The organism is Bacteroidales bacterium, from assembly GCA_023228145.1.
Classification (GTDB): domain Bacteria; phylum Bacteroidota; class Bacteroidia; order Bacteroidales; family CAIWKO01; genus CAIWKO01.
The window spans coordinates 1-42,121 of record JALOBU010000025.1; the positions used below are offsets into that span (position 1 = coordinate 1).

Consider the following 42,121-nt stretch of genomic DNA (forward strand, 5'->3'; position numbering starts at 1 on the left):
ATGACTACAATTACAAAAGACCTCACAAGTCTTTGGGATATAAAACACCGATGATGGTATTAAATGAAAAAAATGTATTTTTGAAACTCTAAGATTGAATGGCCCGAAAAAAAGGGAAGCTTACACTCTCCCTACCTAAAATAACAATTTATCGCTTACTCTCTAATGCTATTCTATTTTAACAAACTTTTTTAAACCTGTCAATACCCCGTTTTTATTGAGCAAATAAATATAATATATTGAAGGTTTTATCTCTGGTATTGTCAGCCTGATCGGAAGTATTCCGTCTTGAACAAAAGTCGAAAACACTCTTCTGTTCATCAAATCTCTTATTTCAATTGTTAATGGAGATTTCTGTTCTTCGCCAAGATATTTAATCCAAATGTATTCGTTACAAGGATTTGGGTATATCGTCAAACTATTTTCTAAATCAATTGGACTAACGCCAGCGGCAGAATCGAAAGGTACTCGATCCAATAAAAGAGCAAATATCAACTTAGTTATTTCCCTGAAATAATCGAAATCAATATTATCTACAATATCCGTAACTTTATGATAATTTGGATTAAAAGAAGGATTTCTTTCAATAAATCCTATTGCAGGGAATGAATCAGCCCAAAATGGATATGCATCCCAAACCTTCTGATCATTATATATCTGAGAGTTGATACTGCAATATTGAAGTCTTAAAGTATCTGCAAGAGCGCTAATCCATTCATGACCAATATACCCCATTATGTTCACAGTATTAGTAGTATCGCCAGGATATCCAAGCATATCAGCATTTATCATCATTTTTATATCCTTATTAAGTGAATCGCATAAATGGGCATAATGCTTCGATCCACTATAACTTGATCCCATAAGTTCCTCTGCAGCAAAACCAATAAATTCTATTGAATATTTTGGACAATAATTACGAGCTTTTAAAATTCTGGAAATTTCAAGAAACGCAGCGACTCCAGTCGCATTATCATCAGCACCGGGAGCAGATATCAAAGGATTGGTTATTGAATCCCAACCTGCAAATGAATCATAATGTGCCCCTAAAATATATGTCGCGGCAGGGTTTTGAGTACCCCATAAGGTGCCTATAACATTATATTGTGTCAAAACAACATGAAATGTACCGCCTCCATCATTAATGTGAATTTCAAACGTACATGGGAACGAATCAATGATTGTATTATATCCAAATGATTCCAACTTTGCAGCCAACCATAATGCAACACTCTTCCGATTATCAGCAAGGCAATATCTTGTTCCGAAGGATTGAAGAGACAGAGTATATGAATATAAACTATCAGAATTTACATCGGCAAGACAACTTTGAATGAAAGGATCAAAACTTTTAATAGTCCTTTGATCATTCTGAGCATTTACATGAAATGCGATGAAGCAGAAAAAAATAACAAAAAAGTACTTTACATTCTTATTCATTTGCATAAAACTAATTTACTTCTATAGTTGATCGCTGCGCCCTCTGTTTTGCAGTAATAGATTCCTTCTGCCAAATTTGAAATATCAAATGTAGTTGATGTCGCTGGCTCTAATATAATTTCCTTGCACTTCCTCCCAAAACAATCATAAATTCCAAGAGTCAAACTTTTACATTGATTTCCGCATTTTACTGTTATCCTGCCCGATGTCGGATTTGGATAAACATCCAATTCATTACTAACCCAATAATCATCAACTCCGAGAACTGTATCTTGAGCATATAAGAATACGGCACAGGTAAGCTTAGTCATTTCAAGGCAATACTCCATATTACAATTGCTTATTGTATCTCCGAATGTGTTGTAATAAGGAGATGGTATCCCTTCATTTAACGTAATCGAGGGAAATCCATGTTTATAAAAATACCAGCTATCTTTTTCTCTATTTCGATAATTACTGGAAATGTTTAAGTCTGGCACAAATTGGTGTGCAACGAATTTTACAAAGTTCTTTAACCAGTAACTATATTGCCACAAATAATAAGAATAACTGGTATCAGGCGGATTGTAAGCAATTTCAGCACATTCAAACATAAATTTAATATTATAATTCAATGAATCCGCCATATGAGCATATTCGCAACTGCCGCAAATTGTATTAGGGTGAATAATTGGGTTTTCACTCATCGTAAATGCAATAAATCTGATTGTACGATTTGGATTAAGCATTTTCAATTTAAAAACACGTGCTATTTCTAGCATTGCTGCTACTCCCGAAGCATTATTATCTGCCCCGGGTGCAGAAGCAGTATCATTAGACTGGGTTTTGCTATCGTAATGTGCTCCTAAAATAAGAATATCATCTGGCCATATAACGCCGGGGTAATCGGCGACTACATTGTATAGCCATATTTCATAATATGGAGCATCAGCAATTACTTTAAATGAATCAAGTTTTGCATCATATCCGTACGAATTAAATTTTTGAGCAATCCACTCGGCAATTTGCTTTCTGTTTTGGGTTAGAGAAAAACGGGTTTTGAATGATTGTAAATATGAAATGCTTTGTGCAATACTATCTTGTTTTAATTCATTAAGATAATCGCTAATAACACTATTAGGTATTTTCGACTCTCCGCCTTCATTTTGACAAAATGAAACATTGACCTTCCAAATGAATAACAGTACGATAAATATGACAATTGATTTATAAAAGGCGCAGGTATTCATTTTTATAATATTTTCATTATCAAAATAACAGTACAAAAGCTTCGTCACTCTGACCATTAATACACAGTAAAGTTATTAAATTTTTAATATGCGGGTCAAACAATAACAAATTGATTCTCAATCCCGCAATTCCCGACCTAAAAGAATAAAAGCTAACAAAACCAAAACATAATTTCAAAAAAGACTTCAAAAAGATTTTCAAAAGGCGCAAGCTTTACCATTAGCCACAGGATTTCAAATATTAGTTATATTTGTATTAATCAAATTTTAAAACCCTTAATCCTATGCCCTCAATTTCCGAAACCGGCCACGCCGTCAATATTGAGAACTTCAAAGTAATGATTGATCGTTGCACTGCCTTTGGCACAGAATACGACCCGAGCAATACCGCTTTGACAATAGTGAACATGACCTCGCAATATGATGCTGTTCGCCTTTGTCAGAAGAATTATCTGGACGGATTGGAAGTTTCACGTACCAAGATCAACAATCATGATTTACTGTACCAGCCCTTGAATCTGTTGATCACACATGTCATAAACGTGTTGCAAAGCACCGAGGCGAGCAAACCATTCATTCGTGATGCAAAAGCCCTTGCCGATGTCATTCGGGGTACGAACCTTAATCCGAGAACGAAAAAGGACGGAACCCCAGATCTTGACCACATCAGCAACAGCCATCAAAGCTTTGTCATGCGTGCCGACAACTTTGAAAAACTTGTTTTCCTTCTCAAAGCCGAACCTAAGTACACGCCTAATGAAAATGACCTGAAAGCAACCTCACTTGAATCCTATAAAGATCAATTAATAGCCGCAAATTCCGATTTATTCGCCCAGCTTGCCCCGGTCATGAACGACAGAATAGCAAGAAACCATCTTTTATATGATCCTGACACCGGCGTAGTCGACACAGCCAAGAAAGTAAAGAAATATGTCCGTGGGCATTTCGGACCTCGAACCCCCGAAGCCAAATCAATCACCAGCATAAAGTTTACCCTCCCCCGCAAGAATCCGAGTCATAAGAAGAAAAAGACAGGAAACGACAATCCCCCACCCCCAAATCCTTAAAACATTAATAATCAGTACTTGCACAGGAATACAAAAGGGGCACATATTACTTTTTATGCGCACATGTTTCTTTTTATCATGCACTTTTTTGATTTTAGGATGCACAATATTGATTTTCATGCACACAATATTGATTTAAAAGGGCATATTATTGATTTTCATGCGCACATGTTTCATGTAGCCGTGACAATCCTTAATTCCTGCATGACGTTCTTTGGTTCCGACACGACACAAATTAATTCGATCATGCATCTTTTTAATAGGTGGCCGACACTTTCTCATTCGACACATCACAACTGAAATTCCGACGATCAGATTATTCATATTGACAAGGCATATTACAAGAAATAAATGCATATCTTTGACTGACACGAAACAAAAACAATAAATTAAAACCTGCCAGGCGGTAACTTTGTGTCGGCAAGCAGCGGCGGGTGCGGGTTTCGGGACAGTGCAGTTCTTTTATTTAGCGGTCGGTTTGGTGGACAGGAAAGTACTTCTTTCACCGCCGCCGACTTGCCACAGCGGTTCGTTATAGCTAATACCTTTGAAGTCTTTCAAAAAAATTATAATAAAATTTGCATATAGGTAAATTATTATTTACCTTTGTGGTATTAATTTAACTCTGACTTTAAATGAAGTGCTCAGAAATTTACCGAATCTTGCTAAAAGACGGATGGTATCCCACGACACAGAAGGGATCACATATTAAAATGAAACACACGACCAAACCTGGTACTATTGTGTTTCCTAACCATAGTAGCCAAGAACTCGGCAAAGGACTTGAAAAGAAAATATTTAAAGATGCCGGAATTAAATAACAAAATAAAACTAGCAACCATGAAAACAACAAAGAAAAAAATTGACATGATAATAGAAAAAACCAAGACTGGTTTTTCAGCATATGCAAAGGATTACCCCATTTTTACAACTGGAAAAACTATTGCAGATTTAATAAATAACACTTATGAGGCTACGACGTTATATTTTGAAGAACAAAAAGTCAAAGTAACTCCTGACAATATCAATTTCGAGGTTGATTTCAAACAGTTTTTTCAATTTTATAAAGTCATTAATTCCAAATTTCTTGCTGAAAAAATTGGCATGAATCCAACATTATTATCTCAGTACGTGCAAGGACGTAAAAAACCTTCTGGACAACAGACTGAAAAAATCTTACATGGAATCCATCAAATTGGCAGAGAACTTTCGGAGTTAAATTTAATTCACAGAGTTTAATAAACCGGTACTAACTATAACTTGTGTCTGCTTTCACCCCGCAGGAAAGGCAAACATGACAGTTTGGGAAATGTTTAAAAATAATGTGTACTTGGACAAGAAAAGTTTATAAATTGCGGGGCGAAAAGCAGCCACTGGCTCGTTATGCACAAGCAAAAATTACAGTAGACAATGACTGACAAACTTGATGATATAAAAGAATTTTTAGAAAATCTTCCTGACACATTCGACATCTTAAAAGAAGGGATTGATCTTCAAACACAAAAGGAATACCTTGACTACTCCCATTCATTTGATTATGGCGAATTGACCGAAACAGAAACCATTAAGCTAGGCAACATCCTCCTTGACAACAGGGCTAGTATAGAAGTCAAGAAAAAAGCTTTGACCCTTTTAGCGCATCTTGGGACAATTTCTTCATTCCGACAGATTGAAAAATATAATAAGCAACCTGACAAAGAATTAAAACAGTGGACTACATTGGCTTTGCAAGAGTGTAAAATGTTCCTTGAAAGCTCTCTGACTGATCAAAGTACCGGCTTTATCTCAACCGGACTTGGTGGACTTCAAGACAAATTACGGTATTATTTCTTTGTTCTGCCTTCATCAGACAGTCCCTTTAGTACGACACAGATGAACATCATAAAAGGAGAATTCACCCTTGCAGCCAAAGATTTAAATTGTATTGTAGAAACATTGGACTTGTCGGACACGTTTGTCGGGCTGACAGTTTTAGTGCCTATGGATGTTGCTGTTGGAACATTCATAGAGTCTGGCATAAAGAAATGTAATGAATTTGGAGACTTTGTGTTTGAACATTATTACGTGACGAATATGGAAATTCCGGATGAATCGGAGATTCAGGACATTATAAAAAAAGTGAGAGAATGAATATTGCCAGTGCATAACAGGCATCTGCTTTCAGTGGCGGGGCTGTGTATTTTGACAGGTAGTGATTCTTTATTATGTCTTAACCCCCTATATGTTGGACAGATTTATCAAAACAGTTTAGGTTCATATTATCATTTTCGGGTTTATCTTTCTTTTCCTTCCGACAAGCAAAGGTAGCTTTTCTACCATCTAATTTTTCAACCTAAAAAATGCAGTTCTTTTCAGTAACTTTTCCGAAACCAATCTGAAGGCAAAGCCTATAAGCAACCCTATAATAATACCTAAAAGTGCTCCAAAAAAAATATCGGCAGGGTAATGTACGCCCAGATATATGCGGCTGTATGCTATGATGCCCACCCATAAAAAAATCAAAGGAATAAAATGGCGTACTTTCCGATAAAAAACTACGGATAAAAATGTTGCTAATCCAAAAAAGTTTGCTGCATGCGACGAGACAAAACCGTATAAGCCACCCCGGTAATCATGCAGTATGTGAACCTGTTCCCGTATCTCAAGGTTATGAGTGGGGCGATAGCGCTGAAACACTTCCTTAAAAAAATTTACCGAAGCCAGATCGGTGCATGCAATACATATTGCAGCAAAAAGTACTATAAAAATTGCTTGCCGGCGATATAGCTTTATAGACAGAAAAATCAAAATGAAATATACCGGGAGCCATGTCCATGCATTGGTAGCATACCAGAAAATAAAATCCAGGAAAGGATGGTGATATCCATTAAGAAACAATAATAATTCTTTATCAAATGCAATCAGTTTCTCTAGCATGATGGTAGTAAACTTATGAGTTCAGATATTTCCATAACAAATCCTTCATTTCGGTTATCCCGCTCATAGCAACAGCAGAAATAAAAACAGCAGGTACATCAGGAAGTTTTTTTGCCAATTGTTTTCTGCGGGTTTCGTCAATCAGGTCGCATTTTGTAACTGCCAGTAGTCTGGATTTATGCAATAATTCCGGGTTGTATTGCTTTAGTTCGTTTAGCAGGATGTTGTATTCTTTTTTAATGCTATCGCTGTCGGCAGGAACCATGAAAAGTAAAACCGAGTTACGCTCGATATGCCTCAGGAACCTCAGCCCTATCCCTTTTCCGAGGTGTGCCCCCTCAATAATCCCCGGAATGTCGGCCATAACAAACGACCTGTTGTCTTTGTAACCTACAATGCCGAGATTAGGAACCAGTGTTGTAAAAGGATAATCCGCAATCTTGGGTTTGGCTGCCGAAACCACCGAAAGCAGTGTTGATTTCCCAGCATTTGGAAATCCCACCAATCCCACGTCTGCCAACAGTTTTAGTTCAAGTATCTTGTCTTTTTCCTGTCCCGATTCACCAGGCTGGGCGAAACGCGGAGTTTGAAAAGTAGCCGACTTAAAATGAACATTCCCCAATCCTCCCCTGCCGCCTTCCAGCAATATATGGGTTTCTCCGTCGTAGGTAATTTCAAAATCAATATTGCCTGTCTCGGCATCACGGGCAACAGTACCCAGAGGAACTTCTATAACAGTATCCTTACCGTAAGCTCCGAAACACTGATTACTGCCTCCGCCTTCACCGTCACCTGCAATAACATGGCGCGTATAACGCAGATGCAAAAGCGTCCACAGGTGTGCATTGCCTTTCAGGATAATATGCCCTCCCCTGCCGCCGTCGCCACCATCGGGGCCACCCTTGGGTTTGAATTTTTCTCTACGTAAATGTGCTGAGCCGGCGCCACCCTTGCCCGAACGACAGTGAATTTTTATATAATCAACAAAGTTGGAACCGGACATAACAATTTTTAATGTAGAATGTTAAATGAAGAATGATGAATGTACAGCAATATTATCAGGTGATTGGTATTATCAAATTTTTCAACAAAGGTAAGGAATTATAGTTATTCACCCTCTGATATACAAATATCGAAAAAAAAAATTTCTTTTTTCATACCATAATGCAGTGGGGGCATGCATCTATTTTCCTAAGAAAAAAAGGGCAACTCCGACCCTGCAATGAATTAAACTTAATTTATTTTTTCTCAAGAAGCTTTTTTGTAATCTTTACTGCCAGATTCATAGGAGCCATGCGCGAAGTATGCGCCATCAGACGGTTTAAAAATCCGTGTATGGCCACAGCTTTGCCTTTCATCATGGCATGATAACCATATAGGGCTACTTCATCGGCAGAGGGAAGTTTCCTGTTTGCCATACGGCTATTGTGCATGGATGCGGCGTTCACAAAATTGCTCTCCGTCAACCCCGGACATAAGGCAGTAACCGTAACACCTTGTGGTTTAACTTCATTGTTTAAGGCCTGAGAAAAACTCAACACATAAGCTTTTGTAGCAAAATAAACGGCCATCAGCGGCCCCGGCTGAAAAGAAGCTGTGGAAGCCAGATTAAGAATTTTCCCACCCCCGTTTTTTATCATGTCGGGTAAAAATAACTTCGTAAGCTGTGTCAGTGTGGTAATGTTAAGTTGTATCATGTCGGCTTCTTTCTTCCATGAGGTTTCTGTGAAATAACCGTAATTACCATACCCTGCATTGTTAATAAGATAATACACCTTGATATTTTGCTTTTTTATTTCTTCGTAAACTTCTTTGGCAGAATCAGCCATTGATAAATCCCTGCCAAGGGTATAAACTGATATTTTATATTGTGATTCCAGTTCTGTTTTCAATTCATCAAGTTTGGTTTTGTTGCGTGCAACAATTACAAGGTTATCCCCTTTGGAAGCATGAATACGCGCCAGTTCAAGGCCTATGCCGCTTGATGCACCAGTGATTAGAGCTGTTTTTGGCATTTTGATTTTTTTTAATTCAAAAAATACAATAGCATCATTAATAAAAACAAAAATAAGGTAATAAAGTGGATGGCAATCATTACCGGAAGAAACAGCGATGATATTTTATGAAAGAAATTTAATTGAGGTTTATAAAATTATAAGTTATCGTACCCTGCTGCTCTTCAGGGGCATTGGCTTTTGCATCAAATTTGGATTTGCGTGCCGCATCTTCGGCAATTTTACGCAGGTAAAGGCTGGTTGTTGTGGTGCCCCTTGCCCCTGCCTGTGCTTTTGTAACGTTGCCGTTTTTATCAACCCATATAGTTACCACAACCACTCCTTCATCTTTGGAATTATAATTTGGTTTTGGCAACGATTTTGATTTGCGGTCGCCCAGTTTAAAAGATATGCCATCACCCGACGGGCTGTTGCCATTATAGTTATCTGAGTTGGGGTTTCCGTTGGGGTTACCCTGGTTTCCCGGGTTCCCGGTTATTCCCTGAGAACCTCCGTCATTGTTTTTTTTGCCGGGATACAAAGCATTTTTGTTCACCTGAGGCTCTTCACTTTGAGTTGTATTGTTTTCTGTTTTGTTTTTATTGAGGTTAACACTTTCTTCCGTGTTTTGAGTGATGTTTTCATTTTCATTGCTGCTGTTATTATTATTGGCAGCATTTTGCGAAAAAGGATTTACAGGTTCTATATCTCCGGTGCCATCATCACTATAACCCAAATTCACCTCAACGCCTTCTTCCTCTGGAAGTGGCAAAGGGGTAGAAAAGCCGAAAAAAATAAAACATAATAAAACCACTGCATGAAACAACAAGGTTCCTGCTATTCCCTTGATATCATTTTTTGTCAGTTTCATGGCTTTATTGCGTTTATCTGCTTATACGAAAAATTATTTTTTGGGTTGTGTTGCCAGTATCACCTTATGCTTTGATTTATACAAATCATTAATCTGATTGACGGCTTCAATTACATTAACCACATATTGCACAGGAACTGTTCTGTCGGTTCGAAGCACAATGGTTGCATCAGTCTGTGAACCAAGTTTTCCCTTGATAGACTGCATCAATACAGCTTCGGCAACAGGCTGATCTTCCAGAAAATATTCAAACTTATCATTGATATAGACAGTGGTGGTTTGCTTTGCAATGGTTTTACTGTTGCTGTTTGGAAGAAGTAACTTAATTGCATTCGGACTGACCAATGTAGAAGTCAGCATGAAAAAGATAAGCAGTAAAAATACCAGATCAGACATGGAGGCCATACTGAACTCTACGCTGCGTTTATTTCTCATTTGTATTGCCATGACTTCAAATTTAAGATGCAGGTTCGTTAAGGAGATCCATAAACTCAGAGGCACGCGACTCAAGCATATTTACTACTTTTTGTATCCGGGAAACTATGATATTGTAACAGAAATATGCAATAATTCCGACTATTAAACCGGCAACCGTGGTTATCATAGCTTCATAAATGCCACCAGAAAGAGTTGCTATTTCAATATTATTACCTGCTTTCGAGATGTTATAAAAAGCTCGCACCATTCCGGTAACGGTGCCAAGAAAACCAAGCATAGGAGCTCCGCCTGCTGCTGTTGCCAATATAGCCACTTTCTTCTCCAATTTTGCAATTTCAAGTTTTCCTACATTTTCAATGGCAGCATTAATATCGCTTAGTGGTTTCCCCAAACGAAGCAAACCCTTATGTATCATTCGGGCGATAGGGGTATCGGTATTTTTAGATAACGAAAGTGCAGCATCCAGTTTTCCCTGATGGATAAAATCCTTGATATTATTCATAAAACCTGAATCTTCTTTTGCAGCTCTCTGGGTTGCAATAAAACGTTCAATAAAAATATATATAGCAAGAATAGACAATACAGCTATTGGTATCATGATCCAGCCGCCTTTCATAGTTAGTTCCCATAACGATAGCGTTTCGGAAGTAGGCACCGTTTGAGTAACTTGCTGTATAAGCTGTGAAGTTGTATCGGTCACAGTCCCTGATTGAGTAATTTGCAATAAAATTCCCAGCATAAATATTATGTTTTTAAATCATGTAAAGTTATATGTAATGCCTTTTATCGCTGTATTTGTAAAAGTTTATTTGTTAACACGTTGTTGTTAATATATAAACGGATAAAAGCAATTGATATTATCAGAAAAATAATGCAATTTACTTAAGCCAGGCTTTGATTTTTTCAATTATTTGCTGTTGTGTTTCTTTTGGGAAAGAGCGTATGCGGGCACGATGGCTCTCAGCAGGGCATACGGCCTTAAGCATATTTTTTTTATCCCCGAAATTAACAGCAGCAGCCGACCATGGGTCGTATTCCCCGTAAATAAAAATCATTTGAGGATCATTCTCATTTAAAAATTTTTGACAATACTGAGAAAGTGTGCTGTCAAATGTAAAAGTAAGACCCTCGGGAAGAAATATCTTTTCTAAGTATCCTTTGGCGGTTTTTATTTTCAGGTATTTTGCAAAAGGTTCTGTTTCGTAACCATAGTAACCTAATTCCTTAGCTGCCTGAACAAAAAAAGCCAGCGTAGGAGCTATGCCTTCGTTGGCAAAATAATCGGGGGAACATACCCGCATAAGGTAATTGAACATATCCGTATCGGAAGCTTTAGATGAGGGTATGGAAGCAGGTGCCCAGCCCCATTGCCAGAATGAAAAAGAAAACTCCAGCACACAATAATCAAATATTTCATTCAAGGGAAGTCTGAAAGTATACTTTTCTTTCGCACAATACTGTTCAAACATCGGCATCATTTTTTTTCTTCGTTTCAACACCTCAAGCTGAAAATCATGAACTTTTTGCCTTTCGGGCTCGCTTGCCACTTTACAGCTAATAAAAGGCTCGTGGCGCCCGTCTTCCAAACTGAAACACAAAGGCCCAACGTAACACACACTGATGTCAACATCATCAGGATAAAGTGCGCGGTGAATAAGCGCTGTCTGCCCTCCTTTGCTGATGCCGGTGTTTATCCATTTTTTGGTGTAAATGGATTTTAAAAGGGTAACGACATTATGATGATCCGAGGCAGCATTTGCAGCAGTTAAATAATTCCAATCCATATTTTCAGGAACCGACTGCCCGAAATAGCGATGTTCAACCAATATTTGATTCGTGTTAAAAAGTGCGGCAAGCTCATCCGTATATTCTGCCCTTTCGGCATAACTTCCGGAATAACCTTCTGTTACAAGAACTACCGGAGCATCATACGAGTAATGTGAAACAAACACTCTTTGAATAAAAGAACCCAAAACAGTGTCCTTCGGGTCAATCCACTGTTTTATTCGTACCAGATATTTTTCTTTGAAAGGAGCCTTGTAACTCATGGTTTTAACCTCAACAACACCTTTTATGGCTTCAAGTTTTTCTTTAAGGGAAATGTCTGTTATTTGTGCAACAGATGTGTAAAATGGGAGATATACTGTGAAACACAGTATAATCAAAAACATTATAGTTTTGCTGATGATTGAAGCTTTTTTAGACATAATTTTTAAAACTGAATATAAATATAAAAAGGCTTTATAAACTCTTAGTATTTTCTCCATTTCCATAAATACGTTTTAAATCATGCTTTGGGCTCTTGGGTATTGAGAGTGGGACTTTTTCAATAGTAATATTACTTGTGTCAAGACCATAAGCTTTCATTTCCGTAGTACCAATACGCTTCAAGTATGTATAAAGGTCCATAATAAACTGCTCAAAAGGGGGAAAATCAAAATCATAGTTCTGAATACGGTCAATGATAACAAAACGAAAATCACTCATGATACGATGTTTCTGTAGTGAAGGATATTTTGAAATTAAATCTACTTCATTATTTCGTATCATTTCATCAACAACCTGCTTAAAGTAAAGGTTAATCCTTGGCTGCACACGGAATCCCAGTAGAAAATCAATCCGGATGAGGGTATCAGGGATAATGGTAGTAACTTTATATTCCTTGGTGTTAGGATCGTCAACAATATCAATATGTATAAGCCAATACAGGTCGGCTCTTTTCGGCTGTTTATTTATAATTGAAAAAATAATTTTGGATTCTACTTCGTGAGGACTGCTGGCTCTGGTAATATATACAAGGTTGGTTGCATATTTGGGTATTGACAGGTCTTTCTTTAAATCTTTCAAAATATTAGAATAAGGATTAATGCGGATAAATTCAATAAAACGGTTTTTCATGCTTCGTCCTTTTTTCCAGATATACATTATGGAGAAGAGTATGCCCCCCAGTAATATTGTAAACCACCCGCCATTGACAAACTTGTGTAAGTTAGCAACAAGAAAGCTAACTTCTATGGTCAGGAATATCATCATAAAAAATACAACCAGTATTATATTCAGGTTTTTAATTTTATATAAATAATAGGAAAGCAGAACTGTTGTCATTAACATGGTAATCGTAATAGAAAGTCCGTAAGCAGCCTCTATATTCTTAGATTCCTTAAAAAATACCATTACGAACAGGCATGCAATACATAAAGCCCAGTTCACTGAGCTAATGTACATTTGTCCTTTAATATTTGTCGGGTAACTAATTCTAAGCCGGGGCCACAAGTTCAGCGACATAGCTACTGAAATCAGCGTATATGCCCCGCTTATCAGCGCCTGGCTGGCAATAATAGCTGCCAGTGTTGCAATAATAATGGCAGGGATAAGGAACCATCCCGGCATCATCCCAAAAAAGGGATTAGTTTCATTGTTGATGCTATTCATATTTATTATAAGCCATGCACCCTGGCCTAAATAATTAGTTATTAGCATTGTTTTTACATATACCCAGCTTATTCTGATATTCTTTCTGCCGCAATGACCAAGGTCAGAATATAATGCTTCTGCACCCGTTGTCGCAAGAAATATGGCTCCCAGCAATACAAAGCCGCCGGGGTAAGCTGTAAGAAACTTAAATGCATAGTAAGGGTTGAAAGCTTTAAACACCAAAGGCGCTTGAAGAATATAAAACATGCCGACTATGCCCAGCATAGCAAACCATAAAAACATTATTGGTCCAAAAGAGCTGCCAACGACTTTGGTGCCAAATTTCTGCAAACTGAAAAGTGCGAGGATAATTAATAAAGCGATAGGAAGCACAGGTATATTTTTCCCTATCAGAAGCAAGCCTTCTGTTGCAGATATCACTGTGATAGACGGAGTGATAACACCATCAGCCAACTCGGTGGCGCCACCGATAATTGCAAAAACATATATCCATGGAGCTTTTTTTCTTATCAGGGCAAAAAGCGAAAAAATTCCACCCTCACCTTTATTGTCAGCCCGCAATGCAATAATAACATATTTAATAGTTGTGAGCATCGTAAGCGTCCATATAACGCAGGAAAGCGCTCCGAGAATAAAATTCACGTCAATAGTACCGGCATTTCCTATGATAGCACGCATCACATACAAGGGCGAAGTGCCAATATCGCCATATACAATGCCCAGTGTCATGATGACACTCAGAAGAGAAGTTTTGGCCGGAATTTTCCTGTTATTTTCCATTAAAATAATTGAAACGGCAAATATATAACAACATTACACCATTTTATTCTTGTAACATAAAATATTTTTTCAAAATCCTATGTTAACCTAATATAATTAATGTATAATTTTTTATTGGCCACCATTAAGCCTACTTGAATAATAAATTGCTCCGCCGCAATTATCATGCGAAGCGCCTGTAACACTTTTCAGGCAATTATTCTCCATGCGCCATCTCAGCACCCCAAGAAATGCAAAAACAAGAGCTTCTTTATAATTAATTACTTCGTCCGTAGGCAGACAAATGAAGGGGATAGACTGCTTTTGTAACAGGGTAATAAGGTATGTATTGTATGCTCCACCGCCTGTAACCAAAACATTTTTTCCTCTTGCTTTATTTAAAACATTTGAAATTTGTGTTGTAATATGTTCACAAAGAGTACATAAGATATCCTCAACAGGAATTTTATATTTTGACACTAATTTAAGAAATTTAGTTTCCACCCATTCTCTTCCCAGCGACTTCGGTGGTTTCATTTTATAGAAATCCAGATTATTGAGATCCTTTAATAAAAAAGTATTGAGCTTCCCTTTTTGCGCCATACGGCCATTACGGTCATATTCTTTTCCTGTTAATTTGGCAAAATGATTCAAAACAATATTTGTCGGGCAAATGTCAAAAGAGATTCTTTTATTATTATATATGTATGAAACATTAGAAAAGCCACCGATATTCAGGCAAATATCATAATCCTTAAATAACAAGGCATCGCCAATTGGCACCAAGGGAGCTCCCTGGCCGCCCAAAGACACATCAATTGTCCTGAAATCGCAAACGACAGGCAAGCCTGTTGCGGCAGAGATTGCCGCCCCGCTACCTATCTGAACCGTCAAACTTTTCTCCGGCTGATGAAAAACAGTATGTCCATGGGAAGCAATAAAATCGGGCGTAATATTATTTTCGATGATAAATTTTGCAATAATGTTACCTGTGTAAAGCCCATAATCCTTATTCAGCAATGACAATTCCTGTGCAGAAAGCCTCGGAGCATTTAATAAACGTGTTTCCCATGCAATAGGGTATTTATGAGTTATTGCCTTTATAATTTCATAATTCCATTTATTTCTATGTAAATAAAAAGTGCAATACGCTATGTCAATACCGTCTAATGATGTCCCCGACATCAGACCAATTACACGGTATATTTTTTTTTGAATCATTATAAAGCTTCAAGTACATGTTCCATCTGCGTTCCTCTGGAACCTTTAACAAGTATAAGCGCTCCTGTCACAGGATTTTTTTTCAAATATTCCCTCAATGCTATTGAGTTTTTAAAAGTTAGGAACCTACTGAACATATTCACAGATGAAAAAATGGAGCCTACAAGAAAAACCTTTTTATAATCATTAGCCACCAGAAACTCCAGTATTTTTTCATGTTCACTTTCTTCATATTTGCCGAGTTCAAGCATGTCACCAAGCATTACCACTTTATGAACCGATTGCATCAGGTTAAAATTTTCTAATGCCGCCATCATGCTGGTCGGATTTGCATTGTATGCATCCAAAATAATAGTGTTGCTTTCCTTGTGGATAAACTCTGAACGGGCATTCTTCGGATAATACTCCTCAATTGCTTTTTTAATGAGTTCGCTATCCACATTAAAATATTCGCCTATGGCAATAGCGCTGAGTATATTTTCAAAATTATATTTCCCAATCAGCTGTGATTGAATAATAATTTTTTTGTTTTCCCAGTAAAGCTTCACGTAAGGATTGGCCTGCAAAAAAGTAACATATATATCTGCACTTGAATTTGTTCCGTAAGTAAATTGCTTCAGATTCTGGGCATTCAGCTTAAGAGTATTATTATTATTATTTATGAATACCATCCCGTTGCGTTGCTCAACATCCCTGTACAGCTCTGTTTTTGCCTTTATGACGTTTTCAAAAGAACCGAAGCCTTCAAGATGGGCTTTCCCAACATTGGTAATAATACCATAGTCGGGTTGTGAAATACTACACAAATTCTGTATTTCACCCGGATGATTGGCCCCCATTTCAATAATGGCTATTTCATGTTCCGGTTTTATTTCAAGTATTGAAAGAGGTACCCCGATATGGTTATTCATATTTCCTTTGGTAGCATAGGTTTTAAACTTATGTGACAGCACCTCATAAATAAGTTCTTTAGTTGTTGTTTTTCCGTTGCTCCCCGTTATACCTATTACGGGTACAGAAAGCTGAGAACGGTGATACGCTGCAAGCTGCTGAAGACATTCCAATGTATTATCAACAAGGATGGTTCTGTCATCGGTTTTATATTCTGCTTCATCAATAATAGCATAGGCCACATTATTTTCCATCGCCTGTTTTGCGAACTTATTACCATTAAATTTCTCGCCTTTTAATGCAAAAAACAAAGAGTCCGGCAAGAGTTTTCTGGTGTCTGTAACAATCAGAGGATGTTTCAGGTAAATTTTGTATAATTCAGCTATTTCCATAAATGATAAATAAAAAAACCCCGTTTGCAAAGTAAACGGGGTTTTTTGAAATTAAAAAATATTTTTTCTAATAGTTACCAACAGGACTACCCACACGTGTCATAGCACATCTGAAACCTATAAAATCTGTGGAAAGGTTTTCATCAAGATATTTTCTGTTTCCCGGGCTTAGCCAATATTGCCTGTCTCTCCAGGAACCACCTTTATACACACGAGCTTTATCGTTAATCATGGAATTAAATCCATAATCATACATAACCGTGCCTTCGGTATCTTCCATATTGCTCCAGTCGTCAGTAGTTACTAAACTTGAAGTAACATCCCCATCAATGAAATTTCTATTATCAGCCTGACGGTAGTTCCTTCTATCTTTGCTTTCTTCAACAGTAACATCGCGCATAATAATTCTTCCAAGGCTATCTTTATCCTCCAGAACTCCATCAGCATCTTTAACCTGTGTCTGGTAAACATTTCCCCTGAATGACCTGAAGTCAGAAAAATCTTCAAAAGATAAAGGTCTGTATACATCCATCACCCATTCCGAAACATTACCTGCCATACAATATAAACCATAATCATTAGGCCAGTAAGCATAAACGGGAGCTGTAATATCGGCGGCATCATTCAGGTTCCCGGCAACACCCATGTTATCGCCGCGGCCGCGTTTAAAGTTAGCAACAAAATCACCAAGATTGTTGGTTCTATCATTACGTGAAATATGGCCGTTCCATGGATAAATTCTGCGTTCAATAACACGTTCATAAATAGTATTTCCAATAAGTCCCAAAGCAGCAAATTCCCATTCGGCTTCCGTAGGCAGACGGTATTTAGGTAAAAGAATACCGTCTTCCATACGCACTTTACGTGTTCCTGAACCGTTGGGATCCATATCATACAGGTCATTTTTCACCATGCCTTCATATTGTCCGGCCAGATAAGCATCCGTATTAAAGTTTTCTTCGTTCTGCTGGTTGGGATCCATTTTTAAAATACCTTCACGCATCAAAATATATTCGTTTACACGGTCGGTTCTCCAATTACAATAATCAGCAGCCTGTACCCAGCTTACACCAACTACCGGGTAATCACGATAAGATGGGTGGCGAAGGTAGTAATCAACCAAAGGCTCATTATATGCCAGTCTTTCACGCCACACCAAAGTGTCAGGCAGGCGTTTTTGCAAAACTTCAGGATAATCTATACCAAAGACCCTTTTTGTCCAATACAAAAATTCCAAATAATCAATGTTTCTGATTTCAGTCTGGTCCATATAAAAAGATGATACCGTTATCCTTCTGGGAATATTATCCCAGTCGTACAATACATCCTGCTCTGTGCGGCCCATGACAAAAGTACCACCTTCAATAAGTACCAAACCAGGTCCTGTTTCCTGTTCTTCATAAGGTACTACTTCAAATCCGCCGTTTTTCGGGTTATTATATTCCCATGCAGTGGTATTCGACAAGTTTTTTTTGCACGAATTCATTAACAATACAACCGAAGCTGCAACTGTTAGTAAACTGATGATTTTCTTGAAACGCATATTTTATTTGTTTTTGTTTTAATAATATAACTAAAATGAAGGACAATTTATTGCTCTGACTCTCTTTGACGGAGGTTTACAATTAAATTGCAAAGCAAAAGAAACTTCATGAGCACCGCCAGTAGCATTTGTAAGTTTTGAAATTGTCAGGTCATAACTATAACCAATTTTAAACATACTAACTTGTAAACCCGCCATAAAAATAATGGCATCTGAGTTTTTGAAGTTCTGCCTGAACCATATACCGCCTACAAAAGGATAGCGGTTAAAATACAATCCATAATTAATTTGCTGAAAATTCTGTTGCTGCATGAAAAGTATGTTGGGCGAGAGTGTGGCCGTATGTTCATTACTTCTGCGGCGCACTTTTTTTACCAGGTCAATGATACCACCGGCGTGCAGCGTAAATTTCATAGGCATACGACTTTTGCTGATAAATCCTTCGTCAGGTTTTGTAAGGTGATGTACTGCAAAACCTACAAAATACTTTTCTCCGTATCCCAGAATTCCCGCAGCGAAGTCAGCATTGGCTTTTGTAAGGCGTGCCGGAGGCAATTCATTGGTATTAAATACGAAACCATGCCTTTTATCTATCATATCAGGAAATGTCAGCTTTTGCCAGTCGAGTTTTTTCTGGAAATATGTAGCCTGTAAAGCCATTTTCATTGAAAACTCACGGTTAACTTCGAGGCGGAACGAATACATAAAAGAAACTGTTGTTGTGTTCAGTATTCCCTGTCCTGCCCTGTCGGTATTTAGGAGCACGCCTATACCACCGGAAATTTTTTCGATATGTTGGTCGTAAGAAGCATTATAAGTAACATAAGTACCCGAAATAGACGGCCACTGGTCACGGAAATTCAGTATGACTCGCGGACAAAGTGTAGCACCTGCAAAAGCCGGGTTTAAATACAAAGGGTTAGCATAATATTGAGAAAAGTGAGGATCCTGTGCATAACTAACACTTCCAAAAGCAATAAACGCTAATAAAACTATTGTGTAAAGTTTTTTCATATAAATATTTTTTGGTTCAAAACATAATAACGCAACATACTGTGTTAGTATTGGCAAAAATACGCAAATTATTTGGTTTTTTCATTTACAATAAAAATATCTTCGTTCCGTTATTATGAAAATATTTTGCTAAGCAAAAATAGCAATTTTTAACAAAAGCAAATATTTAATAAAATCTTTTTTTAACTTTTTTACTAAAAATTGCAGATAAAGTTACACAGAAAGAGATATTTTTTTAAAAAGCACCTATCAAATAAAAAATTATTTTTGCCCCTTAAAATCTTGAAATTAACCTTTATAATGCTCAAAAGACACCTGATATTTTACTCCCTGTTGCTTATAGCTCTTTTCAATGTTTACCCTCAACAAAGACAAAGTCCTGATAAAAATACTGTGGTTTTAAAATGGAATGCCCCATTTAGCATGCAGTTGGCCGAAAATCTCAGCAGGCAATACCTGAATTTTGAGGGAGCCATATATCCGGATTCTACAGATATGCCATATTTTTTTGGTATCTACGAAACAAATACTAACAATTTATTACCTGTTGCAGAAATATCGGACGAAAAATTCGCTGAAGTCCCTGAAAGCGATAAAAATATTATAAAGAACTTCGAGAACTATTTAACAGAAAATATCAAAATACATTCTGAAATAAGCTATCGCAATAAAAAACAATATGTTACACTTTCTTTTCTTCCTTTTCGAAAAAACCCCGTTACAGGAAAAACAGAACGTTTGCTGTCATTTCGTTATCATATAAACTACAAAATGCCTAAAACCTCTGAACTACCCCTGAAAGCCAGGCCATATGCTTCCAATTCCGTGTTAAGCTCAGGTAATTGGTATATGTTTAAGGTTTACAAAACCGGTTTGCATATTATCACTTTTTCGGATCTGGAAGAGCTGGGATTGAATCCTTACAATCTTGATCCGAGAAACATAAGAATTTATGGTAACGGAGGCCAGATGCTCCCTGAAGATAACAGCAAATTCCGTTTTGATGATTTGCAGGAAAATGCCATAATGGTCAATGGGGAATCAGATGGTATTTTTAACCAGAACGATTATATTGTTTTTTATGCTAAAGGGCCGGAATCCTGGTCTCATGACAGTGCTAATAATATTTTTAATCATAGTATTAATAAATATTCTAAAACTTCAGCCTATTTTATTACAATTAGTCTGGGCCCGGGCAAGCGCATTACGGGAATACCTTCCCTGTCTGCCCCTGCCGACTTTACAGCAACTACATTTAATGATTATGCTTTTTATGAAAATGATTCACTCAACCTGATTAAATCCGGCAGGGAATTTTACGGGGAAGTTTTTGATATGACTACCAGCCGTTCATTTTCTTTTAACTTTCCAAACATTGTTGGGGGCAGCCCTATATTTATGAAAACTTCTTCCCTGGCACGTTCTGTTAACATCCCTACAAATTTCAAAATATACGCAAACGGCACCAAGATTCTTGATTATAATATTTCAGCTGTTTCATCGAGTTACACATCCAATTACGCTAATGTTGATACTAACAGCACAACTTTTTCGGCCACCAGCCCGCTAACTATCCAAATAAATTATTTTAAAAACGGCAATTCAAATGCGGTTGGCTGGCTTGATTACATTGAATTAAATGCCGTGCGTTCCCTTACATTTTCTTCCGGCCAGATGGCTTTCAGAAATCAACAAAGTATTGGGAAAGGAGTTACCGAATTTATTATCAGCAATGCTTCGGCAGCAGTTACTGTATGGGATGTTACTGATTTTACTGAGCCAAAAAAAATAAATACAACTGTAAATGGCTCTGAAATTTCATTCCGTGTACAGACAGATTCTTTAAAGGAGTTTGTTGCCTTTAGCGGGACATCTTTATATCCAATAAGCAAGCAAGGCAGAGTAGATAATCAGAATTTGCACGGACTTGGGCAATATGATATGGTGATTGTTTCACATCCGGCGTTTGTTTCTGAAGCCGGACGTATTGCCAATATGCACAGTGAAAATGATAACCTGACTGCTGTTGTTGTTACGCCACAGGCAATTTATAACGAGTTTTCTTCGGGCAATCAGGACATAACAGCCATCAAAGATTTTGTCAAGATGTTATACGACCGTGCAGGTTCTAATACGGAACTTCAGCCAAAATTTCTCCTGCTTATGGGAGATGCTTCTTATGATTATCTGAACCGGGTGAGCGACAATACAAATTATGTCCCTACATACCAAACATCCAATTCCCTGGACCCGACAAGTTCTTTTTTAACGGATGATTACTTTGGTTTTCTCGACGACACTGAGAGCGGAGCATATAATAACCAGCTGGATATCTCCATTGGCAGAATACCCGTTAAAAGTGCGGATGAAGCAAAAGCAGTTACAGACAAGATTTTAAGTTATACAGCAAAATACAACCTTTCAAATGGCGGCTCTTCATGCTCTGATTTTTCGAACAGCATCTCCAACTTTGCTGACTGGAGGAACATTGTATGTTTTGTTGCCGATGATGCAGATGTTCCAGGAGAAAATTTTATGGGGCAATCCGAAAACATTGCAGTATTTGTTGATACGGTTTACAACAACATCAACATTGACAAAATATACATGGATGCATACACACAGGTATCAACTCCGGGAGGGCAGCGTTATCCTGATGTTACAGATGCCATCAACAAACGTGTTGCCAAAGGAGCTTTGATTATCAATTATATTGGGCATGGCGGCGAAATAGGCTGGGCGCATGAAGCCATATTAGGATTAACAGATATTAACAGCTGGTCGAATAAAAATAACCTGCCTTTTTTCGTTACCGCCACCTGTGAGTTCAGCCGTTTTGACGACCCCGCTCGCACTTCAGCGGGGGAATTTGTGCTTTTAAATTCCGGAGGAGGCAGTATCGGACTTTTCACAACCACCCGCCTCGCTTTCGCCGGTTCAAATTATTCTCTGAACTTTAATTTTTTCAATAATATTTTCAAAAAAACGTCCGGAATATATCCTTATATCGGTGATGTTATTAAATCATCTAAAAACGCCATGGGATGTAGCTCCCCTATCAGCAATTTCAGCTTGCTTGGTGACCCGGCACTCAGGCTATCTTACCCAAAATACAATATTGTTACTACAGAAATAAACAACCATCCTGTTGCCGGTCTAAGCGATACCGTCAAAGCCATGGAAAAGGTAAGCATTTCAGGTTACGTTGCAGACAATTCAGGCGTAAAACTTACAAATTATAACGGAATACTATACCCGAGCATTTTTGATAAAAAAACGCAGCTGGTTTCAAATGGCAATGATGCCGGGTATCCGCAATCGTTCAGCCTTCAGAAAAATATTATTTACAAAGGAAAGGTCAGCGTAAATAACGGCGATTTCAAATTCAGTTTTGTTGTACCCAAAGATATCGCTTACAATTTCGGTAAAGGCAGGGTGAGTTATTATTCTCAGAATAATACTGAAGATGCTAATGGCTATTATGAAAACTTTATCATCGGCGGAACCAGCAATCAGGAAATCACCGACATTGACGGGCCGGAAATTAAAATCTATTTTAACGACACAAAATTTGTTCCTGGCGGTATTACCAATAAAAATCCTTTGTTGCTTGCGTATCTCAGCGACTCTGCCGGGCTGAACACCATCGGCAACGGAATCGGGCACGACATTTCTGCTGTACTGGATGATAATACCGAGAACACCATTTCGCTGAATGATTATTATGAATCTGACCTTGACACATATCAGAGCGGTATAGTAAAATACCCTTTTACAGGCCTTGACGAAGGAACCCATAAATTATTGTTAAAAGCATGGGATATCTATAACAACTCTGCTGAGGCAGAAATAGATTTTATTGTAGCAGAAACAGCCGATTTAGCCTTAGACCATGTTTTGAACTACCCTAATCCTTTTACAACCTACACAGAATTCTGGTTCGAACATAACCAGCCCTGCTGCGGACTTGAAGTGCTGGTACAGATATTTACCGTATCGGGCAAACTGATAAAAACCATCAACACCACTGTTGCCACTAATGGATTCAGGGCTGACCCCATACCCTGGGATGGTAGGGACGACTTCGGCGATCCTATCGGGAAAGGCGTATATATTTATAACCTAAAAGTTAAAAATAACAACGGCCAGCTTGCTCAGAAAATGGAGAAACTTGTTATTTTGAAATAATGTGGCACTCAAACCACTTCGGCAACTACAAAAATACTACCGCCTATAAAAATAACATCATCAGCATGTGCTTGTTGCATCGCTTCTTTGTATGCATGCTTAACACTATTATAAGCTTCACCTTGTAAACAAAAACTTTCGGCCTGGGATTTCAGTATGGAAGCATCAAGTCCACGGGGAATATCCGCTTTACAAAAATAATATACAGCATCCTTTGGCAATAATTTCAGGATTCCTGAAATATCTTTATCATTCACCATGCCGAACACAATGTGCAGCTTTCTGAGTTTCATTTTTTTCAATTGACGTACAACAATTTTTATCCCGTCATGGTTATGCCCTGTATCGCAAATGGTAAGCGGTTTATTTGCAAGAAGCTGCCAACGCCCTTGCAGGCCGGTATTGGTTACTACATTTTTAAGCCCTTTAAATATGGCTTCATCAAGAATTTTGTAACCCTGTTTTATTAAATGTTCCAAACCAGCAAAAACTGTCTGAATATTTTCTGTCTGATAGCTGCCTCCCAGCGCGCAATGCAAACTTTTGTGCATCAGTTTACCATGCCTGTATATATCAAAAATGCTCTCAAATGAAATACCATTTCCATTGTTAAAATTCCTGACTTTATATATGTTGTCGGCAAAACATATTTCTGTATTTTTCTCCAATGCCTTTTGCTCAAAAATATCTTTTGTATGATGCTGTGTTTTACCAATTATTACCGGAACTCCGGATTTAATGATGCCCGCTTTTTCTACAGCAATTTTTTTCAGTGTGTCGCCTAAAAACTGTGTATGGTCAAAACCAATATAAGTGATTACAGAAAGAATGGAACGGATAATATTTGTAGAATCCAGCCTCCCCCCCATTCCTGTTTCCACGACTGCAATATCAACTTTATTTTCTGAAAAATATTCCATTGCGATGGCGAAAGCCATTTCAAAAAAAGAGGGGTTGATAGTTTCAAAATCTTTTTTATATTTTGTCACAAAAGCGACCACCCTGCTTTTGGAAATCATTTTTCCATTAATACGGATACGTTCGCGGAAATCCTTCAGGTGAGGCGAAGTATAAAGTCCTGTTTTGTAACCGCTTTCCTGCAGTATAGATGCCAACATATGCGATACTGAACCTTTTCCGTTAGTGCCTGCTATGTGTATAGATGGGAAATTAACCTCAGGCTTACCAGTCAGATTGCTTAATGCGTGAGTATTATCAAGGTTGGCTTTGTATGCTGCCATACCGATGCGATGAAACATGGGCAGGCAATCATACATGTAATTTAAAATTTGAAGATATTTACTCATCGGAAAATTGACAAAAAGAACCGAACAAAATTAAACCTATTTATCACTACATAAGTAAAATGATAAACATTTTACAGATTAATCAATACCATTATTCATAGACTTATTGAACACAATTTATTACTATTCATGTTATCAGATTCTTCGAATCCCGATACAATAAGAAGTAAAGTAAATATTTAATAAATATTAACGGTAGGTTGTCTTAATGCTCAAATAAGCATGATTGGTTTCAAAAATATGTGAATGACTACCAGCGACTCCAGATGTTTTAACACGTTTAGTATTATTGCCGTATCCAAATGCAAAAAGCACACTGCCACTGGCTTCTGTCGCTTTTGCTCCCTTTATGACATCGTTCCATTTCCATTTGATGCATACCATGATATGATGACAGCATTATCATTTTCAAAACCAATTATATGGGCTATTCCGTAATACGTTTAAAAATCAACTTTTTTGCAATATATTTATTACTTTGTTTTTCTTTGCACTCGATATGACAAATCAACTGAATCAGGATTTAAATTCCAGGCATATTTCAGGGCTTCTTCTAAGAGCTTTCCCATATATGCCTACCTCCACTCAGGAGACGGCTATTGAAAAGCTTTCAGGTTTTATTGCATCGGAAGAAAAAAAACGCCTGTTTCTGCTGAAAGGCTATGCCGGCACAGGAAAAACCAGTATTGTCGGCGTGCTTGTGAAGATACTACCACAAATTGGCGTTGACACCTACCTGATGGCACCGACAGGAAGAGCTGCTAAAGTGCTGGCGGCTTACTCAGGCCATCCGGCCTACACCATACACAAAGGCATTTATCATGTCGGGGATGACGAGTCGGGATTTTATATAACGCTTCGCGAAAACAAACGTAAAAACACAGTGTTTATTGTTGATGAAGCTTCGATGATAGCAGGCGACACAGCAGGCAAACACGAATTATTTCCAGCATCAAACCTGCTTGATGATTTACTTACCTATGTTTACAGCGGTGAAAACTGTTCACTGGTCATGGTTGGCGACACAGCACAGTTACCGCCTGTAGGAACGGAGATAAGTCCTGCGTTTAATGAAAACCTACTAAGCAAAAGTTTTTTCCTGAATATTACAAGCTGCGAACTGACAGAAGTCGTGAGGCAGGAAGAAACATCAGGCATACTTGCCAACGCCACGCATATTCGTAAGATAATACATGCCCCGAAATTCAGGAAGGATTTTTTTGAAACAGCAAGTTATAAAGATGTAATAAGAATCAGCGGTACAGAACTTGAAGATGCGCTGAACACGGCATATTCTGCCGCAGGCGACACGGAATCCATTGTGATATGCCGTTCCAACAAAAGAGCCAATCTATACAATAATGAAATTCGTAAACGGCTTCTTTTCCGTGAAGGCACCATAAACTCGGGCGACAAAATCATGATAGTGAAAAACAACTATTACTGGTTATCGAAAAAATCCAAAGCAGGTTTTATTGCAAACGGCGATATAGCCGAAATACTCCGCATCAGAAAATTGGAACAAATCAACGATGTATTCAGCTTTGCCGACGCAACAATTCGGCTTGTGGATTACCCGGAAGAAAAAGATATTGATGTTAAGTTGCTTCTGAACACCCTGAGTTCTGAATTACCTTCCCTTCCTAACAGCGAATTCCGTAATTTGTTTCATGCAATTTCGGAAAATTATTCTCATATTCCTGAAAAAAACAAACGCTTAAAACAAATCTACAATGACCCTTATATTAACGCTTTACAGATAAAATTTGCCTATGCCATGACCTGCCACAAAACACAGGGCGGGCAATGGCAAAATGTTTTCGTTGAGCAGGGTTACCTGACGGATGAGATGGTGAACAGGGAATACCTTAGGTGGTTATATACTGCAATTACACGGGCAACAGGGAAACTCTTTCTTGTGAATTTTCACGACAGGTTTTACAGGTAAAAATTATTCGAGCAGGGCAACGGCATAAGCGGAAATGCCTTCTTCCCTGCCGATAAATCCCAGTTTTTCAGAAGTTTTTGCTTTAACGGAAATATCATAAATAGGAATGCCTATTACTTCGGAAAGTTTTTGCTTTATCAGTGTAATATAAGGTGCAATTTTTGGTTTTTCGAGACAGACAGTAGTGTCAATGTTTGAAATACGGTAGTCGTTATCAATCAGCATTTCTACAACTTTTCTCAGAAGTATTTTGCTGTCAATGCCTTTATACTGAGTGTCGGTATCCGGAAAATGAGTTCCTATATCGCCGAGGTTGGCCGCTCCCAAAAGCGCATCGCAGATGGCATGAATAAGCACATCGGCATCGGAGTGACCTGTGGCGCCTTTTTCAGATGGAATTTCTATGCCGCCGAGAAATAATTTAGCAGATGGGTCGAGTTTATGAGTGTCAAAACCAAATCCTATCCTACTCATTTTTCTTGATTTCGCCTTCGTTTTTTTCTTTCTTACTTTTAATTTTGTCAAAATTAAAAAGCAGGCTGAAACGAAGTGTATTTTCAAGGGGGCTTCGCTGCTGTGTTACAGGAATAAGGTAGGTAAAGTCGAGTCCGAAAACGCTGTAACGCAGACCGGCACCTATAGTTAAATATTTGCGGTTTCCCTTGGTTGCAGACTCATTAAAATAGCCCAGGCGTATGGAAAACTGTTTCGCATACCAGTATTCCACACCTGTGGAAATATTGATTTCTTTTATCTCTTCCTTAAAACCTCCGGGAGCATCATAAAACGATTGTATCATACCACGTACCACGCCCACATCAGGGTCTTTTCCGGCTTCAATAATCAGGTTGCCGTCGTTATCATACATATATTTTCCTGTGGAATCAAGCTGATATACCGGCGGGGTTGGTACCAGAAGCTTATTAAAATCAAGCAGGATTGCCAGTGAGTTGTTTTTGTCGAAATTCATCATGTATCCAAAGCCCAATTTGAGGTTGGTAGGAATAAAATCACGTTCAAGATTTTCAGTATAAGATATTTTGTTGCCTATGTTTGAAATGTTCACACCCAGAGAAAAAGTGGTGTTCATTTCTTTTATTTTGATAGGTTTGGCATAATATACGCTCACATCGGCGGCCACCGACTGCCCCGCTTTTGTTTTTGAATTATTGAAATAGCCTCCTCCGGTAAGATTTGAGTAAATATACCTCATAGCAATAGCGCCAGAAACTTCATTTGTAAATTTAAAAGCATAGGATGCGTCGAGAGAAAATTCATTCGGTTTATACTGGCCGATATTTTGCCCGATATCATTGGTAAAAGTGATATTTCCCAGTGAAAAATACCTCAACGACATGCCGATGACCTGCCTTTTGTTGATACGTTTATAGGCCCCGAGATAGGCAAGATTGATGTCTCCTACCAGTTTGCGGAGCCAGGGGATATAAGATACCGCGAAACCAAAATCCTTTTCAACAAAAGCATATTTGGCGGCATTGTAATGCATGGAGTTGGCATCTGCTTCGGAAGCTACACCGGCATCCCCCAGGCCTCCGCCACGTGCATCAGGAGCAATAAGTAACAAAGGAACAGCCGTGGTAATTGTATTAAGCTCTTCAGCATAAGACATAAAACTCTGAGCACCGGCAAAATTAACTGCCAACATTACAGAACAAAACACAAGCAGAACTTTCTTCATTGATATGGGTACGTTTTAAGAATGCAAAAATAACGATTTATTTATAATTATATTGTACAGGGTGTTTTTTTGAGGAAAATGTTTATTTAATTATAATCATTTTATCAGCGGCCTGCCTTTTTCTGCCTGCTGCATCGGTTAAAACAACCTGATAGGAATAAAATCCTTTTTGCAAAGGTTCGCCTTTCAGGCTCACGGCATCCCAGCAAATTTCAAGAGGTTTGTAATAAGCAGGCGGCACAGTCCCTGATAATTCAGCAGCTTTGCGCCCTGCGATATCGTAAACTGTAATGGTGTATTCCATGGCATCAATGCTCAAGTTGTGTTCTATATGAAAACATGTGTAAGCATTGACTGGGTCGGGATAATTATAAACACCGCCAACGCGTATATCTTCCGGAGTCAGCACATCAAAACGCACTTCCTTTTCGGAAGTATTGTCCAGTAAATCAGAAGCGCGAATCAGCAGTTTGTGAGGGCCATAACTTAAATTATTTAACTGGTATTCAATACTTCCAGAAGTATAAGTGTTCATGTCAGGAATATACACATCGTTAAGAAATACAGGATTATGTTCATCGTCATCCAGAATAAGTGTTATCTCTTTTCCGAAGCCCAGCCCGTAGCAATTGATGCCGCTGGTATCATGAAAGTTTAAAAACAAAGGCGGGTTGGCCGAAGTGTAATCACCGTCTTTAAAGTTTGCATCTTCAAGCCATGCGGAAATATCAGGCCCCAAAATATCCGTATCGGCGTTATTTCCTGAATTTAATAAAAAGAGGCTGTCAAGAACACCCCGTGCATCATCCCACTGATCTCTGGCATAATAGCTGATTTTGCCATAGCCGCTACCAAAACTGATATTTTTAGGAACAAAAAAGTCAAATTCAAACAAGCCGTTCACTACAGAAATATTTCCTTTATAAAGCACGGTATTCTGAACAAGAAAAGGTGCGGCATAGCTGTATTGAGCATCATTGGCAAGTGTAAAACAACGATAGGGTTTATCATAAACAAACGGAAAAAGGGTTCCATTGAAGCCTACAAGAACATTGCCTGCGGCATCACTTATATGGCCTTTTATTGTTAGTGTCCGGCAATTATGTATTGTGTCTCCGGCAGATAGCAGGGTATCTGAGATTACCTCATCCGTAACGATTTTATATTCCGGTATAGCAAATTCAAGTGCCGGGTCGCCGAGAAGGGTAAAATTTTGCATGTAAATTCCGGCAGGGCATGAATTTTTTGCATTTTTTATCATGTCGCCAAAACGCACTTTTTCTTCGGCAGAATTATTAAATGTGGATTTTATCAGGTTTTGGCTTAGCACTTCGTTTGAATGAGCATAGGCCACACGGGTAGTAGAAAACAAAGCAATGCCGCCTCCTTTTTCACTCAGCAGCAAATGCTCTCCTGCAGAAAAATATTCCGGATTGTCAAAGCGGCTGAATTCACAGGTAGCCGTAACAAATACCGGTAAGTTGTAAAAATTGGTATATTGCCCTATTTCAGCAAGAGTAACAATATTTTCCGCTGCCAGGCCGGCTTCCCCTCCATGTCCGAAATAATTAAACATAAGCGTTCCCTGCTCAATGCGGCTGTTGATGGCTTCGTTGGCATCAGGAAATTTTACACCAAAAGGGGTACTGACCTGTTTATAAGCATCCAGATAAACTTTGGTAAAATTGATATTTTTATCCAGGGAATCTATTGCCTGAACAAGTTTTTCGGCTTGTTTAAAATGAAGGTTGGCATCTTCGTCATCAGCAACAATGAGTACGTTGTTTCTCCATGGGTCATAATTTGATACCTGTCCGTCTCCCGGTTCATGGTTCACAAGATTTTGCCTTGCACCGTAACGTATGCACTTCTCTACAACCGTAGCCGCCTGCAAAGAATTGACTACCGGAAAACGCCCGATACCAACGTCAAGCTTCCCGCTAAGATTTTCACCTTCATCCGGGTCGAGCATGCCGAAAAAATCGTCGGAAACATAAGAACCTGTCGGGACTAATGAATTTAGTGTTTGCCAGGTTGGGATAATATTGGTGTTATATGCCAGCCTGTTTTTCATATCGTAAGAACCGTCACCAAATAGCAGCACATATTTCAGACTGTTCGCAGAGTCATCTGTCTCGTGTTCATAAAACATACGTATAAAATCCCTTAGGGCTGTAACATCCTGGCTCCCGGATGAGAATTCATTATACACCTGGTCAACACGGGTAATATTCACCGACATGCCATTGTTATTGTGAAACGCCGCCAGCACAGCAGCTTCATCAAGAAAATCAGGATGTGAAATAATAAGCATATTTGCTTGTGGCAAGCCATGCAGGTTTTGGTTGGGAACACTTTCACACAAAACCGGAGCCAACAGATTGTTGCTGTCAAAAGCAATATAAGCCGTCAGGCTGTCGGTATATGCCCTAAAAGAAACATCTGTACCTTGTATCGCAAGAGGCATTTCGCGAATATTAAAAAAGTCGGAAATATTCCATATTTTAACCGGATTATTTCCCGCAGCTATAACAAACTCACTTACCGGAATACCAATTGTTTGAATATTGTGAAAAACAAATTGCTCTCCATTATAAACCAGGTTTCTTAATGCCTCCGCCTCAATATAATTGAGCCAGCTTAAAGCTGTTGAATCGGTTTTATGATAAGTAATCTTCACTGTAAGTGTGTCGGAATCTGGTAAAAAGCTCAGTGACGACACTAAACTTTTTGCATATTCCGCATTACTGCTACTAGGTATCTGATTGATGGAATCGCATCTCGAAATTCCTGAAGCTTCCACAGTAAGGGCGCTTTTTGCCATGGAACGGGCAGTAAAACTCACCCTAACTTTTGCCATATCATCGTGGCTGATGCCCGTAAAAATAAAATTAAAAAACTGCTGGGTATTTTCATCAAAAGATTCGCCAAACCATATCTTTCCCGATTTTAAAAGGTTCCTCAGTTCCTGTTCATGATAAAGATGCTCATTGTATTTATTGACACTGAGCCCGGGAGCATCAATGATTTCGGGATATTGCACTATTCTTTTTCCGGGGCCTTTATCAAAAGAGATGAAATAAAAAACCGTGTCGGAATAATAGTGCTGTTGATGTTCAAAATTATGCAGTATAGGGTTGTAGTTCCATTTCACGGAAGATTGCCCATAAAAAAGAACATAGTCGCCCTGATCAATTAAGCCGTCGCCGCCATCATACACCTGAACAGCATTTTCTATTAGGTCATCATAGCGTGACGAAGCATTTTTTTCGGGGAGCATTGCCCCTCCATTACCATAAAGGCGAAAATTCTGAGAATAAAATGGCTCAGCGGCACTCAGTTGCTTCAGGTTGTCGTATGTCAGCTTGTAAACGCCTTGCTGCACTGTAGCTATCTTATACCAAGCTCCTTCGGCCAGCACGGAGTTTCCCGAAAAATTCCCTCTGGCGGCGTTCTGTGCATAAGTTGCAGAAGCTGTGGAAATAATAAACAGTAAAACGGCGAGTCGTGTTTTCATCCTTTAAACAGCAAAGTTAAGAAAAAGCGACATATCACGTTTAGCTTCGGAATTAGGTATTATTTGGTTTTTTTACGTTTTCTGGGAAAATGCTGGCGGTCGTTGATGACAACACGCAAGCCCAGCAAGCGGTGCAGATTGCCGTAATCGCTGATAATCTTGTCGTGAATATTTTTTATCCCTTTCGAATCCAGCAAATCTTTTTGCAGTGCATCAAAAACAAATAAATCGCACGCCGTGGCCTGAAGCCAGTCCACTTCGGTTTTGTAACCAATGGCGGCTATGGCATCCGTTTTATCGAGAAATCTTTTAATATTCCGCTCATCTGTATTCAGGGTGGAACATGAGCCAAAGTATATCACTTTTCCATAACATTTTTCTTTAAGCAGTTCAGAAATCAATTCAAGTGTCACGGCAGTTTCTTTTCCTACAAATATCCTTTCTTCTTTTCCATGGAAGGCAAGATAAAGGATGGGGTATTTGTTTGATACGGTTTTTTTTCTCCAGGTAGATATCAGGAAAAGCAATTCTTCATAAGTAGCGCAATCATGATAAATAAAATTGCAGGTTTCCCGCTTTTCCAGCAATTCGAGTATAGGCAACACCGTTGACCTGTCGGAAATATCATCAGGGTTCCACAAGCCTTCAATACAATAAATCCCTTTCGTTTTCATAGCATATCAAATTATAAGACAGCACTATTTATTATTCAGGGTTCCTTTCTGATGCCCTTCGTTCTCCCAAAATATGGTAATTTTTTTGTTGAATTGCTTTTCGGGGGAGCTCCCTTTTTTTGTATAACGACTTTACATGATAATTATGATATGCCAGTGTAATATTCGTTACTATGCCCGAAAAAAGCATCAGCATCATCAAAATTCCGAACCATTTTTTTCTGAACAATGGCTGCCAGCAATAAAATGAATACAGCATCACTAAAGGGAACAAAACATAAAAGGTATGAGAAGAAGGGCCTTTTACGCTAAAGAAAAAGCTGAACCACGTAAACATCAGGGTAAAAAATAATATCCATTTTACCTGCCGGAAACCTTTGACAGGGTTTCTCATAAAAAAAGATATGAGCATATATGCCACCTGAAGAAAACCCGAAAGTATTGCAAATAGAAGGAAGGGAACCGCATACAAATAATCGCGGAAGAAACAGAGCCTGGAAGCCCCGTCGGTATCAATAAAACGTGGGATTTCGTTTGAAGCAAGAGATAAATAACGCAGCATTAAAGTAAAAAATTCTTTTACATTTGAAAAATTAAACTCAACATTTGAGGCAAGGCCGCCGCCTTCATGAAACCCAAATTTAAAATAAGCAGGCAGAAGCAGCAAGGCAGGAAGGAGGCAGCCGGCAAAAAAGGCAGGAACGGATAATTTATTTTCAAAAAATGATTTCCAGAACGCATAAAAAACAAAAGGAACAAGCAACACCCAGGACATGTGCAGCTGATACACCCAAAACAACGCAAAACCCATCATAAAAAATGCCAGTGGTATTTTTACAAAGCCAATCCTTAAACTCCGAACAGCTTCAAAAAAACCGATAAAAAATAAAACAGAGCCAAACAATACATAAGAAGGGTTAAACACATGAGTGGAAAGATTCATTACCCATGGGCACGTCATTATCCATATCCATAAAAACCAAGACGGGGTTTCTGTAAACTTTTTTTGTAAATATGCTCCGAACAGACACAAAACTGCAAAAGACAAAAGGTTTAAAAGAATATACGGAGCTTCGGGAATTTGTACCAGAAAAAAAGGTAGGCCTACCAGCAAACCCAGTAAGGCCCCGGGGATCTGCGTAGCCGTGTAAACAATATCCGGGCCGAAGTAAGGGAAAACACCTGTGGTATAATACCTGAGCCCGATAAGATACACCTGCAATTCATCTTCAAACCAAAACTCAGAACACAAGCCATAAGCAAGGCGCAGGGCAAAAAGAAATATAAGTACGATAAAAAAAATTATTCCACGGCTATGTTTCATATTTCAAAAATACTATTTCTGCATTACATGGAAACATAATTATAATTATTGATATTATTTGATATAAACATCAAACAAATAAGTATATTCCAACTTTATCGTATTTCATTTGCAACATTCCGCTCAATAATTACAAATATAAGCATGAATACATATTTCAAAATTATTCTCATATAATCATCAATATTTTAAGTGAACGTAAGCATCAAAAAGTTTAATAATTAGTGTCATGAGTATAAATATTTTATTATTTTTGTAAAAATTATACACTTCGGCATGAATTTATTTACTTCAAAATTATTATCAGTATTATTGTTCACTTTTATTGCATATTCAACAAACCTATATGCTCAAAGCAACACAACAATAAACCCCATCGCAAAAAAATATTTCACTGCCCGACAGGCAGACTCATTATCAAAATCAGAAATAAGGGCAGTAAACTACATGTTCACTTCTTCATACATTGTTGACACAACCACTTCCGTCTATAAAAAATGGATTAAAGAAAATGGAGACATTGATATCGTTTTACTAAAACCGCAAAGAAAGAAATCAGAAAGAACCTTTTACAGAAATGAAAAATATCCTGGTTTTGTAATAGAGTTTCTATCCAGAGATGAAGTTGAGGCAAAAATTAATAGTATTTTAAATACTCCTAAATCAAAAAATCAATGAAAAAGTATTTTTTTATTTTCACCGCCTTATTCTTATATTCCGTTATTATTACACAGGCACAAATACCTACCTATCAGATGAGCGACCAACCAATTACTGGTGTATGCGAAGGGATTTTTACAGATTCGGATGCCGGAACCGACCTATTAATAAACCCTAATACTTATGGAAACAACGAAAGTTTTATCATGACTTTTTGTTCTGGTTCAAACGAACCTATGACATTTGCTTTTTCATCACTTGATATTGGCAGTGGCGACCACCTGGTTATTTTTGACGGGCCAAATACTTCATCACCTGTGTTGTATGATTTGTCAAACACCAATCCCGGTTCTCTGACTATTTATTCCACTGGCACATGTTTAACATTCTGGTTTTCAAGTGATGCAAGCGGAAGTTTGTTTGCTGCTAATGGAAATTGGTCAGCATATTTTGCATGCGGAATAGTAACTCCTCCGGTGGTTGCAGCAGATAATTGTGAAAATGCCCCTACAATTTGCAGTCTGGATGGTTATTTTGGAAATACCAGCAGTAATTATACCCCTGATGAACCTGGTAATATGTGCCAATCGTGTGGTTTATTTGAAGGTTCGCTTGAAAATAATTCGTGGTTACAATTTGTAGCAAACAATAGCACTGTTGTGTTTACAGTGACATTATTGTCCTGCAGCGATAATATTGGAATTCAGTTCGGTGTTTATTCAGGATCCAATTGTAACAACTTTGCTTTAATGACTCCCGTTTCATGGACAGATGTAGATGCTCCAATCACACCCGGGACTGTCTCCACAATTACAGCCACCGGCCTTGTCCCTGGACAAGTTTATTATATCATGATTGATGGAAATGCCGGCGACGATTGCCAATATATTATCAATGGCCTGTCGGGCATACAACTTGGGGCATCCATAACACCAAACCAGACAATATGCCAAGGCGAATCTGCCACCATACAGATAAATGTTGATGCCAGTATTCCAATCACATGGATTTCAAACCCACCTGACCCCGGGTTAGCTGGTCAGGAGAACAACACTACCATTACCGTAAGCCCTGCTTCTTCAACAACGTATTCTGTTCATGTTCAGAACACTACCGGATTTTGTTCCATGGATACAACACTAGTTTCTGCTGTTACTGTGTTACCTGCTAGCGACCCACTTTGTTCAGGAGGGGGTATAAGTTGTTCTATCGACAAAACGGATGCAAGCATGTGCCCTGTTGCGCCAACATTCACATGCGATGGAACAGCCACTGTGATTGTTAATGGCGCGGACGGCCCTTTCAATTATTTATGGAATGACGGAAACACCAGCGATACCCGAAATGACCTTTGTGCAGGAACCTATTCGGTGACGGTTTCAGATCCGAACGGGCAATATTCCCCTACATCTTGTTCTGTTACCATACTCGGCCCACCCTCACCGGTGATAACAGCAACAGCATCACCATCAATAATTATCAATGGTGATTCTTCTGTAATATGCGCTTCCGGAGGTATTTCCTATACATGGTCATCTACGCCTGCAGATAATTCATTAACCGGCCAGAATAATCTTCCATGCCCGGTCGTTTTTCCATCATCAACTACCACTTATATAGTGGTCGGCGTTGATGCGGGCGGATGTCAAAATACAACAAGTGTAACTGTTACGGTAGCGGCTGAGCCCCCTGTTGTGGATTTTGAAGCTTACCCATTATCAGGGTGTGAGCCTCTTACTGTTCATTTCACGGATTTATCTTCAAATGTTGAACCGGATGCCACTTATTATTGGGATTTTGGTAACACCACCTATTCCTATGAACAAAACCCGACAGCTTACTATGCAAATTCCGGTACATATGATGTATCACTAACGGTTACAAACTCTATAAACTCTGCAGCAACTCTGGTAAAACAACAATACATTACTGTTTACCCAAAGCCTATAGCAATTTTCTCTACATCTCCTGAAAACAGTACAAGTATTATCGATCCTACCTTTAGTTTTTTCGACAACTCACTCAGAGATCCGGTTCAATGGTACTGGACATTTGGAGATGGAGAATACTCCACTTCACAAAACACCTTTCACTGTTATTCTTATGATGACATTTATTATCATTTTCCATCCATGGAAGATACGGGAACCTATCTTGTTACACTCATTGTTACAACGATACATGGGTGCTCAGATACCACATCAAAGTATATTTACATTGAATCCGATTATGCATTGTATGTTCCCAATGCATTTACACCCAATGAGGACCCAAAAAATCAATATTTCTGCCCCGCCGGATATGGAATACTAAATGAAGATTTTAGCATGCATATTTACAATCGTTGGGGACAGAGGGTTTATGAAACCCAAACATGGGATGATTGCTGGGATGGTAAATATAATAACAAGCCTGCCGCAACGGGGACTTATGTATATATCATCAACTTTTCAGATTCAAAAAGGCACAAACACACAGCGAAAGGAATTGTAACTCTTTACAGATAAAGAAACAATACAAGTCAAGCGTTAATATTATAATTACACCCAACTTGGGGTAATAGATGTATTGTAATAACCCATGAGCTATTAAAAATTAAAATAGTTAATAGTACAATAAGTTAAATTTAATAAATTTGTACTTGATTTTTATGAAAAAAACATCTTTTAGCGAGATTAAATTTCCAATATGGTACTTCCTGAAACTTTTTATTTTCTGGATGCTGCTTTTTGAGGCGGAAAGGATAATTTTTCTTTTGTTTAATTACAAAGACTTGCTGGGCATTCCTTTTTCACAAATCATGCTATCATTTTTTTATGCGCTGGGCTCCGACATTTCGGCATCCTGCTACCTGATGATACTCCCATTTCTTATCATCACTACCGGAATGTTCACTAACAAAAGCGAAGCTTTTTTCGCAGTGGCAAAATGGGCAAACTACCTGTTAATAATCTTGTACCTGAGCATCAGTTTTGCCGGCATCGCATTGTATAACAACTGGGGGACAAAAGTAAATTCCAAAGCCTTGTCGTTTATCACATATCCTAAAGAAATCTTCGAAATAATTTTCAACATTTCTAACCTTTTATATTTTGCATTGATGGTAGCTGTTATTTTGCCTGTCATTTTATTATTTAAAAGAATCTTTAAGAGACAGCAGCCTGTGAAACCCGGAATTCTTGCGATATTAATTTTTTTAATTGTTTTTTCCGGACTGATGTTCACCGGTGTGCGGGGAGGCATACAAAAGCAGCCTATCAATAAAAGCTGGTGTTTTTATTCGGGGCATTCCATATTAAATTTTGCAGCTCTCAACGACCTTTGGAATATCACTTCCATACTCTCACACCCTCAGATAAAAACAAACCCTTACACTTATTTTCGGGAAGCTGAATTTGAAAAAACCATTGAAGAGCTTTACAAGACGGAGAAAGACACAACTGAACTATTATGCACAAGCACCCGCCCGAATATTGTCCTTATTATTCTGGAGAGTTTCAGCGCTGATGCCGTTGCCTGCCTTGGCGGTGAAAAAGGTATTGCCCCCAACTTTGATTCCCTGGCACAAAAAGGTTTGCTGTTCACAGAGTTTTATGCCACCGGATTCCGTACCGACCAGGGTATTGTGGCCCTGCTCAGCAGCTTTGCCGCACAGCCCCGCACTTCTATTATCAATAATTATGAAAAATTTGACAAGCTACCAAATTTTATTACTACTCTGAGAAAAAATGGTTATTATACATCTTTATATTTTGGTGGTGACCCGGCTTATGCAGAAATGGAATCCTACCTGCAGGTGTCGGGGATTGATTTGTTAATCAGGGAAGGCGATATACCCCACACACACCGAACCGACTGGGGAGCTTACGATGAAGATGTGTTCAACTTCCAGCTGCACGACCTAAAAAACAGTAAAGAGCCATTTTTCTCCATCATGCTCAGCCTCACCAATCATGAATATTTTGAAGCCGATGTTCCGAAAATTTATCAGGGAAAAGACCAGTGCACACTCTTCAGAAATACCGCACATTATACCGACAAGTGCCTGTATGACTTTCTGAAAGCTTCAGAAAAAGAACCCTGGTACAACAACACCCTATTCATCATCACCGCCGACCATGCCCACCGCTGCCCGCTGGAACGCACTTACAATGAACCCCTCCGACATCATATTCCTTTTTTATTTTACGGCAATGCTTTGAAAGAACAATATCGGGGAAAAACAATAAACAAAACAGGCTCTCATCTTGATTTGACAGCTACTTTGCTCGCACAACTCAACATCGTCAACTATGATTTTGAATGGAGCAAAAACCTGATGAATAAGTACGCACAGGGCTTTGCTTTTTATGTCTTTGATGATGGCTTTGGGTTTATTACCGACAGTGCGGATATCGTTTATGACCACAACCTGAAAGCGGCAGTTACCAAAAAAATGAAAATAGAAGGTGCTGATACAGAAAAAGCCCTCAGGCAGGGCAAAGCTTTTTTACAAAAAACCTTTCAGGAATATATTAAGTTATAAGTTCCGGATTTACTTTTTCTACAAACAAGATAATTAATAACGATTTTTTTGATGTTTAGAATGTGCATGCATTGCATTCACAAAAAAAAATGCACATTAAAACCGGCTGCAGTTACCAAACCACTTGAAAAAGTATTAATCTTTATGCGTTGTTATTTCCGCTTTTATTTTACGGAAATCTATAACAAAAAAAAATGGCTATCCGTTAATAATTAATAATTATACGATTATGAAAAAGATAATATTTGTTTGTTTGACATTATGGCTAAACGCTGCGGTTTTCGCACAAGTTAGCTATACATTGCGCATCATGGATGTTTACGGAAAACCCATGAGCAATATAGAAGTTACTGCAATAAATAATGATATTGGATTAACGCTTAAATCAAAAACTGATATGAACGGATGCGCTTTATTTACGCTTACGAAGGCAGGAATGTACACGTTCAGCTACCTTGAGATGAAAGACGTGAAAAGCTTTGAGATGCCCGAAAACGTGAAAGGACAGAGCAAAAGCACTGTTACGTACGACCCGGAGAAAATTTTCGAGTGGAAGCCCTGCAACCGTTCAGGTATTGTTTTCAAATCACAAACGCCCCTGCAACTAAAAGGGCAAACAAACATAGCAAAAGTTACCATCGAAGTTTTGCAGAACGACAACACCATAGTGCCTGATGTCGCAGTGGATATTGTGGATTGTAAAAATAAAATCAAGTATGCTGCCAAAGCAAATTCAGCGGGAATTGCTGTATTTTATGTTCCTGTAAATCAGGAATACGAAGTGGACATCGCCGGCAGCGAAGCTTTGCGCAAGTTGAAACTGCCCAATCATTCCTACATGGAATATAAAGAAACGGTATTTTACGAAAAGACCAAAGTGAAGGGAACCATCAAGGGCGACACCATCCTCCAGAAACAGATTACCCAAGGCGAAGGAACCACAACACATCTGCTGTTTACCTTTAAGCTGAAAGATTACAACAGCAATCCCCTGCCTGACGAGCCTGTTTATGTTTGCGCCGAAAACAACAAAAGAGTTTATGAAGGGCTTACGGACAAGAATGGCGCCTGCAGGTTTATGCTGGAGAAAGGTAACAATTACATCATCAACCTGAAATACGAACAGGGAGCTTCGTTTGTTGAAGCTTCCAACACCAAAGGTTTTGCTACAGCAGAAGAAACGCGCACTTACCGCGGCTCAAAAAACATCGAGAAAATGCTTGCCGAAAGGCATATGAACGAAAAGGGATTTGTGGTGAACCATAATGAAACGCCCATCCGCCCAGCTCCGCGACCCGTCAACTACCTGAAAAAGACCGCACAGGGCTACGATGTGGATTTTGCCCCCTCCGGCCCCGTGGGAACACCCACAGTCATCAACAATAAATTGTTTACCCAGCAGGGTTTTTATTCTCCGAATTTTTATTGCCTCGATGCCACCACAGGACAATATCTCTGGGGTGTGGAACTGGGCGAATCGGGCACCTCGCCGGCTGTTTACCACGACGGTGTCCTGCTTATCAACACTTACTCTTGTACGCTGTATGCCCTGGAAGCTTCCACAGGAAAGATGCTCTGGAGCAAATGGCTGGCAGGAACCATCTATTCCACGCCCTCAGCCGACAGCAACTGCGTATATGTTGTGTACGATAACGGCGGAGCCAACCCCAAAAACAAAGCCGAATCGTTTGTTGTGGCCTGCTTCGACCTGCGCAGCGGCAAAATGAACTGGATAAACTGGATAGACAACGAAGTCATCGCCTGCCCTGTGGTTGACGGCAAAGAAGTTCACATCGCCTCGCAAAACGGCAGCTATTATGTTTTCGACAAGGCGTCGGGCCAACCCCTGATATCATCAAAAACCGTAAAAGCCGTCTCCTCCCCTACACTGACAAAGGAAAATATTTTCCTCACAGCTGCCGTAAACGGTAAAGAACAACTGGTGGTACTTGACAGAAAAAGCCTGAAGGTGATGAAAACATACAGCACCATACTTGCCCCGTCAAAAATCACCGACAACTACAACTGTTACAAAAAAATGAACTTCAACGGTGCACATCCCATCGTGTATAAAAATAAAATAGTTGTCCTCCTTGACAGCCTGACAGTAAGGGCTTTTGATGCCACCTCCGAAAAGATACTATGGCAACAGCCCTTAAAAACAAACTCCAGTCAGATACCCATAGTGGCCAATGACAAAGTGATCGTTGCCGCTAAAAATGGTAATGTGATGAGCTATGATATTAACACCGGAACACCACAGACCTTGCAAAAAAGCAACGAGACCATCGAAGGACAGCCGGTTCTGACTAACGGAGCCATGTATGTGGGCTCTTCAGAGATACTGAAGGTAACAAAATCAACACAAAAATATTCCTGGAACCAGTGGAATAAGGACGCAAGGCACAATGCTTATTGGGAGTGAATTAGCAATGAACAATTATCACTGAACAATGAGCAGTTAGCAGTTGGAAGTTGGAGGTTTTATCTGTTGAGTGGTATTAGAAGGGAGAGAAAGCAGGCAGACTACAGTCTTCAGTCCACAATCTGCAGTTGGCAGTTCATTCAGTAGGCGTTATTTCAAGGTTGTTTTATTGAACCTTGAGAATTGAGCATTGGATATTGAATTTTTTTGAATTTTATTTACAGTCTTCAGTCGGTGGTGTAGTCGTTTCTTGGGGACATGCGAAGAGAGATAAGATGTGATATGAAGTGATAATTTTTTTTATTATTATGTAATCTTGGTTTTTTATATTTTTTTGAACTTGTTAAAACGGATAAAAAATTATTATATTTGTTAATTCGTTTGCAAATGGTTACAAACGGTTACAAACGGAAATGTAAAAAACTAAAGCGTTAATGACTAACAATTTAAAATGTTAAAATTGGATAAATGCAATCAAGTTACTAAAGTAGAAATAAACGTAATACGCTAACACAATAGTTATGTTCTATTTTGAGGGGAGTCGACAAGACAAAAACAAAATAAGTATCACTGTGTTATCTCATCTATGGTTAACAGATGACGAAACAATTATTGATAAATTTTGTGGCGAAAATAAATGGTGG

The 42,121-nt window shown here is 38.6% G+C and carries 30 protein-coding genes; 10 read left to right on the plus strand and 20 right to left on the minus strand.

Annotation, left to right across the window (positions count from 1 at the left end):
- Positions 1–168 precede the first annotated feature (168 nt).
- Entirely contained in the window at positions 169–1,440 is a 1,272-nt protein-coding gene (locus M0R16_10955; GenBank protein MCK9613390.1) for a M20/M25/M40 family metallo-hydrolase, read from the minus strand.
- Complete coding sequence (locus M0R16_10960) at positions 1,437–2,669, minus strand: M28 family peptidase (protein MCK9613391.1); 1,233 nt, start codon at positions 2,667–2,669, stop codon at positions 1,437–1,439. The genes M0R16_10955 and M0R16_10960 overlap by 4 nt, the downstream gene beginning before the upstream one ends.
- A gap of 284 nt (positions 2,670–2,953) precedes the next feature.
- On the opposite strand from M0R16_10960, the gene M0R16_10965 reads away from it, so the two are divergent.
- The 4 genes from M0R16_10965 (at position 2,954) to M0R16_10980 (ending at position 5,866) form a co-directional block, all read left to right on the plus strand.
- Positions 2,954–3,736, plus strand: coding sequence for a hypothetical protein (locus M0R16_10965; GenBank protein ID MCK9613392.1), 783 nt, complete (start codon positions 2,954–2,956; stop codon positions 3,734–3,736).
- Positions 3,737–4,371: 635 nt separating this feature from the next.
- Complete coding sequence (locus tag M0R16_10970; GenBank protein ID MCK9613393.1) at positions 4,372–4,557, plus strand: type II toxin-antitoxin system HicA family toxin; 186 nt, start codon at positions 4,372–4,374, stop codon at positions 4,555–4,557.
- Positions 4,558–4,576: 19 nt separating this feature from the next.
- A complete protein-coding gene (locus M0R16_10975; protein ID MCK9613394.1) occupies positions 4,577–4,975 on the plus strand; it encodes a helix-turn-helix transcriptional regulator in 399 nt (132 codons plus the stop codon).
- A gap of 171 nt (positions 4,976–5,146) precedes the next feature.
- A complete protein-coding gene (locus M0R16_10980) occupies positions 5,147–5,866 on the plus strand; it encodes a hypothetical protein (protein MCK9613395.1) in 720 nt (239 codons plus the stop codon).
- 189 nt (positions 5,867–6,055) lie between these two features.
- Here M0R16_10980 and M0R16_10985 read toward each other — a convergent pair whose 3' ends face one another.
- The 12 genes from M0R16_10985 to M0R16_11040 all read right to left on the minus strand — a co-directional run bounded on the left by M0R16_10985 (position 6,056) and on the right by M0R16_11040 (position 19,210).
- Entirely contained in the window at positions 6,056–6,652 is a 597-nt protein-coding gene (locus M0R16_10985) for a phosphatase PAP2 family protein (GenBank protein MCK9613396.1), read from the minus strand.
- Positions 6,653–6,665: 13 nt separating this feature from the next.
- Positions 6,666–7,655, minus strand: a complete 990-nt coding sequence (gene obgE / locus M0R16_10990; GenBank protein MCK9613397.1) for a GTPase ObgE — start codon at positions 7,653–7,655, stop codon at positions 6,666–6,668.
- Between the two features lie 235 nt (positions 7,656–7,890).
- Positions 7,891–8,667 carry an SDR family oxidoreductase gene (locus M0R16_10995; protein MCK9613398.1) on the minus strand — a complete coding sequence of 259 codons (777 nt, stop codon included), beginning with the start codon at positions 8,665–8,667 and terminating at the stop codon, positions 7,891–7,893.
- 118 nt (positions 8,668–8,785) lie between these two features.
- The gene (locus M0R16_11000; protein MCK9613399.1) at positions 8,786–9,517 is read right to left on the minus strand and encodes an energy transducer TonB; all 732 of its coding nucleotides are present in this window, start codon (positions 9,515–9,517) and stop codon (positions 8,786–8,788) included.
- A gap of 33 nt (positions 9,518–9,550) precedes the next feature.
- The gene (locus M0R16_11005; protein MCK9613400.1) at positions 9,551–9,964 is read right to left on the minus strand and encodes a biopolymer transporter ExbD; all 414 of its coding nucleotides are present in this window, start codon (positions 9,962–9,964) and stop codon (positions 9,551–9,553) included.
- 10 nt (positions 9,965–9,974) lie between these two features.
- A complete protein-coding gene (locus M0R16_11010; GenBank protein ID MCK9613401.1) occupies positions 9,975–10,691 on the minus strand; it encodes a MotA/TolQ/ExbB proton channel family protein in 717 nt (238 codons plus the stop codon).
- A 142-nt stretch (positions 10,692–10,833) separates the two neighbouring features.
- Positions 10,834–12,162, minus strand: a complete 1,329-nt coding sequence (locus tag M0R16_11015) for an aminopeptidase (protein MCK9613402.1) — start codon at positions 12,160–12,162, stop codon at positions 10,834–10,836.
- Positions 12,163–12,196: 34 nt separating this feature from the next.
- Complete coding sequence (locus M0R16_11020; protein ID MCK9613403.1) at positions 12,197–14,170, minus strand: KUP/HAK/KT family potassium transporter; 1,974 nt, start codon at positions 14,168–14,170, stop codon at positions 12,197–12,199.
- Positions 14,171–14,281: 111 nt separating this feature from the next.
- Entirely contained in the window at positions 14,282–15,370 is a 1,089-nt protein-coding gene (locus M0R16_11025) for an anhydro-N-acetylmuramic acid kinase (GenBank protein MCK9613404.1), read from the minus strand.
- Entirely contained in the window at positions 15,370–16,653 is a 1,284-nt protein-coding gene (locus tag M0R16_11030; GenBank protein ID MCK9613405.1) for a UDP-N-acetylmuramoyl-tripeptide--D-alanyl-D-alanine ligase, read from the minus strand. The genes M0R16_11025 and M0R16_11030 overlap by 1 nt, the downstream gene beginning before the upstream one ends.
- A gap of 67 nt (positions 16,654–16,720) precedes the next feature.
- A complete protein-coding gene (locus tag M0R16_11035) occupies positions 16,721–18,196 on the minus strand; it encodes an SUMF1/EgtB/PvdO family nonheme iron enzyme (GenBank protein MCK9613406.1) in 1,476 nt (491 codons plus the stop codon).
- Between the two features lie 30 nt (positions 18,197–18,226).
- Positions 18,227–19,210, minus strand: coding sequence for a type IX secretion system membrane protein PorP/SprF (locus M0R16_11040; GenBank protein ID MCK9613407.1), 984 nt, complete (start codon positions 19,208–19,210; stop codon positions 18,227–18,229).
- Positions 19,211–19,492: 282 nt separating this feature from the next.
- Here M0R16_11040 and porU (M0R16_11045) point away from each other — a divergent pair, with 282 nt between their 5' ends.
- The gene (porU, locus tag M0R16_11045) at positions 19,493–23,398 is read left to right on the plus strand and encodes a type IX secretion system sortase PorU (GenBank protein ID MCK9613408.1); all 3,906 of its coding nucleotides are present in this window, start codon (positions 19,493–19,495) and stop codon (positions 23,396–23,398) included.
- Between the two features lie 8 nt (positions 23,399–23,406).
- Here porU (M0R16_11045) and M0R16_11050 read toward each other — a convergent pair whose 3' ends face one another.
- Complete coding sequence (locus M0R16_11050; protein ID MCK9613409.1) at positions 23,407–24,657, minus strand: bifunctional folylpolyglutamate synthase/dihydrofolate synthase; 1,251 nt, start codon at positions 24,655–24,657, stop codon at positions 23,407–23,409.
- A 619-nt stretch (positions 24,658–25,276) separates the two neighbouring features.
- Between M0R16_11050 and M0R16_11055 the strand changes: the two genes are divergently transcribed.
- Positions 25,277–26,653: an AAA family ATPase gene (locus tag M0R16_11055; protein MCK9613410.1), complete on the plus strand. Its 1,377-nt coding sequence runs from the start codon at positions 25,277–25,279 to the stop codon at positions 26,651–26,653.
- A 3-nt stretch (positions 26,654–26,656) separates the two neighbouring features.
- Here the strand turns inward: M0R16_11055 and ispF are convergent, their stop codons facing one another.
- The 5 genes from ispF to M0R16_11080 all read right to left on the minus strand — a co-directional run bounded on the left by ispF (position 26,657) and on the right by M0R16_11080 (position 33,867).
- On the minus strand, positions 26,657–27,127 hold the full coding sequence (ispF, locus tag M0R16_11060; protein ID MCK9613411.1) for a 2-C-methyl-D-erythritol 2,4-cyclodiphosphate synthase: 471 nt from the start codon (positions 27,125–27,127) through the stop codon (positions 26,657–26,659).
- Complete coding sequence (porV, locus tag M0R16_11065; protein ID MCK9613412.1) at positions 27,120–28,352, minus strand: type IX secretion system outer membrane channel protein PorV; 1,233 nt, start codon at positions 28,350–28,352, stop codon at positions 27,120–27,122. The genes ispF and porV overlap by 8 nt, the downstream gene beginning before the upstream one ends.
- Positions 28,353–28,434: 82 nt before the next feature.
- Positions 28,435–31,869: a type IX secretion system sortase PorU gene (porU, locus tag M0R16_11070; GenBank protein MCK9613413.1), complete on the minus strand. Its 3,435-nt coding sequence runs from the start codon at positions 31,867–31,869 to the stop codon at positions 28,435–28,437.
- A 59-nt stretch (positions 31,870–31,928) separates the two neighbouring features.
- Positions 31,929–32,543 carry a hypothetical protein gene (locus M0R16_11075; GenBank protein MCK9613414.1) on the minus strand — a complete coding sequence of 205 codons (615 nt, stop codon included), beginning with the start codon at positions 32,541–32,543 and terminating at the stop codon, positions 31,929–31,931.
- Between the two features lie 31 nt (positions 32,544–32,574).
- Positions 32,575–33,867, minus strand: coding sequence for a hypothetical protein (locus M0R16_11080; GenBank protein ID MCK9613415.1), 1,293 nt, complete (start codon positions 33,865–33,867; stop codon positions 32,575–32,577).
- 276 nt (positions 33,868–34,143) lie between these two features.
- Between M0R16_11080 and M0R16_11085 the strand changes: the two genes are divergently transcribed.
- The 4 genes from M0R16_11085 (at position 34,144) to M0R16_11100 (ending at position 41,477) form a co-directional block, all read left to right on the plus strand.
- Positions 34,144–34,545 (plus strand): hypothetical protein, encoded by a 402-nt coding sequence (locus tag M0R16_11085; protein ID MCK9613416.1) that lies wholly within the window; start codon positions 34,144–34,146, stop codon positions 34,543–34,545.
- Complete coding sequence (locus M0R16_11090; GenBank protein ID MCK9613417.1) at positions 34,542–37,034, plus strand: gliding motility-associated C-terminal domain-containing protein; 2,493 nt, start codon at positions 34,542–34,544, stop codon at positions 37,032–37,034. Before M0R16_11085 ends, M0R16_11090 begins: the two co-directional genes overlap by 4 nt.
- A 143-nt stretch (positions 37,035–37,177) precedes the next feature.
- On the plus strand, positions 37,178–39,052 hold the full coding sequence (locus M0R16_11095) for a sulfatase-like hydrolase/transferase (protein MCK9613418.1): 1,875 nt from the start codon (positions 37,178–37,180) through the stop codon (positions 39,050–39,052).
- A gap of 229 nt (positions 39,053–39,281) precedes the next feature.
- Positions 39,282–41,477: a PQQ-binding-like beta-propeller repeat protein gene (locus M0R16_11100; GenBank protein MCK9613419.1), complete on the plus strand. Its 2,196-nt coding sequence runs from the start codon at positions 39,282–39,284 to the stop codon at positions 41,475–41,477.
- Positions 41,478–42,121 lie beyond the last annotated feature (644 nt).

Excerpts from the sequence above, each read along its gene's own strand:
- M0R16_10955 (MCK9613390.1), bottom strand. The coding sequence starts at position 1,440 with ATGAATAAGAATGTAAAGTACTTTTTTGTTATTTTTTTCTGCTTCATC.
- M0R16_10960 (MCK9613391.1), bottom strand. The coding sequence starts at position 2,669 with ATGAATACCTGCGCCTTTTATAAATCAATTGTCATATTTATCGTACTG.
- M0R16_10965 (MCK9613392.1), top strand. The coding sequence starts at position 2,954 with ATGCCCTCAATTTCCGAAACCGGCCACGCCGTCAATATTGAGAACTTC.
- M0R16_10970 (MCK9613393.1), top strand. The coding sequence starts at position 4,372 with ATGAAGTGCTCAGAAATTTACCGAATCTTGCTAAAAGACGGATGGTAT.
- M0R16_10975 (MCK9613394.1), top strand. The coding sequence starts at position 4,577 with ATGAAAACAACAAAGAAAAAAATTGACATGATAATAGAAAAAACCAAG.
- M0R16_10980 (MCK9613395.1), top strand. The coding sequence starts at position 5,147 with ATGACTGACAAACTTGATGATATAAAAGAATTTTTAGAAAATCTTCCT.
- M0R16_10985 (MCK9613396.1), bottom strand. The coding sequence starts at position 6,652 with ATGCTAGAGAAACTGATTGCATTTGATAAAGAATTATTATTGTTTCTT.
- obgE (MCK9613397.1), bottom strand. The coding sequence starts at position 7,655 with ATGTCCGGTTCCAACTTTGTTGATTATATAAAAATTCACTGTCGTTCG.
- M0R16_10995 (MCK9613398.1), bottom strand. The coding sequence starts at position 8,667 with ATGCCAAAAACAGCTCTAATCACTGGTGCATCAAGCGGCATAGGCCTT.
- M0R16_11000 (MCK9613399.1), bottom strand. The coding sequence starts at position 9,517 with ATGAAACTGACAAAAAATGATATCAAGGGAATAGCAGGAACCTTGTTG.
- M0R16_11005 (MCK9613400.1), bottom strand. The coding sequence starts at position 9,964 with ATGGCAATACAAATGAGAAATAAACGCAGCGTAGAGTTCAGTATGGCC.
- M0R16_11015 (MCK9613402.1), bottom strand. The coding sequence starts at position 12,162 with ATGTCTAAAAAAGCTTCAATCATCAGCAAAACTATAATGTTTTTGATT.
- M0R16_11020 (MCK9613403.1), bottom strand. The coding sequence starts at position 14,170 with ATGGAAAATAACAGGAAAATTCCGGCCAAAACTTCTCTTCTGAGTGTC.
- M0R16_11025 (MCK9613404.1), bottom strand. The coding sequence starts at position 15,370 with ATGATTCAAAAAAAAATATACCGTGTAATTGGTCTGATGTCGGGGACA.
- M0R16_11030 (MCK9613405.1), bottom strand. The coding sequence starts at position 16,653 with ATGGAAATAGCTGAATTATACAAAATTTACCTGAAACATCCTCTGATT.
- M0R16_11035 (MCK9613406.1), bottom strand. The coding sequence starts at position 18,196 with ATGCGTTTCAAGAAAATCATCAGTTTACTAACAGTTGCAGCTTCGGTT.
- M0R16_11040 (MCK9613407.1), bottom strand. The coding sequence starts at position 19,210 with ATGAAAAAACTTTACACAATAGTTTTATTAGCGTTTATTGCTTTTGGA.
- M0R16_11050 (MCK9613409.1), bottom strand. The coding sequence starts at position 24,657 with ATGTTTCATCGCATCGGTATGGCAGCATACAAAGCCAACCTTGATAAT.
- M0R16_11055 (MCK9613410.1), top strand. The coding sequence starts at position 25,277 with ATGCCTACCTCCACTCAGGAGACGGCTATTGAAAAGCTTTCAGGTTTT.
- ispF (MCK9613411.1), bottom strand. The coding sequence starts at position 27,127 with ATGAGTAGGATAGGATTTGGTTTTGACACTCATAAACTCGACCCATCT.
- porV (MCK9613412.1), bottom strand. The coding sequence starts at position 28,352 with ATGAAGAAAGTTCTGCTTGTGTTTTGTTCTGTAATGTTGGCAGTTAAT.
- porU (MCK9613413.1), bottom strand. The coding sequence starts at position 31,869 with ATGAAAACACGACTCGCCGTTTTACTGTTTATTATTTCCACAGCTTCT.
- M0R16_11075 (MCK9613414.1), bottom strand. The coding sequence starts at position 32,543 with ATGAAAACGAAAGGGATTTATTGTATTGAAGGCTTGTGGAACCCTGAT.
- M0R16_11080 (MCK9613415.1), bottom strand. The coding sequence starts at position 33,867 with ATGAAACATAGCCGTGGAATAATTTTTTTTATCGTACTTATATTTCTT.
- M0R16_11085 (MCK9613416.1), top strand. The coding sequence starts at position 34,144 with ATGAATTTATTTACTTCAAAATTATTATCAGTATTATTGTTCACTTTT.
- M0R16_11090 (MCK9613417.1), top strand. The coding sequence starts at position 34,542 with ATGAAAAAGTATTTTTTTATTTTCACCGCCTTATTCTTATATTCCGTT.
- M0R16_11095 (MCK9613418.1), top strand. The coding sequence starts at position 37,178 with ATGAAAAAAACATCTTTTAGCGAGATTAAATTTCCAATATGGTACTTC.
- M0R16_11100 (MCK9613419.1), top strand. The coding sequence starts at position 39,282 with ATGAAAAAGATAATATTTGTTTGTTTGACATTATGGCTAAACGCTGCG.